The following is a 57,279-nucleotide window of genomic DNA, read 5'->3' as shown; positions in this document are numbered from 1 at the left end:
CGACCTCGCCGGCCGCGCCACGCTCGATCTCCGCGTCAACACGCTGATCGCCGACCGCGCGACCGTCCTCGCAGCGCTTCCCGAAGCAGAAGCCACCCCCCACGCCCCAGACGGCATCCGCCTCCCCACAGGCACCAACGTTGAAGCACTCCCGCTTTTCAACGAAGGCTCGCTCGAGGTGCAGGACGAAGGCAGCCAACTCGTCGGCCTCGCGATGCAGGCCAAACCCGGCGAACGCATCGTCGATCTCTGCGCCGGCGCTGGCGGCAAGACGCTCGCACTCGCCGCGACCATGAAGAACGAAGGCGTGATCCTCGCCTGCGACACCGACCGCAACCGTCTGGCACGCCTCGCCCCCCGCGCAACCCGCGCCGGCGCGACGATCGTCGAGAGCCGCCTGCTCAACCCGACGCGTGAGATCGAGGCGCTCAGCGAATGGGCCGGTCGCGCCGACGGCGTGCTCGTCGATGCCCCATGCTCGGGCACCGGCACGTGGCGGCGCAACCCGGAGGCGCGCTGGCGGCTCACCCCCGACCGCGTCTCGCGTCTGCAATCGACGCAGCAGCAGGTGCTCTCCGTCGCAGCCACGCTGGTCAAGCCCGGCGGCGCGCTCGTCTTCATCGTCTGCTCGCTGCTCGACGCCGAAGGAACGGACCAAGTCACCTGGTTCCTGAACGCGCATCCCGGCTGGACGACCGAACCCCTGACGCTCCCCGCCGGCGCGAAGCACGGCCACGGCGTCCGCCTCGAACCCGGCCGCGACGGCACCGACGGCTTTTTTGTCGCGCGCTTCCGGGCTGCGTGCTAGCCAGCCGACCTATGGCTCAACTCACGGCCAAACCTGTATCCCGCCTGGAGACGATGATGCGTTTTTCGTCCGTTGCCCTTGCTGCCGCGCTGACCGTCGTATGCGTGTCGACTTCGCTCAGCGGGCAACGCCCCGACGCCCAGATCGACGCGCGCTCGATGCAGTTGTTGGCGCAGGGCCGTTCGCTTGTCGCCGTGGGCAATCTCGACGGTGCCACCGATGTGCTCGAAACGTCGGTCGCAGTCGATCCGCGCAATCGTGCGGCGTTCCTCCTGCTGGCACGCGTCGCGGAAACGCGTGATTTGCCAGGCAAGGCGATCCGCCTGTACCGCGAGGCGCTGCTGCTGGAGCCGAACGACGTCGCGGCGTTGAAGGGGCAGGGCGAGGCGCTAGTCGCCAAGGGCGCCGTGGTCCGCGCAAAGGACAATCTCGTGAAGATTCGCACGCTCTGCAAGGGCGTCTGCCCCGAAGCGACCCAACTCGCGGCAGTGATCGCCAAGGGCCCGCCGATCGCAACGACCCAAGTCGAGAAGACTCCGGTCGCCGCCAAAGACTAACAGGCCCCCCTCCCTGAAAGGGAGGGGCAGGGGGTGGGTAGGCCCGCTCGTGCCGCCACCGTCACCTCATACGGAAGCCGACCCACCCCCGGCCCCTCCCTTCCAGGGAGGGGGAAGATCAGCCGACCGCTTTCGCCAACGCCGTAAAATCCGCGACCGACAGCGTCTCAGCCCGCCGCGTAGCCTCCACCCCGATCCGCTCCAGCGCATCGAGCGCCCCCGGCACACCCTTGAGACTCTGCCGCAACATCTTCCGCCGCTGGCCAAAAGCCGCGCCCGTAAGCCGCTCGAGAACCGCAAAGTTCACCCCGTCCGGCGCCTCGACCGGCACCAGATGCACCACCGCCGACATCACCTTCGGCGGCGGCGTGAATGCCGACCGGTGAACCGGCATCGCGATACGTGCGGTCGAGCGCCACTGCGCCAGCACCGCCAGCCGCCCATAATGATCGTCATTGGTCTTCGCGACAATCCGCTCGGCGACTTCCTTCTGAAACATCAGCGTGCACGATTGCCACCACGGCAACCACGACGTCGACAGCCACCCGACCAGCAACGCGGTGCCGATGTTGTACGGCAGGTTCGACACGATATGCGGCTTCCCCTCGAACAGCGTGGGCGCATCGACCTCCATCGCGTCGCCCTCGATCACCCGCAGCCGCCCCGGATACGCCTCGCCAAGCTCTGCCAGCGCAGGGATACACCGCCGGTCACGCTCGATCGCCGTCACCCGCGCACCCGCCGCAAGCAATGCGCGCGTCAGGCCACCAGGACCGGGACCCACTTCGAGCACCTCGGCATCCTGAAGATCACCCGGCACCGCCGCGATCCGCTTCAACAACTGCCCGTCGAACAGAAAATTCTGCCCGAGCGCCTTACTCGCGTTCAGTCCATAGCGCGCGATCACCTCGCGCAGCGGTGGCAACTCCGTCACCGCATCGCTCACGACTGCGCAGCGGTCTGCGCGCGCCGGTCCGCCGCCTCGCCCGCCATCGCGATCGCGGCGATCATCGCGCCCGGCTCGGCGAGGTTCTTGCCCGCGATCGCGAACGCGGTGCCGTGATCGGGCGAGGTCCGCACGATCGGCAGGCCGAGCGTCATGTTCACGCCCTCGTCGAAATGGATCGTCTTTAACGGCACCAGCGCCTGATCGTGATAGCAGCACATCACGACATCGTAGGTCGCCCGCGCCCGCGGATGAAACATCGTATCCGCCGCGAACGGCCCGGTCGCATCGATGCCCTCATCGCGCAGGATCGCGATCGCCGGCGCGATGATCTCGATTTCCTCGCGGCCAAGCGCACCCTGTTCGCCCGCATGCGGATTGAGGCCGGCAAAGGCGAGCCGCGGGTTCTCGATCCCGAAGTTCCGCAGCAATCCCCGAGCGGTCGCGCGAGCCTTGGCGACGATCAGTTCGACCGTCAGCAAAGCCGAAACGTCCTTCAACGGCACGTGGGTCGTGATCGGCACCACCTTCAGCGACGGTCCCGCCAGCATCATCACAGCATTATCGCCCGCAACCCCGTAGCGCTCGGCGACGAACTCGGTCTGCCCCGGATGCGTGAAGCCGATGGCGTACAGCTGCGACTTCGACACGGGTCCGGTGACCAGCGCCCGCGCGGCACCGGTGCGAACGAGACCCACCGCCAACTCCAGCGAATGCAGCGCACACCGCGCGCCGTCCGCATCAGGCTCACCCGGCACGATCGCGCCCGCGTCGCCTACGGTCAGGACGGGCAACGCCTCGCTAAAAACGGCTGCTGCCGCGCCCATATCCGCAATCCTCGCGATCGGCCCGGCCCAGACCCGCTCGATCGCCCGCGCATCGCCCACCGCGACGAACGGCGGAAGGCCATGAGTCTCGCGCGCATCCCACGCCTTGGCGATGATCTCGGGCCCGATCCCGGCAGGATCGCCCATCGACACCGCCAGCGGCGGGGTGCGGCTCACGATCCGATCACCGATATTCGACCACGGCGTCACGCCGAAGATCGCGCAGCTTCTGCTGGGCGCGCAGGTTGACGCGCTGCTGCTCGAGCTGCCCCTGGATCTGCTCGGAGTTCGGTACAGACCCGCCAGCCGCCTCGTCGCGACCGCACAACACCAGCGCACGAACGCCCTGTTCCGCCGACCCGAACGGCGGGCTCGACTCGCCGACCTGGAGCTTCAGCATCACTTCCTGAAGCTGCGGCGGCAGATCGCGGATACGCACCGTGTCGTTGTCGACCACGTCGGCACCGATTCCAGCCGCGACCTTCTCGACGGTACCGCAGCCACGCAATTCCTGCGTCGCCTTGGCAAACGCCTGCGCACGCGCGGAGGCCTGTGCCTGGTTGGTGTTGGGCGGGAAGCGCAGCGTCAGCTGCTTCAGGCTGAGCTTCGCATCACGCGGATCGGCAGTCAGCACCTGGCGCTTGTCGGTCAGGTACAGGATCGAATAGCCGCCCGAGACCTCGATCGGTCCGGCAACCTGGCCGACCTGCATCGTCGTAGCCGCCTCAGCCAACTGCCCCGGCAGCGTCGCCGCACGGATCCACCCAAGATCGCCACCGACCGCACGCGTCGACGCTTCGGAGAACTGTCGCGCGTAATATTCGAACGGCTGCGCGCCCTTCTGGATTTCCTGCAGGATCTGCTTGGCGTTCGCATAGACCTGCTGGCTGTTCGCCGGGGTCGCCGCGAGATAGATTTCCTTGAGGTTGAACTCGTCGGTGCCCTTGGCCGCCTGGAGACGATCGATGATCGACTTCACTTCCTCGTCGCCGACGTTGACGAACGGCTCGACGCGGCGACGCAGATAGCGCTGCCAGGCGAGCTCGCCCTCGATCTGGCGCTTCAGCGACCGCTCGGACGATCCGGATTCGCGCAGATACGCGCGCATCGCGACCGGCGTACGATTGAAGCGCTTCGATACGCCGTCATAGCTCTGCGTGAGCTCGGCCGGGGTAATCGTGATGTCGGCGGTCTTCGCTTCCTGAATCTGGAGCGTCTCGTCGATCAACTGGCGCAGTACCTGCAGTTTCAGCCGCTCGCGATCTTCGGGCGACAGCTTCGCCTCGTTCGCCATTGCCACGAGGGCGACTCGCTGGTCGACGTCGGTACCGGTAATGACGGTATCGTTGACGATCGCGGTCGGCTTGCGGACGTTGGGATCGACCTTGCCGAAGATCTGGAGGTTGGTCGGGATGTCGAGACCGGTATTGTCCGGCACGCTCTGATCCTGGACGGTCTGCCCCGGAGCCGAGGGCGCCGGCTGGGCCTGGGCCGGCTGGGCCTGAGCGGGCTGGGTAGGCGCAGGTCGCGCCCCGCGCCGACCCTGAGCGCCCTTGGGAGGCACAGCCTGGGCGATCGCGCCTGCCGCCAGCGCAGCCAGGACCACAGAACCGATCACACGGCCGCCACGCGCCGCCAGTCGAACATCATGCTTCAAGTGTCGGTATCCCATCATCGCACGCCGTAATCCGCACCGTCATTGCCATGGCGGCGCATATCCGGCGACGTTTGCCTCAAAGTAGCTGAACGCGGGCTTAGCGGCCGAGGTTGGTGAAGGCCAGCGTCAACAGGAAGCTGTTGCCCTTACGCGCGTCGCCGGTGTCGTTGTACGTCCGCCGCCAGGTTCCGCCGAGACGCAGGCAGTCGTCCTCATACTGGACGCCCAGCCGGTGGCGGATCGGCGTGAAGCCATCGCTGCGGGACAGCGGATCTTCCGATGCGTTGGTCAGATCGACCACGCCCGAACCGAACGCCGACCAGAACCGTGCGAACTGCACGCGTCCCGCAACGCGGACTTCCTCGCGATCGCGCAGATCCTCGATCGAGGCATCGATGTTGCGGTTGAGCTTGAGATACCCGACCAGAACATAGGTCGCGCGCGAGCCGATCGTCGCGTCCAGCTCGTTGCGGCGGATCGCGAAGCCATCCTTGTCGAGCCGGTAGCGGTGGACGATCGACACGAAGTCGCGGAACCGGAGCTCGCTGCGCCCGACGATGTCGGAGAACCGGTCGCTGAGCCCGGTGCCGTCGGGCAGGATGGTCGGCCGCTTGTCGACACGATAGCTCTGGCCGACGTTGGTGGTGAACGCGATCCCCGGCAAATCGAGCGCCCATTCGCCACCATAGGTGACGCGTGACGAATCCTCGAACCGATCATAGCCGGCGAACCGGTTGAGCGAGAACAGGTTGGTATCGTCCAGGTCGACGGCGCGCGAATCCTCGTTCGGCAACGAAAGATTGGCGACCTTCGGTGCCGCGACGAACTGCACCTGCGGCGTAAAGCGCTGCGTACCCCCCAGGAACGTGCCGATGAACGGCAATTTCACGTCCACTGCGGCCGCACCGATGGCACGCTGGCGGAAGCCGCCGAACCCGCGATAGGTCGGGTTGATGGTCGCATCGATCTCGTTGCTGTTGTACAGGTCGCCCCGCGCGAACGCGGTGAAGGTGACTTCCTGGCCCCAGTTCGTGAAGCGGCGCAAATCCCATTGCAGACTCGCGAACGCGCGCTGCGTGTCCTGCCCATCGGTGCGGGTCAGCGCGACCGTGTTCAGTTGGAGCTGGAATCGGCCACCGACGAGGCCATCGTCGAACCGCTTGCGATAATCGATCTCGGGCAGCGCGATCGGCTGCTGCCCCTGGCTGTCCGCGACGCGCAGGGTCTGTGCGTACCAGCCGCTCAGCGAGAAATAGCTGCTGTCGTCGATCCGCTCCAGGCTTGCCGTGGTGCGCAACCGGTCGTCGCGCGAAATGTCGTAGCGGCGCAGGAACGTGCGGTCGGTCGTCAGGCGGAGCGACCCGCTCGCGGTCCAGTTCGGCGTCAGCTGATAGCGTGCCATCCCGTCGATATAGCCGCGAAACGCCATGCTGGTGTCGGTCGGAGTGGCGGTCGTCAGATCGTCGCTGCGCCGGCTTTCGGTTGCATAGGCGCGGACCTTGAACGCCCCCTTCGAATTGAGCGCGGAATAATCGACCTGCGCCATCGGCAGCACGCTGCTGTAGATGTGCGGCGTGATCACCAGCCCCTGGTTCGGTGCGAGCTTCCAGTAATAGGGGACGCTGACTTCGACGCCGTTGACGCGGCTATACCCCCCGTTCGGCGAGAGCAGGCCACTGTCGCTGCCGCCACCGACGGGGTTGGAGAATTCGGGCAGCGGCAGGCTCGGCAAGCCGAAAAGGTGCAGCCGCGCGCCCTTGTAGAAGATGCGCTTCCGCTCGGGGCGATAGGTGACGCGAACCGCGGTGATCTTCCACGTCGGTTCCTTGGGACAACCGGCGGTGTTGGTGACGCTGCACGGCGTGTAGGCGGCGGTCTTCAAATTGACGGTGCCGTCGGCGTCGCGCGTGCCCTGCTGGGCGGCAAGGCGTCCGCCCTGTTCGAGCACGACGAGCATGTTGTCGACCACGCCGTCCTTCAGCGAATCGGTCAGGTTGATTTCGTCGCCGTACGCGATGTCGCCTTCGGGATTGGTGACCGCAATGTTGCCGGTCGCGACGACCTTGCCGGTCTTGCGGTTCCAGACGACCTTGTCGGCGCGAAGCCGGCTGCCCTGCCGGAACATCCGGACTTCACCCGTCGCGGTGACGATATCGGTGTTGGTGTTGTACTCCAGCGCGGTGGAGCTGAACTGTACCTGGTCCTCAGCCGGCGTCGTTGTCGACGCGTTGGCGACCGGCGGGTCCTGCACCGGAGGCGCGACCGGGCGGTTCTGGAAATCTTGGGCCTGGGCAGGCGCAGCCGCGATCCCGGTCGCCAACGCGAGCGAAAGGGCGCAACCCGTCAAAAGGTCGATACGCAACACGATCCGAACCAACCCCTTTGGCACTGGGCAGCCGTTTGCCGCCATATCGCCCGCCTATCGCATCACCGGCGCTTCCCTGCAATCGCCGTGAGATGACAGGCCGCCACCTTGCTTTGCCGTACCCGCGGCATCAACTTATGGGGTACGCACATCCGTTCAAAAGCTTCCCGAGGTTTCTTCATGCAGATCGTCTTCGCCCCGACCGTTCCCGCCAACGCCCCGATCCTCGCCGTGCCCGTCGCGAAGGACGGCTTGGCGACGATCAACTGGAGCGCGATCGGCGGCGATGGCGAGGCGGTGGCGACCAGCGCGGCGTCTGCGGCACGCTTTGCAGGTGAAGCAGGCTCGGTGGTCGAGCTGTTCGTGCCGGTCGACGGCGCGGTTCGCCAGGTCCTGCTCGTCGGAGTCGGCGCGGGCGAGACGGCGGATTGGGAGAAGGCTGGCGGCGCGATCACCGCACGCCTGCTGACCTCGGGCGCGACGTCGGTCGTAGCCGACCTCTCGGCCGGTGCCACGCCGACCGCGAAGGCGGCCGCACACTTCGCCGCTGCCGCCGCGCAGCGCGCGTGGCGCTACGACACGTACCGCACGAAGCTCGCCGAGAAGTCGAAGCCGACGCTGACCGAGATCACCATCGCGGGCGCACCCGACGGCACGGATGCCGCTTGGACCGAGACGGCCGCGGTCACCGGCGGTCTCGACCTGACGCGCTGGCTCGTCACGTCGCCGCCGAACGTCGTCTACCCCGAGAGCTTCGTCGAGAAGGTGACGAAGGATGTGGAAGGTCTCGGGCTCGAGATCACCGTCCTCGACGAGGCGCAGATGACCGAGCTTGGCATGGGCTCGTTGCTCGGTGTCAGCCAGGGCTCGCGCCGTGAAGCGCGCATCCTCGCGCTCAAGTGGAACGGGGCAGGGGCCGATGCGCCCACCCTCGCATTCGTCGGCAAGGGCGTGACGTTCGATTCGGGCGGCATCTCGATCAAGCCCGGTGCGGGCATGGAAGACATGAAGTGGGACATGGGCGGCGCTGGTGCCGTCGCCGGCGCGATGAAGGCGCTGGCCAGCCGCAAGGCGAAGGCGAACGTCGTCGGCGTGATGGGCCTGGTCGAGAACATGCCTGACGGCGCCGCGCTGCGTCCAAGCGACATCATCACGTCGATGTCGGGCCAGACGATCGAAGTGCTCAACACCGACGCCGAGGGCCGTCTCGTGCTCTGCGACTGCGTCACCTGGGTGCAGCAGGCGCACAAGCCGACCACGATCGTCGATCTCGCCACGCTCACGGGGGCGATGATCGTCGCGCTCGGTACCGAGAATGGCGGCATTTTCGCCAATGACGACGCGCTGGCCGACCAGCTGATCGCGGCGGGCAAGATCACCGGCGACACGCTGTGGCGTTTCCCGCTGTCGCCCGCCTACGACAAGCTGATCGACTCGCCGATCGCCGACATGAAGAATGTCGGCCCCCGCGGCGCCGGCTCGATCACCGCGGCACAGTTCATCAAGCGCTTCGTCGACGCGGGCGTGAAGTGGGCGCATCTCGACATCGCCGGCATGGTCTGGTCGGACAAGCCGGGCACCAACCACGACAAGGGCGCAACCGGCTACGGCGTCCGCCTGCTCGACCAGTTCGTAGCGGACAACTTCGAGGTCTGAGGCCATGAATTCCCCTCCCGCTTGCGGGAGGGGTTAGGGGAGGGGCCAACCGCGAGCGGTATCGAGCGAGGCAAGGCCCTCCCTCGACCCCTCCCGCAAGCGGAAGGGGAGTAACAATGCAGGTCGATTTCTACCACCTAACCAGCCCCCTCGACCGCGTCCTCCCACGCATCGCCGAGCGCGTCGTCCAAACCGGCGGCCGCCTCCTGATCGTCGCCGAACCCGAAGACCAACGCGTCGCGCTCGACCGTCTCCTCTGGTCCTACGCCCCCGAGAGCTTCCTCCCCCACGCCCAGGCCGGCAGCAACGACGACACCGCCCAACCCATTCTGATCGCTCAGGATATCCAAGAGGCGGCCCCCGCCAACGCTGCCCGCAACGTCGCGGTGGTAGACGGACGTTGGCGTGACCTTATCCTAACCTTTGACCGTGCCTTCCACATCTTCGACGACGAAGCGATCCAGGAAGCGCGTCTAGCGTGGAAGGCGTTGGCTGACCGTGATGGTGTCGAACGCCGCTACTGGAAGCAGAACGACTCCGGCCGCTGGGAACAGGCCGCATAGGTTGCTTTACGGCCGTCCCCCGCCTAAGCGCCGCGCATCCTATTACCGTCAACACAGGAGCCCGTGACCATCATGGCCGCGAACCGTACCTTTTCGATCATCAAGCCCGACGCAACCCGCCGCAACCTGACCGGTGCGGTCACCAAGATGCTTGAGGAAGCCGGCCTGCGCGTCGTCGCTTCGAAGCGCATCCAGATGACCCGCGAGCAGGCCGAAGGCTTCTACGCGGTCCACAAGGAGCGTCCGTTCTTCGGCGAGCTCGTCTCGTTCATGATCTCGGGCCCGGTCGTCGTCCAGGTTCTCGAAGGCGAGAACGCGATGCAGCGCAACCGCGACATCATGGGCGCTACCAACCCCGCCAACGCAGAGCCCGGCACGATCCGCAAGGAACTCGCCGAGTCGATCGAAGCGAACTCGGTCCACGGTTCGGACTCGGACGAGAACGCCGAGATCGAGATCGCGTACTTCTTCAAGCCCGAAGAAATCGTCGGCTGATGACCTGGCGGATGCGACGCGCAGGGCCGGGCGATGCGCCCGTGCTATCGCTCGTCGCATCCGCCACGTTCCTCGATACCTACGCGACCGTGCTGACCGGGGCGGACATCGTCGCCCACTGCACGCGCAACAACAGCATCGCCGCGTTCGATACGTGGCTGTCCGATCCGCTGACAATCGTGACGCTGGCCGAGTACGAGCCTGGCCACGCGCCGACCGGCTACACGGTGTTGACCGCGCCGGACTTCCCGATCGAACCTGGCCCCGCGGACATCGAACTCCGCCGCATCTATCTGATGAAGCAGGCACAAGGCTCAGGCCTGGGCGCCGCCCTGATGGCCCGAGCATTCGAAGAAGCCGCCGCGGCCGGCCGAACCCGGGTCCTGCTAGGCGTATGGGACCAGAACACCCGCGCCCGAGCCTTCTACGAACGCCAAGGCTTCAAGGTAATCGGCAGCCGCCAGTTCACGGTCGGCACCACGCTGCACGACGACCCGGTCTACGCCAGGGCGGTCTGAGTAAGACGCGTACGAAATCGAAGACCCCACCCCGGCGAAGGCCGGGGCCCAGTTGGCTAGGCGGGAGTAACAGCGGGCAGTACCCAGTTAGCGACGTTCCCCAACTGGGCCCCGGCCTTCGCCGGGGTGGTGTCTAAGCCGTCGGCTTTTCTTTCGCCCAGATCGCATCAAGCTTCGCCTGATCGCCACCGCGCTGGCGAACCTGCAAGCCTTCCAGTTGGAAGGCCCGACCACGCAACCTACGACCATGAGTCTTCCAGATCACATCATAGATCCCGCTAGCCGACCGCGTAGTATCCCCATCGAAATACTGCACGCTGACCAAAACCGGCAGCCGCCCCGCACGATCGTCCGACCCACCATCGGTCAGCTTCAACATCGCATCCGAAACCCATGATCCATCGATGATCGGCTCAGCCGGCGGCCGCTGCGGCGAGACGCCGAGCGCACGCGGGAACGTGATCGTCACGTCCTGAAGATCATGTCGGGCATCCTTGAGCAGCAGCGAATCACCGCCATCCTGCACGATCGCCGAAAGATCGATCTTCGTCCGCTCGCGCGCCGCACTCGACTGCGCCGCGATCTTGTCGGCCTCGTTCGCGCGGTGATCCGACCAGTTGGTCCACAGCGTCAACGCCGCGATCAGCACGCCCGCAACCGCCACGACCTCGGCCAGCGTCACCCAACGCCGCCGCGTCGCTGCAGCCTCGCGCCGTTCGGTCGGTGTCTCGGTGCTCATCGTCCGCCGGCTTCTAGCAAACGGGCAGGGGCCGCCAATTCCCAACTCCGCGCGATCCGGTCCTCGACCAAGGCCCAGTCCGGATCGTCGGCGACATTCATCCCGACCCAACCGGTCGCGCCGAGATAGGCCGGCCGCGAATACACTGCCGGGTTCGCCTCGACGAGCGTCGCCTGTTCATCGGTGCCACTGGTCTTCACGCACACCATTGTCAGTCCATCGCCGTGATGATCCGCCCGGAACTGCGCGAACTGCCTGTCGGCCACGAAGAAGGTCGGCTGGCCGTGTGAAACCTTCTCCTCGGTCTCGGGCAAGGCAAGCGCCGCCGCACGCACGCGGTCGAGGGGGGACAGATCGGTCATCGCGTCACGAACTCCGCCAAGGTCTTCGGGTACAAAGCATGTTCCGCCGCCAGCACGCGATCTGCAAGTGCGTCCGCGTCGTCGCCGGCAAGGATTGGCACCTCGGTCTGCCCAAGCACCACGCCGCCGTCTAGCTCCTCTGTCACGACATGCACCGAGCATCCGCCAACCGCATCGCCCGCCGCGATCGCGCGTGCATGCGTGTCGAGGCCCTTGTATTTAGGCAGCAGCGAGGGATGGATATTGACGATCCGATCCCGCCACGCCGCTACGAACCCGTCCGACAGCAACCGCATGTACCCGGCGAGCGCAACGACCTCGACGCCGGCCTCGCGCAACGCCGCATCGATCGCCGCCTCGTAGGCCGGCTTCCCCAGACCCTTCGGCGAGAGCGCGAACGTTGCCACGCCCTCAGCGCGGGCCCATTCGAGCCCGGCCGCCTCCGGCTTGTCGGACGCTACCAATGCGATCTCGTACGGGCACGCCGCCGCGCGTGACGCGCCGACCAGCGCCATCATGTTCGATCCGCGCCCGGAGATCAGCACGCCGACGCGCGTCTTCTCAGCCATGCGTCGCGGTCCAGTCCTCGCGCGCGCTCCAGGTGCCCGCCGATCCGCGCACCGTGCAGCCATGCGACCCGGTCTCGATCCGCCCGATAGTGAACACCGTCTCGTCCGCCGCCTGAAGCGCCGCGGTCACCGCCTCGGCCTCATCGGCACTCACGATCACGACCATGCCGATCCCGCAGTTGAAGGTCCGCGCCATCTCCTCCGGCTCGATCGCGCCCTGCGCCTGCAGGAACGCCATCAACCGCGACTGCTCCCACGCGTCCGCATCGACCACCGCATGCACGCCCTCAGGCAGCACGCGCGGGATGTTCTCGAGCAGGCCACCACCGGTGATATGCGCCAGTCCCTTGATCCGCCGCTCGCGCAGCAATGGCAGCAGGCTGGCGACGTAGATGCGAGTCGGCGCCATCAGGTGATCGATCAGCAACCGGTCCTGGTCGAACAAGGCCGGCCGATCGAGCTTCCACCCCCGATCGGCGGCGAGGCGCCGAACTAGCGAAAACCCGTTCGAATGCACCCCCGACGACGCCAGCCCGAGCATCACGTCGCCCGCCGCGATCTCGCGTCCCGTCAGCACGTTGGTCCGCTCGACCGCGCCGACGCAGAACCCTGCCAGGTCGTAATCGCCGTCCGCATACATGCCCGGCATCTCGGCGGTCTCGCCCCCGATCAGCGCACAGCCGGCGGTCTTGCAGCTTTCCGCGATCGACGCGACGACGCGCTCGGCGACTGCGGCGTCGAGCTTCCCGCTCGCATAATAATCGAGGAAGAACAACGGCTCGGCGCCCTGGACGATCAGGTCATTGACGCACATCGCGACGAGATCGACGCCGACGCCTTCATGTCGGTCCCATTCGATCGCCAGCTTCAGCTTGGTGCCCACGCCGTCGTTCGCCGCGACCAGCAAAGGATCGACGAACCCTGCCGCCTTGAGGTCGAACATCCCGCCGAACCCGCCGAGATCGGCATCCGCGCCCGGCCGCCGCGTCGAGCGGGCGAGCGGGGCGATCGCCCGCACCAGCGCGTTGCCCGCGGCGATCGAAACACCCGCCTGAGCGTAGGTATAAGGGCCCGAAGCGGGAGCGGCGGAGTCTGGCGTATCGGTCATGATCGGTGCTGCTAGCCACATCGCGCTTGGATTTCCACGTCTGCTTCGCCAAAAGGCCCGCTTGATGCGTATCCGTGCCCTTCCCACCGCGCTTGCTGGCGCCGCCCTGCTGCTCAGCGGTGGAGCCGTGCTCGCGCAAATCGAGGGCGGCAGCCGAGGCGCAGCTCCGGTCGACAGCGGCAGCGCCTACGAGGTGAGTGGCGTCACCGTCGACGTCGCGGGCAAGACTGCCGACGCCGCGCGCTATGGCGGCTGGCGGCTCGCCCAGCGCAAGGCCTGGGTCCAATTGTCGAACCGGCTTGGCGGTGGTGGCGGTCTCGTTTCCGATGGCACGCTCGATTCGCTCGTCTCCGGGATCGTCGTCGAGAACGAACAGATCGGCCCGCAGCGCTACATCGCCAAGCTCGGCGTGCTGTTCGATCGCGGCCGCGCCGGATCGATCCTCGGCATTTCCACCTACGCGGATCGCTCGCAGCCGATGCTCGTCATCCCCGTCCAATATTCGGGCGGCGTCGGCCAAGCGTTCGAGCAGAGCACGCAGTGGCAGCAGGCCTGGGCGCGCTATCGCACCGGCAACAGCAGCATCGACTATGTCCGGCCGTCTGGCTCCGGTCCCGACGCGCTACTGCTCAACGTCGGCCAGACGCAGCGTCCCGGCCGCGGTTGGTGGCGGACGATCCTGGACCAGTATGGTGCGAGCGACGTGCTCACCCCGGTCGTGAAGCTTTACCGCCAATGGCCCGGCGGCCCGGTGATCGGCGTGTTCGAAGCGCGCCACGGCCCCGACAACGACCTGATCGGCAGCTTCACGCTGCGAGTCGGCACGCCCGATGGCATCGCGCAGCTACTCGATACGGGCGTGAAGCGGATCGACGACCTGTACCAGCAGGCACGCCGCAACGGCTCGCTCCGCGTTGACTACAGCCTGTCGCCACCGCCGCCGCCCGAAGCCGCGGTGATCGAGGACCTGCCCACCGACGAGACCGCCGACGCGAATACCGCCGTCCTGACGGGTGGCGAGGGCATCTCGGTAATCGTCCAGTTCGACACGCCTGCCGCCACGGCGGTCTCCTCGACCGAAGCCGCACTCCGCGCGATCCCCGGCGTCCGCTCGGCGGCCACCACCAGTCTCGCGCTCGGCGGCGTCTCGCTGATGCGCGTCGCGTACGATGGCGATCCGGCCGCGCTCAAGACCGCGCTCGAAGCCCGCGGCTACCAAGTATTCGGCTCCGGCCAGACGATCCGCATCCGCCGGGTCGCCCAACTTCTTCCGCTGGACTTGCCCGCGGACAATGCGACGACAGGGTGAGCGCGACCAAGATGACTCAAATTGCGCTGCCACTCGGGTGGCCGGCGGACCCTCGCGACGACGCCTTCCTGGTTACCCCCTCCAACTCGCGGGCGGTCCACACGCTGGAGCATACGGCCACCTGGCCCGTCATGACCGCCATCCTCACCGGCCCGCGCAAATCGGGCCGTAGCCTGCTCGCGCGCATTTTTGCGGCGAAGAGTGGCGGGACGATCATCGACGATGCCGAGCGCGTGCCCGAGGCGCAGTTGTTCCACGCCTGGAACCGCGCGCAGGAGGAGCACAGGCCGCTGCTGATCGTCGCCGACGCCGCGCCGCCCGAATGGAAGGTCAAGCTCCCCGACCTCCGCTCGCGTCTCGCCGCCAGCCCGATCGCGGCGATCGGCGCGCCCGACGACGAACTGATGCGGCTGTTGCTGGCGCATCTGTTCGAGCGCCGCAGCCTCGATGCGCGGCCCGACCTGATCGACTGGCTGGCCACCCGAATCGAGCGCAGTCATATTACCGTAACGCGAACCGTCGATGCGCTCGATCAGGAGGCGATGGAACGTCGCAAGCGCTTGTCCATTCCTCTTGCACGAACCACACTCACCGAGGCCGGGCTGATCCTCCGGCCGCAACTCGCTCTCGACCTTCCGCTCTTCACGCCACCATAAGCCCCCAAGAGGCCCGATGAACCGTCCAGCCCATATCGTCCGCCAATCGGAAGACGACGACGATCCCATCGGCGCAGAGCCGAACGACCGTTTTTTCAACCGCGAGCTTTCTTGGCTGGCGTTCAACCGGCGCGTGCTGGAGGAAGCGTGCAACCCCGCGCATCCGTTGCTGGAGCGACTCCGCTTCCTGTCGATTTCGGGCTCCAACCTCGACGAGTTCTTCATGGTCCGCGTCGCCGGCCTCAAGGGGCAGCAGACGCAGGACGTCGATCGGCGCTCGGCTGATGGGCTGACCGCGGGCCAGCAGCTGACCGCGATCGTCCGCGAGGCCGACGAACTGATGGCCAGCCAGCAAGCGGTATGGGGCGACCTGCGCGTGCTGCTCGACGAGGCCGGACTGTTCGTGCTCCGGCGCGAGGCGGTCGAAGGCGAGGCCGACGAGTGGCTCGAAACGCATTTCCGCGATCAGATCTTCCCGATCCTGACCCCGCAGGCGCTCGACCCCGCGCATCCGTTCCCGTTCATCCCGAACCGTGGCCTGTCGGTGATCTTCGACCTCGTCCGCCGTTCGGATAACGAACCGGTCCGCGAACTGGTCATGCTCCCACATACGATGACGCGCTTCGTCCGCCTCCCCGGCGAGCCCGCGCGCTACATCTCGATCGAATCGATTCTGAAGCGGTTCGCGCCGGTCCTGTTCCCCGGCTACGAAGTCCTCGCCGCCGCCAGCTTCCGCGTGTTGCGCGACAGCGACATGGAGATCGAGGAGGAAGCCGAGGACCTCGTTCGCTACTTCGCGAACGCGATCAAGCGTCGTCGCCGCGGCCGCGTGATCCGCCTGGAACTCGAAACCGGTATACCCGACGTGCTCGCCGCGGTCCTCAAGGATGAGCTCGGCGGTGCGGACGCGATCATTACCGAGAGCGGCAATCTGCTCGGCATCGTCGACCTCGACGGGCTGGTCGACGAGGATCGTCCCGACCTGAAATTTCCGCCCTTCACACCACGCTTCCCCGAACGCATCCGCGAATTCGGCGGCGATTGCTTCGCGGCGATCAAGGCCAAGGACATCGTCGTCCACCACCCGTACGAGACGTTCGAGGTGGTGCTCGCCTTCCTGAAACAGGCGGCGAACGATCCGGACGTGGTGGCGATCAAGCAGACGCTCTACCGCGCCGGCAAGCAGCCCGCGGTCATCAACGCGCTCATCACCGCCGCCGAGGCGGGGAAGTCCGTCACCGCGGTCGTCGAGCTGAAGGCGCGATTTGACGAAGAGCAGAACATGGTCTGGGCCTCCGCGCTGGAGCGCGCGGGCGTGCAGGTCGTCTACGGCTTCATCGACTGGAAGACGCACGCCAAGGTGTCGCTGGTCGTCCGTCGCGAGGGCCAGGCATTCCGCACCTACTGCCACTTTGGCACAGGCAATTATCACCCGGTCACTGCGAAGATCTACACCGACCTCAGCTTCTTCACTGCCGACGCCGCGGTCGGGCGCGATGCGGCGCAGATGTTCAACTACATCACCGGCTATGTCGAACCGACCGACATGGCGCGTGTCAGCCTAAGCCCGCGTGACCTTCGCCAGAACCTGATGAACCTGATCGACGTCGAGATCGCCAACGCGCGCGCTGGCAAGCCTGCCGGCGTCTGGGCGAAGATGAACTCACTGGTCGACCCTGCGGTGATCGAGAAGCTGTACGAAGCGAGCGGGGCAGGGGTCGAGATCGACCTCATCATCCGCGGCATCTGCTGCCTGCGCCCCGGCGTGCCCGGCTTGTCCGAGACGATCCGCGTGAAGTCGGTGATCGGGCGCTTCCTCGAGCACAGCCGGATCTGGGCGTTCGGCAACGGCAAGGCGCTCCCCAACGACGGTGCCAAGCTGTTCATCTCATCGGCCGACTGGATGCCACGCAATTTCGACCGCCGCGTCGAATATATGCTGCCGATCCTCAACCCGACCGTCCACGACCAGATCCTCGACCAGGTGATGGTCGCGAACCTGATCGACAACGAGCAGAGTTGGGAGCTAGGCCCCGACGGCGAATACAGTCGCGTCGATCCCGGCGACCGCCCGTTCAACCTGCATCGGTATTTCATGACGAATCCTTCGCTCTCCGGCCGCGGCGCTTCGCTCGCGACCAGCAATGCCGTACCGACGCTGTCGCTCCGTCGAAAACGATGAGCGTCACGAATATCCTGTTCGGCAATTCCCCGCCCAAGGCCGAGACCGACGATCACCCGCGCACCGGGATCATCGATATCGGCTCGAACTCGATCCGTCTGGTTGTTTACCAAGGCCCGCCACGCCTGCCTGCGATCCGGTTCAACGAGAAGGTACTGGCGGGGCTCGGACGTGGTCTCGCCGCTACCGGCGCGATCGAGAAGTCCGCGCTGAAGACGGCGCGCATCGCGCTGGCGCGGTTCGCGGCGGTGGCGAAGGAAATGGAATGCTCGACGCTTCGCACGGTCGCGACCGCGGCAGTGCGCGATGCGAAGAACGGCGGCGAACTCATTGCCACGGCTGAACAACTCGGCCTGACCGTCGAGACTTTGTCGGGCGAGCAGGAAGCCAGCGCAGCCGGCTATGGTGTCCTTTCCGCTATCCCCGAAGCGGATGGCATCGTCGGCGATCTCGGCGGCGGCAGTCTCGAACTCGTCCGAGTCCGCCGCGGCAAGATCGAGGACCGCGTCTCGTTCCCGCTCGGCGTCCTCCGCATCGGCCCGATCCGGGCGAAGCGCGGCAAGGTGCTAGCCCGCTACGTGGCGCGCCTGGTGCGCGAGGCGGGCTGGACAGCGAAGGGGCAGGGGCTTCCGCTCTATCTGGTCGGCGGATCGTGGCGCGCACTGGCACGGCTCGACATGGAGCTGTCGGACTATCCGCTGCCGATCATCCACCAGTATTCGATGACCGCGGCGACGATCACCCGGCTCAGCCGGACCATCCCGCAACTGTCCAAGCCGCGCCTGAAGGCGATTCCGGGGCTCTCGTCGGGCCGCACGGCAACGCTCGCGGACGCCGCGGCGTTGCTCGGCGTGTTGATGCGGCAACTCGGCAGCCGAACCACGGTCGTGTCCGCATACGGCTTGCGCGAAGGCCTTCTCTATGAGGGCCTAAAGCCCGCAGACCGCACGCTCGATCCGCTGATCGTCGCCGCGCGCGAAGAGGGACGCCTGCTCGGTCGCTTCCCCGAGCACGGCGATCTGCTCGATCGCTGGATCGCACCGCTGTTCACCAGCGAGCCACCCGCGATGGCACGCATTCGCCACACGGCATGCTTGCTTGCGGACGTAGGCTGGCGCGCCAACCCAGAGTTCCGCGCCGAGCGCGGCGTCGAGGTCGCGCTGCACGGCAATTGGGTCGCGATTGACGCGCCCGGCCGGGGGATGCTGGCGCAAGCTCTTTATACGAGCCTTGGTGGCGATCTCTCCGCCGGTGAAACAGTTGGTCTCCTCGCGTTTCCGGCAGCGGTGAAAAGCGCGACTGCTTGGGGCCTCGCTATGCGACTAGGCCAGCGAATGAGTGGTGGCTTAGCAGGACCTTTGAAGCGATCAGGGCTCGCAGATGATGGGATATCACTTACGCTGACGCTGCGCCCTGATGATCGTGGGCTTTACGGCGAGGCGGTGGAACGTCGCCATAATGCGCTTGCCGCCGCCCTGGGACGTAAGCCCGTACTGGCTCTCTCCTGAATCCTCCCCTTTTGGAGAGGATCAATGGGTTCAAGCGCAGGTGAAGCGTTCGATCCGGCCCTTGGCGTCCACATAAACATTCAGACGATCAGCACGGAAATCCATCGTCACGGCCGTGTTCGGCGCGATCCACCGGAGTGTCCGCGCGCCCGATCGCGTCTGCATGACGTCGGCCCGAGCATCGCTCGCGCGCTTGCCGACCAGATCGCCGAGCGAGTCGGCATTACACGCCGCAGCCACGGGAGCAGCGGCAGGTGTCTCGCCACGCATCTCGACCGGCGTACACGCCGCCGAAGCCAGCAAGGCTGCGACCAGAACGATCCTCATGCGGCATCCTCCGTACGCGTCATCTTGAGCTTGCCGCCGATCACTGCAAACGCCAGCCGCCCCTCGACTAGGTCCAGCGCATCACGCCCGAACTGATCGAACCGCCAGCCTTCGAGCATCGGCAACCCAGTCCGCACACCAGCGGCCAAGGCCTCCAGTTCATCGGTCCGAGCGAGCAATTTCGAGGCGACATCAATATCTCGCGACCGGATCTTCAGCAGCAGCTTGAGCAGATCCGCCACCAGCGAACCCTCCTTGCCAAGCCCGGGCTTGCGATCGTCCCGCGGTGGCAGTTCGTCGTCGCCGAGCGGCTGCGAGCCCTCGATCGCCGCCATCAAGCGGCCACCGATGTCGTTGCCGGCCCAAGTCGCCGACAATCCACGCACGCGTGCCAAGTCCGCCTGCTTCTTCGGCGGATGCCCCGCCATGTCGCCCAGAGTCTCGTCCTTGACGATCCGCCCACGCGGCAGATCCTTCGCCTGCGCCTCCAGTTCCCGCCACCGCGCGAGTGCCTTCAACCGGCCCAAGACATCAGGCTTGCGCCCCGAGATTCGCACGCGCTTCCACGCCAGATCGGGATCGTTCGCGTAATTGGCGGTATCGCCGAGCCGCTCCATCTCCTGATCAAGCCACACGCCGCGTCCGGTTTTCCGCAACCGCTCCAGCATCTTCGGGAAGATCTTCGACAGGTGCGTGACGTCGCCAATAGCATATTCGATCTGCCGCGCGTCCAGAGGACGCCGCGCCCAATCGGTGAACCGCGCACCCTTGTCTACCGCGATCCCGAGCCAGCTGTCGACCAGGTTCGAATAGCCGATCTGCTCGCCCTGGCCGAGCGCCATCGCCGCGACCTGCGTGTCGAACAGCGGGAAAGGGGTCTTGCCGGTGAGGTTGTAGACGATCTCGATGTCCTGCCCGCCGGCATGGACGACCTTCAGCACGTCGTGATTCTCGACGAGCAGGTCGAGCAAGGGCTTCAGGTCGATCCCCGGCGCCATCGGGTCGATCGCCGCGGCTTCCTTGTCGTCGGCTATCTGGATCAGGCAGAGTTCCGGGTAATAAGTGCTCTCGCGCATGAATTCGGTGTCGACGCACACATAGTCGGCGTCGGCCATGCGCGCACACAGATTGGCGAGCGTGGCACTGTCGGAGATAAGCGGGTGGATATGCATGAGGTTTCCATAGCGAGACCTGTCCGGGTTGACAAAGGCCGGTAGGGAAGGGAAGCGCGAGGCACCTGTTTATCGTCCGAGAAGACCCATCATGCACGCCTATCGCACCCACAACTGCGCCGCCCTCCGCCCCGAACAGGTCGGCGAAGAGGTCCGCGTCTCCGGCTGGGTCCACAAGAAGCGCGATCACGGCGACCTCGTGTTCATCGATCTGCGCGATCACTACGGCATCACGCAGATCGTCACTGACGTGTCGGGCCCGGTCTTCAAGGTCATCGAAGGCCTGAAGAGCGAGAGCGTCGTCACGATCACCGGCAAGGTCACGGCCAGGGCGCCCGAAGCCGTCAACCCGAACCTGCCGACCGGCGGGATCGAGATCCGCGCGACCGCGGCGACCGTCCAGTCGATGGCCGGCGAGCTGCCGATGCCGGTCGCGGGCGAGGCCGAGTATCCCGAGGATATCCGCCTGCGCTATCGTTATCTCGACCTGCGTCGCGAGCGGCTGCACGCCAACATCATGCTCCGCAGCCAGGTGATCACGTCGCTGCGCAACCGCATGAATTCGCAGGGCTTCACCGAATTCCAGACGCCGATCCTGACCGCATCGTCGCCCGAAGGCGCGCGCGATTACCTGGTGCCGAGCCGCGTCCATCCGGGCAAGTTCTACGCGCTCCCGCAGGCGCCGCAGATGTTCAAGCAGCTGCTGATGGTCGCCGGTTTCGACCGCTATTTCCAGATCGCACCCTGCTTCCGCGACGAGGACGCTCGCGCGGATCGGTCGCCGGGCGAATTCTATCAGCTCGATTTCGAGATGAGCTTCGTCACGCAGGACGACGTTTTCAATGCGATCGAGCCCGTCCTGCACGGCGTGTTCGAGGAGTTCGCCGACTGGCAAGGCAAGGGCCGCCAGGTTTCGGCGCTCCCGTTCAAGCGCATCCCCTACCGCGAATCGATGCTGAAGTACGGCAGCGACAAGCCCGACCTGCGCAACCCGATCCTGATCCACGACGTCGGCCATCACTTCGTCGATTCGGGCTTCGGCCTGTTCGCGGGAATCGTTGCCGGTGGTGACGTGGTCCGCGCGATCCCCGCGCCGAACACCGCCGACAAGAGCCGCAAGTTTTTCACCGACATGAATGACTGGGCACGTGCCGAGGGGCATGCCGGGCTTGGCTACATCACGCAGAAGAATGGTGAACTCGGCGGCCCGATCGCCAAGAACCACGGCGAGGAAGCGACGCGGAAGCTGATCGCCGAGATGGGCCTCGGCCCGAACGACGGCATCTTCTTCGCCGCTGGCAAGGAACTGCCCGCCTCCAAGCTCGCGGGCGCCGCCCGGGCGCGGATCGGTGCCGATCTCGGCCTGATCGACGAGAACCGGTTCGAGTTCTGCTGGATCGTCGACTTCCCGATGTTCGAATATGACGAGGACGCGAAGAAGGTCGACTTCAGCCACAATCCATTCTCGATGCCGCAGGGCGAGATGGACGCGCTGGAGAACAAGGATCCGCTCGATATCCTGGCGTATCAGTACGATATCGTCTGCAACGGCGTCGAGCTGTCGTCGGGCGCGATCCGGAACCACCGTCCGGAGATCATGTACAAGGCGTTCGAGATCGCCGGCTACACGCAGGCCGACGTCGACACGAACTTCGCCGGCATGATCAACGCGTTCAAGGTCGGCGCACCGCCACATGGTGGCTCGGCGCCGGGGATCGACCGGATGGTGATGCTGCTCGCGGGCGAACCGAACATCCGCGAAGTCGTGCTGTTCCCGATGAACCAGAAGGCCGAGGACCTGATGATGGGCGCGCCGAGCCCGGTCAGCGCCAAGCAGCTGAAGGAACTCAACATCCGCCTGACCGTGGATGGTCCGAAGGATGCGACGAAGGTGGTCGCGCCGAGCGCGGGGTAACGTCTCTCTGTCCCTCGCCCCTACGGGGAGAGGGAAGGAGGAACCGCTTGGCGACGGGAGGGTGAGGGGAAGTTGGTGTGCGCCAACTTCCCCTCACCCTCCCACCCGCAAGCGCGGGCGGGCCCCTCCCTCTCCCCGAAGGGGCGAGGGAAATACGTCCCACGCTTCCTCAACCCCCTCAACCATGCAAATACCCCTGCACGATAAGGGGTTGGCATGCGCGACGATCAGATGACACCGGCGCCAAGCCTCGTTCGCAGCCTCGGCGTCTCGGGCGTCCTGTTCCTTACCCTCTCCGTCGCAACCCCGGCATCGTCGGTGTTCGTCATCGTCCCCGGCATGCTTCAGGTCGCCGGCACTGGCGCAGTCTGGGCGACGTTGATCGCGGGACTCGTCTGCGTCGCTACCGCGTTCGTCTATGCCGAACTCTCGTCCGCCTGGCCGGTTGCGGGTGGCGAGTATGTCGCAGTCGCGCATACGCTCGGGCCGATGGCGGGGTTCGTCATGCTCGGCGTCAACGTCTTCAACAACCTGCTCTTTCCACCCGTCGCAGGTCTCGGCGTCAGCGCGGTGCTCGGCACGCTGGTCCCCGGCCTGCCGCAAATTCCCGTCGCGATCGCCGTGGTCGCTGGATCGACGCTCGTCGCGATCCTCCAGATTCGCGTCAACGCGTGGCTCACCGGTGTCTTCCTTCTGGTCGAGATGCTGGCAATCGGTGCGGTCGTCTGGCTCGGGTTCGCCGATACCGTCCGCCCGATCGGCGACCTGCTGCTGCACCCGGTGATGCCGCAAGGGGCCGCGCTCGTCCCCGCGTCCCCCGCCTCGATCGGCCTCGCCACCTCGATCGCGATCTTCGCGCTCAACGGTTACGGCGCGGCGGTCTACTTCGGCGAGGAGATGCTCGACGCCCCCCGCCTGATCGCCCGCGCGATCATGGCGTCGCTCGCGCTGACGCTGTTGTTCGAGGGCATCCCGATCGTCGCGGTCCTCGTCGGAACGCCGGATATTCACGCCACGCTCACCGCCGACGACCCGTTCGGCCTGCTCGTCACCCTCCGCAGCGGCATCACGATGGCGAACTGGATCTCGATCGGCGTCGTCGTCGCGATCGTCAACGCGGTCATCGCCTGCATCCTCGCCTGCGCGCGCTTCTTCTACGGCACCGCGCGTGACGGAAGCTGGGGGCGTCCACTCGACCAATGGATGACGCAGGTCCACCCGAAGTTCGGCTCCCCCTGGGTCGGCACGCTGCTGGTCGGCGGGTTCGGGATCGTCGCGTGCTTTCTGCCGCTCCAGTTGCTGCTCGTGCTCAGCGGCACCGGCCTCGTCGCGATCTACGCAGGGATCTGCGTCGCGGCGATGGTCGGCAGGCGTACCGGCCAGACCGCCCATGCACCCTACCAGATGCCGTTATACCCGCTTGCTCCGGTCGTGACACTGCTCGCGCTCGGCTATGTCTGCTGGACGAGCTGGCTTGATCGGGAAGAGGGGCGCCCCGGTTTGATCATGACGGCTGCGCAGATCTTGCTGTCGATCGCCTATTATTGGTTCGTCCTGCGCCGACGGGGCGCCTGGAACGTTCAGATCCCGACCCTTGCGACGGAGAGCGATGCATGACGATACACCTGGCCGACTACGAAGACGGCGACGAATACGACGGCAAGTACAAGCACGACCTCGCCGCGCTGCAAAAGCGCCTCGAGCATATCCAGGTCGCGCACATCGTCGCGGGCAAGAGCGCGATCGTGATGTTCGAGGGTTGGGATGCGGCAGGGAAGGGCGGCATCATCCAGCGCCTGTCCGCCGAATGGGACCCGCGCAACTACAAGGTCTGGCCGATCTCGGCGCCGACCGCGGACGAGAAGGCGCATCATTTCCTCTGGCGCTTCTGGAACCGGTTGCCCGCCAACGGCAACATCGCGGTGTTCGACCGCAGCTGGTACGGCCGTGTCCTCGTCGAGCGCGTCGAGGGGTTCGCCAGCGAGACCGAATGGCGCCACGGCTATGACGAGATCAACGCGTTCGAGGCGCAGCAGGTCGAGAGCGGCACGACGCTGATCAAGCTGTTCATCCACACCACGCAGAAGGAGCAGGACCGGCGGTTGAAGGCGCGGCTCGACGATCCGTGGAAGCATTGGAAGACCGGGCTCGACGATTTCCACAACCGGTCGCGCCGCGAAGACTATCTAGAGGCGATGGCCGAGATGTTCGCGCGCACCGATACCGCGACCGCGCCGTGGACCGTCATCGACGGCAACGACAAGAAGGCGGCCCGGATCGCAGCGCTGACGCTGATCGCGGACCGCCTCGAAGCCGGCGTATCGATGGTGCCGCCACCGCTCGACCCGAAGGTCAAGAAGGTGGCGGAGAAGGCGTTAGGCCTTCGCTGACCCGTTAGGCTTTCGCGGATTTGGCTTCTGGCGACTCTGCCTGGATGAACTCGTCATCCTCGTTGAGCAGCAGCATCTGGCCCTTGTCGATGCCGAAATAGGCGCCGCGCAGCGCCAGCGTACCGGCGGCCTCGGCCCTTCTGACGAACGGGAAGGTGCGCAGATTGGCGATCGAGGTGCGGACGGACTCGAGCTCCATCTCGCGACCCGCTTCTTCGCTGTCGCCGTATTTCGCAACGACCTTCTCGCGCGCGCCGTCGAGCAGGCTGACCCAGTCGGACACGAAGCCACCTGCGCCATGGTCTGCGTCGGCAAAGGCCTGGGTCAGCGCGGCCTTGCAGCCGCCGCACTTCTCATGGCCCATCACGACGATCTCTTCGACCTTCAGCTGCGTGACCGCGAACTCGATCGCCGCCGACACGCCGTGATGGCCGCCACCGGTCTCGTAGGGCGGGACCAGGTTGGCGACGTTGCGGACGACGAACACTTCGCCCGGCAGCGTGTCGAAAATCTGTGCGGGTTCGACGCGGCTGTCCGAGCAGGCGATGATCATCACCTTGGGGCTCTGGCCCTCCTGCAGCTCCTTCCAGCGCTCGCGCTGCTCCTCCCAGGGGCCGTCCTTGAAGCGGTGGTAGCCTTCAATCATTTCCGGAAAGTGAGTTGGCACAGGTAGCCTTCCATATCAGTTTGCGATGCGACATGACAAACTTGTCATGTTGGAACTGGTTCCATGATTTTATCCGGTTCGTCCGATGGTTCCAACCCACCGACATAGCTCGCCACCATTGTCTCGACGGCAGGGCGGGGCTATCTGGCGTCCATGAACGACATGACCCCGATGGCTGCGCCGGTCCGTGCGCGCAAGCCCGACTGGATCCGCGTCAAGGCGCCGACCTCTGCTGGCTTCGCAAAGACCCGTGAGTTGATGCGCTCGAAAAGCCTCACCACCGTGTGCGAAGAGGCGGCGTGTCCGAACATTGGCGAATGCTGGTCGAAGAAGCATGCGACGGTCATGATCCTCGGCGATACCTGCACGCGGGCGTGTGCGTTCTGCAACGTCAAGACCGGCATGCCGCGTGCGGTCGATCGCATGGAGCCGCAGAACGTTGCCGATGCGGCGGCGCAGATGGGGCTCAACCACATCGTCATCACCTCGGTCGATCGCGACGATCTTCCGGACGGTGGCGCGTCGCAGTTCGTGAAGGTGATTCAGGCGATCCGCGCGTCGAACCCGACGACGACGATCGAGATTTTGACGCCCGACTTCCGCAACAAGGCGCAGGCCGCGATCGAGTCGATCGTCGAGGCTCGGCCCGATGTCTACAACCATAACCTCGAGACAGTGCCCCGGCTCTATCCAACGATCCGCCCCGGTGCGCGCTACTATGCGTCGTTGCGGCTGCTGGAGAGCGTCAAGAAGCACGATCCGTCGATCTTTACCAAGTCGGGCGTGATGCTCGGCCTTGGCGAGGAGCGGCTCGAGATCCATCAGGTGATGGATGACATGCGCTGCGCCGATATCGATTTCCTGACGATGGGCCAGTATCTCCAACCGACGCCGCGCCATGCCAAGGTCGCCGAGTTCGTGCCGCCCAAGGCGTTCGATGCCTATGCCTCGATCGCGCGCGCGAAGGGCTTCCTGCTTGTCGCGTCGTCGCCGCTGACGCGGTCGAGCTATCACGCGGGCGATGATTTCGAACGGTTGCGCGCTAACCGTGACGCCAAGCTGGGCGTCGCGCGCATCTGATGCCGAAGCATTCGGAAACGCGCCATCTGCCCTACACGCCTGAGCAGATGTTCGACCTGGTGGCCGATGTCGGCCGCTATGCCGAATTCCTGCCGTGGGTCAGCGCGATGCGGGTGCGCTCGAACAGCGAGACCGAAACGCTCGCCGACATGATCGTCGGCTTCAAGGGCCTGCGCGAGACGTTCACGTCGCGCGTGCAGAAGGTCCGGCCGAGCGAACTCAACGTCGATTATGTCGATGGCCCACTCAAGTATCTGCGCAACGAATGGCATTTCCGACCCGAGCCGCAGGGCTGCGCGGTCGACTTCACCGTCGACTTCGCGTTCAAGAACCGGATGTTCGAGATGATCGCCGGGCAGGTGTTCGGCGCCGCGCTGCGCAAGATGATCGGCGCGTTCGAGACCCGCGCCGCCGAGCTTTACGGGGCCGAAGCGTCCGGCAACAAGAGTTCGAGCGCGCATAACGCGGCCTGAAGCCGTATCCCGCCGCGGCCGAGATCGCCGAAATCCTTGCGATCAGCGTGGACGTCGGAAGGGTCGCGACCCTTCTCAGCGCGACCGAACACCACGGTGCCGACCGGCTTCTTGAGCGAACCGCCTCCCGGCCCGGCGACGCCAGTGATTGCAACCGCGATATCCGCACCCGACTGCTTCAGCGCGGCCTGCGCCATGCTCCAGGCGACCGCGATCGAGACTGCGCCGAACGTCTCCAGCACATCCGAACTGATCTTCAGCACGCCGAGCTTGGCGGCGTTCGAATAGGTGACGAAACCGACCTCGAACACGTCGGAGGAGCCGGGAATCTCGGTCAATGCGGCCGCAACGAGTCCGCCCGTGCAGCTCTCGGCGACCGCGACTCTGCGGCCGATCGCGCGGTTCTGTTCGACCACTTTGCGTGCGGCCTCGACCAGTTCGGCGGGAAGGATCGTATCCATCAGCGTGTCTCCACCGGGCAGAGCAGCATCGCCACCGCGGCGATATCACCGCTGCGCGACTTCTGGGATTTGAGGTACCGCAACGTCTCGACGACGATGCCCGCGGTGTTGCGCGGTGGCAAGGGCTGGAGCAGCGTCACCATCCGGTCGATCGTCCCGCAATCGCGCGTCGCGATCCGCCCAACGATCTGCGGTACCAGCAACGTCGTCAGCAACGGTCGTGCGAACTCTGAATCAAGCATCGCGTCGACGGCAGGATCGCTGAGCTTGACGATCGCCGCACGAGCCGCGGGCCAGGCCCGGTCGGACTCGATCTGATAGCGATCGATCAGCGCACTCGACTGCCGCCGGATAAGGCTGGCAGCGGGAAGCTGCGCCGCACAGACGCGCCCGGTTTCGCGGAGAATGTCAGGCATCGCGACGAGCGTCAGCGATTCGGCCTCGGGCCCGGTGATGCAGCGCTGTTGCGCCACTGCCGGGCTTGCGAGGAGGGCGATCCCCGCAAGCGCTGCCGAGATCTTCAAAGCGGCGATCCGGGCAAGCGAATGGTCGCAACCGCCTGCGCAGCAATGCCTTCGCCGCGCCCGGTGAAGCCGAGCCGTTCGGTCGTCGTCGCCTTGACGCTGACCCGGTCGAGCGTAAGCCCGAGCAGGTCGGCGATCCGCGCGGTCATCTTCGCACGATGCGGGCCGATCTTCGGCGCCTCGCACATGATCGTCAGGTCGACGAAATCGATCCGCCCGCGCTTGTCGGCGATCAGCTTGGCGGCGTGCTGGAGGAACTGTGCGGAGTCGGCACCCTTCCACTGTGGGTCGCTCGGCGGGAAATGCGTGCCGATATCGCCCGCCGCGATCGTGCCGAGCAGCGCATCGGTCAGCGCGTGGAGCGCGACGTCGGCGTCGCTATGCCCCGACAGCCCCTTGTCGTGCGGGATCAGGACGCCGCCGAGCCAGAGCTCCTCGCCGGTTTCGAGGCGGTGGACGTCGAACCCCATCGCGGTACGGGTTTCGTACGCGACACGCGCTTCGGCGGCCGCGAAATCTTCTGGGTGCGTGACTTTCTCGAGCATCGCCGAGCCCTGCACCAACGCGACGCCGACGCCAAGCCGTCGCACCATCTGCGCGTCGTCGGTGGCCTCTTCGTCCGCAGGCCAGACCGCATGCGCGGCGCGCAGGGCCTCCACCGCAAATGCCTGGGGAGTCTGCACGCGGTTGAGGTCCGCGCGCGGGACGATGTCGCCGAGCAGGACGCTGCCGCGGGCGAGCGTATCGGTCACCGGGAGGACGGGAATGGCCGCGTCCCTGGTCTTCAAGGTGGCGACGAGCGAATCGATGACCGCGTGCGACAGGAAGGGACGGGCGGCATCGTGGATCAGCACATGCGTCGCGTCGCCGACCGCCGCGAGACCGTTGGTGACCGACTCGCGCCGCGTCGGTCCGCCAACCAGGATCATCGCGTCCCCCAATGCTGTGGTCGCCAAGCCCTGCTGGCCATCTGCAACGACGACGATCGTTTCGGCGATCGCCGGATGCGTCGCGAACGCCTCATGGGAATAGGCGATCATCGGCCTGCCGGCGATCAGCGCGAACTGCTTGGGGACCGATCCGCCCGCGCGCACGCCGGTCCCGGCAGCGACAATGATCGCAACGATACGCTTTGCCTGTGTCATCCTCGCGACCTAGCGCTTCGCTCCGGCCCTCGCCAGCCTTGCCTGAAACGGCTGGTTGGGGTAAAGGATGCCTCTTTTTCAGGCACATCCATGCGTAACCTTGCTCCTATCCAGATCGGTCCTGTCCGGATCGAAAGCCCCGTAGTGCTCGCGCCGATGACCGGCGTCACCGACATGCCGTTCCGCACGCTGGTGCGACGCTATGGCTCTGGCCTCAACGTCACCGAGATGGTCGCCAGCCAGGCGGCGATCCGCGAGACGCGCCAGTCGTTGCAGAAGGCGGCATGGGACCGGCTTGAGGAGCCAGTGTCGATGCAGCTGATCGGCTGCACCCCGTACGAGATGGGCGAGGCGGCCAAGCTCAGCCAGGATCGCGGCGCGGCGATCATCGACATCAACATGGGCTGCCCGGTGCGCAAAGTCGTCAACGGCGATGCAGGATCGGCACTGATGCGCGACACCAAGCTCGCCAGCGCCATCATCGAGGCGACGGTCAGGGCGGTCGACGTGCCCGTGACCCTCAAGATGCGAATGGGCTGGTGCCACGACAGCCTCAATGCGCCCGACCTCGCGCGCATCGCCGAGGACCTCGGAATCAAGCTGATCACCGTCCACGGCCGCACGCGCAACCAGATGTACAAGGGCAATGCCGACTGGGGCTTCGTCCGGAAGGTCAAAGAAGCAGTGAGCGTACCGGTGATCGTCAACGGCGACATCTGCACCATCGAGGACGCCGAAGCCGCGATGGACCAGTCCGGCGCCGATGGCCTGATGATCGGTCGGGGCAGCTACGGCCGCCCCTGGGTACTCGGCCAGGTGATGGAGTGGTTCGCCACCGGCCGCCGTATCGATGACCCCTCGATCACCGAGCAATATGACGCGATTGCAGGGCATTACGAGGCGATGCTCGAACATTACGGGATCGAGACCGGGGTGAATATGGCCCGGAAACATATCGGCTGGTACACCAAGGGACTGCCCGGTTCGGCGGAGTTCCGCAACAAGGTGAACCAGGTACCGGACCCGAAGCAGGTCAAGGCAATGCTGGCTGAGTTCTATGCTCCCTGGCGCAACCTTGAAGCGGCCTGATACGCCATCGCGCAACCGGCCGGGGTTCGCGGAACTCTTTGCCGCACTGCCGGTGGCTGTGGTGGTCGTCGATCCCGACCACCGGGTCGCACATGCCAATGCGCTCGCCGAGCAATTGCTGAACCTGTCCGAGCGGTTGATGATCGGCCAACCGCTCGATGCGATCATCCCGCCGCCAGACGATCCGCGAAATCGGGACGGCCACGCTCTCGCCGTCTACGACACCGAAATCTCGACCGCGCGCGGAGTCAAGATCCGTGCAGATTTCGCCGAGACGCAGATCGCCGACTACCCGGGCTGGCGCGCCATCACCTTGCACGCATCCGCCACATCGCGGCGCCTTGGACACTCCGCGGATCGCGCGGCCGGAGCAAGGGCTGCGGTCGGTGCCGCGGCGATGCTCGCCCACGAGATCAAGAACCCGCTATCCGGCATCCGCGGTGCCGCGCAGTTGCTCGGCGCGGGCGAACTTACGACGCTGATCGTTACCGAGGTCGACCGCATTGCCGCGCTGATCGACCGCATGCAGGACTTCAGCGACACGCGGCCGCTGCCGCTCGCCAGCGAGAACATCTATCCGCTGCTCGGTCACGCGCGCCGGCTTGCGCTCGCCGGTTTCGCGCGCGGCATAACGATCGAGGAACGCTTCGACCCCTCGCTCCCTCCCGCGCAGATCAACCGCGATGCGCTGCTGCAGATCGTGATAAACCTGCTGAAGAATGCCCGCGAAGCCGTTCGAAACGAACGCGAACCGCGGATCGTCATGACCACTGCGTACCGTCACGGCATCACCGTGAGTTCGGCACCCGGCAAGCCGCGCCTGCCGCTGCCGATCGAGATCTGTATCTTTGACAACGGTCCCGGCGCCCCCGCCGACATCGCCGATCACCTGTTCGACCCGTTCGTATCGGGTCGGCGCGAAGGGCAGGGGCTTGGTCTCGCGCTCGTCGACAAGCTGACCAGAGACATGGGCGGCATCGTCCAATACGGTCGCGAAGGAAGCCCCGAGATGACCGTCCTTCGCCTCCTGCTGCCTAGAGCCGCATCATGAGCACCGTCCTGGTCGTCGATGACGATGCCGCGATCCGGACCGTCGTCGCGCAGGCGCTTCGTCGCGCCGGGCATGACGTCACCGTAGCCGACAGTCTCGCGCAACTCGAACGCGCGCTTGCGGTGTCGCTGCCCGACGTTCTCATCACCGACGTCATCCTCCCCGACGGCGACGGCATCGACCATGTCCGCAGCGTTGCCGCGCGGTTTCCGCTGCTCCCGATCATCGTCCTCTCGGCGCAGAACACGCTGACCACGGCGGTTCGCGCGGCCGAAGTCGGTGCATACGAATATCTGCCCAAGCCGTTCGACCTCGACGTGCTGACCCGCGCGGTTGCCGGTGCGCTCGCGCGGGGCGGGATGGTATCTGAGGATACGCTCCACGACGCGGACCGCGCGCTGCCCCTGATCGGTCGCTCGGCGGCGATGCAGGACGTCTACCGTATCATCGCCCGCGTCGTATCGAACGATCTGACCGTGCTGATCTCGGGCGAATCGGGGACCGGCAAGGAACTCGTCGCGCGCGCTATCCATGATCTCGGGCCGCGCAGCGCAGCCCCTTTCGTCGCGATCAACATGGCCGCGATCCCCCGCGAATTGATCGAAGCCGAGCTGTTCGGACATGAGCGCGGTGCGTTCACCGGCGCCGCGACGCGCAACGCCGGCCGGTTCGAACAGGCGTCGGGCGGCACGCTGTTCCTCGACGAGATCGGCGACATGCCGATGGAAGCGCAGACCCGCCTGCTCCGCGTGCTCCAGTCGGGGGAGTTCACCAGCGTCGGCGGTGCACGGACGATCCGCGTCGACGTTCGCATCGTCGCTGCGACCAACCGCGATCTGGCGTCACAGGTCGCGACGGGGCAGTTCCGGGAAGACCTGTTCTACCGGCTCAATGTCGTCCCGATCACGTTGCCGCCCCTGCGCGAACGACGTCAGGACATCGCGTTGCTCGCACGGCATTTTCTTGATCACGCCGCTGCACAGGGCCTTCCGCGGCGTCAGCTTGCCAGTGACGCCCTGGTCGCGCTTGGCGGGCATGACTGGCCGGGCAACGTTCGCGAACTCGAAAATCTCATGCGGCGGCTGGCAGTCTTGTCGCGCGACGAAGTCATCGACGCGGACGCGATCCGTGCCATGATCGGCCGACACACCTCGCTCACCGACCCGGTCGGCCTCGATATCGGACAAGCGGTCCGCGCGATGATCGAGCGCATCGCTCATGACGATCCGGCCGCGCTCGATGACGGCACGCTCTACGACCGCGTGATCGGCGAAGTCGAACGGCCGCTGATCGAGGCGATGCTGGCGCGTCATGGTCAGAACCAGCTTCGGGCCGCGCGCGCTATGGGAATCAACCGTAATACCCTGCGCAAACGCCTCGATACGCTCGGCATCGATATCGGCGGTGCGATCGGCAGCGACGCGCTCCGCGTAGACGAACCGGAACGGCGGTAATTCTGTCATTATGTGGTTTCACGGCAACGGTTGACGTTGTATCGGGGCAACGATGATCGCTTCCGCGACGCTACCGATGGACGATGACGGGCCTGCAAACCGGTTTGCAGTGACGCCTGCCGTAGAGGCGGTCGTGCTCGGTGTGGCGATCGCGATCGCCGTCACGAGCTACTTCATCATTACCGGCAGCGACGCACCGCAGCGCCTGATCCCGCCACCCCTGGTAGCGCTGCTGCTGGTCGCGAACCTCGTGCCCGGCATTGCGCTCCTCATGTTGCTAGGGCGACGTGTGGCCATGCGCCGTGCAGCGCGTTCGCCGGTCGGCGGTGGCGGTCGTCTCCACGTTCGCCTCGTCGCTTTGTTCTCGATCGTCGCCGCCGTGCCAATGCTGCTCGTGACGATCTTCGCATCGCTGCTGTTCCAATATGGCGTCCAGTTCTGGTATTCCGATCAGGCACGCGGAATGCTCGAGAATGCGACCGGGCTTGCCCAATCGTCTTACGCACGCCAGCTCAACCGATGGCAGGAAGCCACCGTGACGATGGCAAGCGACATGTCTGCCTATCTTCGAGAGCGCTCGCTGCAGAGCCCCGATTTTTCCGGCTGGTTCCTCCAACAGGTCTATTTTCGCAGCCTCTCGGAAGCTGCGTTGTTCAAGCTGTCCCCTCAGCAGGGGATCCAGACGCTGGCGATCGTCAACCCGTACGAGATCGACTTTACGCGTCGTGTCACACCCTCGGCGATCGCCGAGCTGCGGTCAGGCAAAAGCGCGGTCGTGGCGGTGACGGGCGATCGTATCCAGACGATCACGATGCTGCCCGGATCTGACGAGCTATTCCTCTATGCGGGCCGCGTCGAGGATACGAAATCACTCTCCGAACAGACCACGCGTGCGAACGACGTGCTGAAGAGTTATCGATCGCTTCTGGCCAGGGCGCGCAGTCTCCAGTTGCAGTTCAATGCGGCACTGTTGTTGATCTCGTTGCTGATCGTGGGGATTGCGGTGTGGATCGCGCTGGCGGTTGCGGATCGCCTCGTCCGGCCGGTGGGCGAGCTCGTCGACGCCGCGCGCCGGGTAGCAGCCGGCGACCTTACCGCGCGTGTCCCCGATCCGCGCAGCCGCGATGAGGTCGGCACGCTCGCCAACGCGTTCAACCAGATGACCGGGCAGCTGGAGGCGCAGAATACCGAACTCGTCACCGCCAACGGACAGCTCGAAAGCCGTCGAGCACTCATCGAGGCGGTGATGGCGGGGGTCTCCGCAGGCGTCGTCGCAACAGGACGCGAGCGGACGATCACGATTGCGAACGATTCGGCGACGACGTTGCTGGGCACCGATACTGGCGGGCTGGTCGGACGGCGCCTGGTCGATGTCGCGCCCGAGCTCGACGCGATGCTCGATGGCGGCGACCGCGAGGCGATCGTCGAAGTCGGGCAGGGGAGCGAGGTTCGTACGCTTGCCGTGCGGATCGCGCGGCCGGCTACTGGCCCGATCCTGACGTTCGACGACATCACGCAGCAGCTGCTCGATCAACGCCGCGCGGCATGGTCGGACGTCGCTCGCCGGATCGCGCATGAGATCAAGAACCCGCTGACACCGATCCAGCTTGCGGCCGAGCGGCTTCAACGCCGGTATGGTGGCAAGATCGAGGCGCAGGACGGTACGTTCTCGCGATTGACCGACACGATCATCCGCCAGGTTGGCGATCTTCGTCGCATGGTCGACGAGTTCTCCTCGTTCGCGCGGATGCCGAAGCCAGTGTTCCGCGAGGAATCGCTGGTCGATGCCGCCCGCCAGGCGCTGTTCCTGCACGAGGTCGCGCATCCCGCGATCAGCTTCCAGCTGGTGCAGGACGATCCGGGTCTGACGCTGGTTTGCGACCGCCGCCAGATCGGGCAGGCGCTCACGAACATCGTCAAGAACGCGGTGGAAGCCATTGAGACACGCGGTGAACCTGGCGGATCGGTCACGATGACTTTGACGAGCGATGCCAACACGGTCGGCATCGCAGTGGCGGACACCGGCATTGGGCTACCCGCGGAGCGGGACCGGATCGTCGAACCTTATGTAACGACCCGTGCCCGTGGCACAGGCCTCGGCCTTGCCATCGTCAAGAAGATCATCGAGGAGCATTGCGGCACGATCGGCTTTTCCGATCGGCCGGGGGGCGGTACACTCGTCACCATGACCTTCGACGCCAAGGCGCTGGCCGCGCTCGACCAAGGGGCATCCGCATCCGAGTTGGCTGGGGAGGGCCGACTCGACACGATGACCCGCAACCGGACATGATTTAATGGCGCTCGATATTCTCGTCGTGGACGACGAACGTGACATCCGTGAACTCGTGGCCGGCGTCCTGGAGGACGAAGGCTATGAGACCCGCGACGCTGGCGATAGTGATTCCGCACTGGAGGCAATCGCCGCGCGGCGCCCGTCGCTGGTGCTGCTTGATGTCTGGCTGCAAGGGTCGCGTCTTGATGGGCTGGAACTGCTCGACGAGATCAAGCGTCGCGATCCGTCGATCCCGGTGCTGGTGATTTCAGGCCACGGCAACCTCGATACGGCCGTCGCCGCGATCCGCCGCGGTGCGTCCGACTTCATCGAAAAGCCGTTCGAGGCCGAGCGGCTTTTGCTGATGGTTGCGCGGGCGACGGAGACCGAACGGCTCCGTCGCGAGGTTGCGACGCTGAGGGCAACCGTCGGGCGTGAGACCGACCTGACCGGCAGTTCCGGATCGATCAACGGCGTTCGCGCGACCTTGAAGCGGGTGGCGGCAACCGGCAGCCGGGTCCTCATCATGGGCGCGGCGGGAGTCGGCAAGGAAGTCGCCGCGCGCCTGCTGCATGGCTGGAGCCTGAGGACCGACGCGCCGTTCATCATCGTCAGCGCGGCGCGGATGACGCCCGAACGCATGGACGAGGAACTGTTCGGCGTCGAGGAGGCGGGCGATCTCGTCCGTCCCGGTCTGTTCGAACAGGCGCATGGCGGCACGTTGTTCCTCGACGAGATCGCTGACATGCCGATCGCGACGCAGGCCCGCATCCTCCGCGCACTCACCGACCAGAGCTTTACGCGGGTAGGTGGTACGCGCGTCGTCAAGGTCGATGTCCGCGTCGTCTCGGCGACCGCCCGCGACCTCGTCTTCGAAATCGCCGAAGGACGGTTCCGCGAAGATCTGTATTACCGGCTCAACGTCGTACCGGTGATGATCCCGCCGCTGTCCGATCGCCGCGAGGACATCCCCGCGCTGGTCCAGCATTTCATCGCGCATTACGCGTCAGAGCGCCGGGTGCCGACGCCGGAAATCGCGCCGGATGCGATGGTTGCGTTGCAATCCTACGACTGGCCGGGAAATGTCCGGCAGTTGCGCAACGTCGTCGAGCGCACGATCATTCTGGCGCCGGGAGACCGGATCGGGCGGATCGATCTCGACCTGTTGCCGGCCGAAGTTCTCGGCGACCAGGGCGATATCGGATCGGCCGGGTCCACTGCGATCATGGGCTCACCTTTGCGGGAAGCGCGCGAGACGTTCGAGCGCGAATATCTTCGGGTGCAGATCCGACGTTTCTCGGGAAATATCTCGCGGACGGCCAGCTTCATCGGCATGGAGCGTTCCGCGCTTCATCGAAAATTGAAGCTGCTCGGCATCACCGAAACCCGCGAGGAATAGACGCCGTAATTTCGCCGCCCTCTGGATATAGCAGGGCGGCGATCATAGATCAGTACCGCGCCCGGTAACCGGGTGCATCTCCGACGCCGGGAAACGGCGCCTTGCGGGCAAAGTCCCGCCAAAAACAAAGGGTTATCCCATTGGCAGATAAACCAGGCTCGCTTCAGGATCTGTTCCTGAACGCACTCCGGCGCTCCAAGACGCCGGTCACCATGTTCCTCGTCAAGGGCGTAAAGCTCCAGGGCATCGTTACATGGTTCGATAATTTTTCTGTCCTGCTCCGCCGCGATGGCCAGTCGCAGCTGATCTACAAGCATGCGATCTCGACGATCATGCCTGCTGGGCCCATGGACGTGTCGGCGATCGTCGATGCGGTGGGAGAAAACCAGAAGAAGCATCCGCTTTTGCAGGATATTTTCCTCAACGCGGTGCGCAAATCCGAAGATAGCGTGACGATGTTCCTCATCAACGGCGTCATGCTGCAGGGCCAGATCGCAGGTTTCGACCTGTTTTGCATGCTGCTCCAGCGCGAAGGCATGGCACAACTCGTCTACAAGCACGCTGTCTCGACGATCCAGCCGGCACGCCCGCTGAACCTTGCCGAAGAGCCCACTGACACGGATGAAACGGACGATGACGATTGAGTAGTGGTTTCGAACGCGATCGGGACGAGTTCACCCGTGGAACACGAGCGATCGTCGTTCTCCCCGATCAGGGCGACGCCGCGCGCGACGTAGACGCTCGGTTGGAGGAAACCGCTGGGTTGGCCGCTGCGATCGGTGTCGAGGTGGTCGAACGGATCGCTTACCGAGTCCGCCAGGCAAAGCCCGCAACGCTGATCGGAAGCGGGCAGGTTGAATTGTTGGCCACCCAAGTTCGGATGGAAGAGGCGGGACTGGTCGTTTTCGATGCGAGCCTGACTCCGATCCAGCAGCGCAATCTGGAGAAAGCGCTCGAGGTGAAGGTCATCGATCGCACCGGACTGATCCTGGAGATCTTCGGCGAACGCGCCGCGACCGCTGAGGGGCGCTTGCAGGTCGAACTCGCGCATCTCGATTACCAGGCTGGCCGGCTCGTGCGGAGCTGGACCCATCTCGAACGTCAGCGTGGCGGTTTCGGCTTCCTTGGCGGTCCGGGCGAGACCCAGATCGAAGCGGATCGTCGTTTGATCCGTGACCGTATGGCGCGATTGAAGCGTGAGCTCGAGCAGGTCAGCCGTACGCGTGGGCTGCACCGTGAACGGCGCCAGCGTGCGCCGTGGCCGGTAATCGCGCTCGTCGGCTATACCAATGCGGGTAAGTCGACGTTGTTCAATCGCGTGACTGGTGCCGACGTGATGGCGGAGGATCTGTTGTTCGCAACGCTAGATCCGACGCTACGTCAGATTCAGCTCCCCGGGCTAGACAAGGCGATCCTGTCGGACACCGTCGGCTTCGTTTCTGACCTGCCGACGCAGTTGGTCGCCGCGTTCAAGGCAACTCTGGAAGAGGTCGTGTCCGCCGATCTTCTGGTCCATGTCCGTGATATCGCCCACCCGGATTCGGAGGCGCAGCGTGCCGATGTCGAGACTGTGCTGGCCGAGATCGGCGTTGACGATAATACGCCGCGGTTCGAGGTTTGGAACAAGCTCGACCTGCTCGATCCCGACGCGCACGACGAGATTGCCGGTGAAGCGGCGCGGCGCGACGACGTCGTGGCGATATCGGCGCTAAGCGGGGAAGGGGTGCCGCATCTGATCGAGCAGATCGCGGCAAAGCTGACGGGGGCGCATCGGCGCTATCGGATCACGCTCGATGCCAGCGATGGCGCGGGTGCCGCTTGGCTGCATGCCCATGGCGAAGTGTTCGGGAGCGTCGATGACGAGCTCGAGACGACATATGACGTGCGACTGTCCGATGCGGATTACGACCGGTTCACCCGCCGCGACGTTTGACAACCTGCCATAGTTCCTCCTTCTGATCGAGGGTCATGCCGGCGAACGCATCGCCCGCGAGATCCTCGATCGCCCGGAACCGCACGTCGAACTTCAAATTGCCAGCGCGTAATGCGCTTTCCGCGTCTACTCCGAGATGTCGCGCCCAGTTGGTCACCGCGAACAGCAGGTCGCCGACTTCTTCAGCGAGCTTCTCAGAAGGAGCTTCGCGAACCTCCTCGATTTCCTCGTGGACTTTCGCCAGCGGCCCGCTCGCATCCGGCCAGTCGAAGCCCACACGCCCCGCGCGTTTCTGTAACTTGTCGGCCCGAGACAGTGCCGGAAGGCCGAGTGCGACCCCCGCCAACGCGCTGCGGTCCGATTTGGCCGAACGCTCCTGCGCCTTGATCGCTTCCCATCCGGGCGACTGTTCCACGTCCCCGAATATATGCGGATGACGCCGTTCCATCTTGTCGGCAATCGAGGTCACGACGTCGGCCAGCGTGAAGGCACCGGCTTCCTCGGCAATGCGGCTATGGAAGACGACCTGAAGCAGAAGGTCGCCCAGTTCGTCCTTTAGATCCCCGGGATCGTTCCGTTCAATCGCGTCGGCGACTTCATAGGCTTCCTCGATCGTGTAGGGCGCAATCGTGGACCAGGTCTGCACACGGTCCCAGTCGCAACCTTCGACGGGATCGCGCAACCGGGCCATGATGGCGACGAGACGTTCGATCATAGAGAAGCCTTATAGAACGGGATTTTTCGATCCGGAACGTACGCCGAAACATCGAGGGCGTGGTAGATGAAGACTGGACCGTATCAGACCGTACATCGCGCAAAAGCAGCGTCGCGTCTGCCCGTTAGCTCTTCGAGCGACACCCCCGCAATATCGAAGCGGAGTTCGTGCATGTCCATGCCGGAACGGTAGCCGCCGGGCCAAACGCTGGTCAGTTCGAAGCCGCAATGCTCGAAGAACGGCGAGACCTGCGGCGAGGTGTCGACGGTGACATAGCGCGTGGTCGGCTCAGCGCTGGTGGCGACGTGGAGCAGGCGTTCGAACAGCAGCACCTTGCCGAGGCCCGAGCCCTGATATGCACGCGCGGCCATGCCCCAGAAGAGCAGTGCCTTGTTGTAGTGCTCCCAGATCGCGTAGCCGCCGAACGCGCCAGGAACGCCGTCGACGTCGACCACGAACGCCGGGCCGTCGGGCTCGTCGAGCGTTTCCTCCAGCCATTCGCGATCGCCGGCGCCAAAGTATTCGGGGAGGTTCGAGTCGAAGATCGCGAGGACGGCGGCGCGGTCCTTCTCCTCGTAGCGGCGGGTCAGGATTCTGGTCATGGCTGGCTCCACATCGCGACGGTTTCGATCGCGTCGGTTGTGGAACGGCTCCAGCAGCGCGAAGTGCCTTCGAACGTCGCGGTCGCGTGGATTGGATCGGTGACGATGGTTTCGATCGCCTCGGGGCGGATGCGACGCGGTTCGCCGATGAGCTTCGCGTGCGCTTCCTTGATCGTCCAGCGGCGGAGCCAAGCGTGGGGCTGCGCGGGAGCGGGCAGGCGGCGGAGCGAGGCTGCTTCGGTCGGGGTGAGCATGTCCCAGAGCGGAGCGTGGTCGTCGCTGACCTCGCGGTCGACCGCGATCGGTGCGCGCGCAACGCCGATCAGGGCGTGCGCGCCCCGGCTCGAGAGGCTGAGATACCAGCCGCCGGGAGCGGAAACGATCGGCGCGCCGGCCGGACTGCGTGTCAGGCGGACATCGTCTGAGTCGCCGGCAAGTTTGCGGATCAGGGCGGCGGCCAGACCCTGCCGGATCGCGCGCGCATCGCCTTGCAGGCCAGCGGCGTACGGTCCGGTCTCGGCAACACTCCATGCGACTGGCGACTGACCGTCCCAGACGAGCGCGTCGAGCGGACCGTCGTGCCAGATCGGCGTCACGTCGCGACGGCGATCCGTGCGGGGCTCCCGTCCCAACTTGTGCCGTCTGGCAAGGTCTCGCCCTTCATCACGACCGACAGGTCGCCGAGCTGCGCGTCTGCGCCGATCTCTGCGTCGTACAGTACGATCGCCAACGAGCCGATCGTCGCGCGGTCGCCGACGCGGATCGCGCCGACCTTCATCACGCGGTCCTCGAACAGGTGCGTCTGCAGGCCGGCGAAGTCGTTGAGCGCCACGTCGTCGCCGATATCGACCAGGTCGTGCTCGGTCAGGTCGGTGGTGTCGATGTAGCAGCGCTTGCCGATCCGCGCGCCCATCAGGCGGAGATACAGCGCGATCCACGGCGTCCCGCGGAGTGGTTCGAGGAGGTTGGCGACGGCGAGATTCTCGTACGTCGCCGTGACAAGCTCGGTGCGCCACACAAAGGTGCTCCAGAGCGGCGCGGTGGTGACCTTGTAGCGGCCGACGACGAGCCATTTGAGCGCGAGGACGAAGATCCCGCAGGCGAGGCAGAAGCCGACGTACAGGAAGGGGAAGGTCGTCGCGATCAGCAACCCGCCATTGTCGAGGTCGTCGAGGTCGCCGACCACCGACAGCAGCAGGCTGAAGAACACCAGGAACGCGGTCAGTGACAGCGTGGTGCGGACCGCCTCGATCGACAGGCGCGTGGCGATCAGCGCGCGCGACGGATTGAACCGCGCGCCCTCGTCGAACATCGTGTTGACCTGTCGTACCGGCAGCTTGATCGCGGGCGAGCCGAACCATGTGCTGCCCGCCTCGGTGGCGAGCGCGGGGTCGCTCGGCGGCTTCGAGAGCACGCCGACGAGCACCTCGTCGCCGATCTGCGTGCCGCTCGGCAGCAGCGCGGAATTGCCGATGAAGCTGCGGCGGCCGATCTTGGTATGCGCGAGTTCGATCGTGCCGTGGCCGATCCGCGCCGCGCCGAAGATCACCGAATCGGCGATGAAGCTCTCCTCGCCGATCTCGACAAGGTCGGGCACGATCGCGCTGGCGGTCGATATTTCCGCGCGACGGCCGACCTTCACGCCGAGCGCACGGTACCAAGGCACCACGTACAGCGTCGCGAAGATCGGGTGGAGCAGGCGGAGCGCGAGGTCGTTGATCTGCTGCACGAACCAGTAGCGCACGTAGAACCCGCTGTTCAGCGCATAGACCGCGGGCGCGACGCGACCGAGGATCAGCCGCTTGGCCGCCACCGTCAGCACGCACATCATCACGACATAGGTGACCGCGAGCAGCGGCGCGACCGCGACATAGGCATAGCCGCTAGTCGCCCAGTCGAGCTCGATCAGTGCGATCAGCCCGGGGGCGATCGGCAGGATCGCCACCAGCGGCAGGATCAACGCGCACAGGAACAGGCCGATCGCCGGCCCGGCGTTGCGCGAGGCTGCGGTGGCCGGGCGGCGGGGCGCATCGCCGTCATGCGCGGCGGGCGAGCCGGCCCAGCGCTGGCCGGTCGGGATCGCCGTATCGGCAGGCAGCGCGGACAGATCGTCGAGCATCGCGTCGTCGCCGAGCGCGGCGTTGCGGCCGACTACCGCCATCGACCCGACGAACGCGCCCTTGCCGAGCTTTACCGTGCCGAGGCGGAGCAATCCGCGCTCGACCGAGCTGGTCGAGAGCACCGACTGGTCGCTGATGATCGCATCGTCGTCGGCGTGGAGCAGGTCGGCGGTGTCGATGATCCCGGTGCCGATATGGACGCGCTTGCCGATCTTCGCGCCCATCATCCGGTAATAGCCGCGGATCATCGGCGTGCCCGCGAGATACGGCGTCGCGGTGACGCCGATGATCCGGCGGACCAGCCACCAGCGGAAATAATAGCTGCCCCAGAGTGGGTAATCGCCCGCCTTGAAGCGCCCGACGATCAGCCATTTGAGCGCGATCGACAGGACCATCGACGCGATCGGCACGACCGTGAAGAACAGCCCGCTGAGGATCAGCGCGTCGACCCGTGGCATGTCGCCCGCGAGATGCGTGTAGGCGAGATAGGGCGAGAACCACTGGAGCCCCGCCAGCGTGTAGATCGGCAGCAGCGCGAGCGTCTGCGCGGCGACGCACAGCCGCCGCTTCCACGACGCGATGTGATGGAAGCTGCTCTCGTCGAGGATCGCGACGGGCGTGGTGCCACCGATCCGCAGCGCGAGCGCGCAGATCGTTGGCGCGGCATAGACGTCCTCGAGCGACAGCCCTTCGAGGCCGCGCACTTTTCGCGCTGCCGAAACCAACCGTGCGGCCTTCAGCGAATGCCCCCCGAGATCCTCGAACAGGTCATCGAGCACCGATACCGGCTGCGGCGCGAATGCCTCGGCCCAGACGCGGTGCAGGCTTTCCTCCAGCGGCGTGGCGGGCGCGACCATCTCGCGGTCCGACGTCACGGTGATCTCGGGCTTGACCAGCGCCTTGCGGTCGACCTTCCCCGAGGCGGGCAGCGTCGGCATGTGCGAGAGGATCTGGTAGCCCGCGGGGCGCATGTAATTGGGGAGCCGCTCGGCGACGCGGGCCTTGAGGCCGACCATGTCGATCTCCTCCGCCGGACGCGCGATCAGGAAGGCGGCGAGGAATTCGGAGCCGTCGTCGTCGGTGAACAGCTGGACGACGGTCTGCGCGACGCCGGGCCATTCGCCGATCACCGCCTCGATCTCGGCGAGCTCGACGCGGAAGCCGCGGATCTTCACCTGCGTATCGATGCGCCCGACGAAATCGATGTCGCCCGCCGCGTCGAGCTTCACCAGGTCGCCCGAGCGGTAGATACGTTCCGGAGCACCGGAAGGCCCGTCGAACGGCGTCATGATGAACTTTTCGGCGGTCAGGTCGGGACGGTTGACGTAGCCGACGCCGACGCCGGGGCCGCCGATGACGAGTTCGCCCTCCTGGCCATCGGGGACCGGCTGCATATGCTCGTCGACCACCCAGGCGGTGTAGCCGGGTAGCGGCTTGCCGATCGTGATGCGTTGGCCGGGGAACACCTCGGTCCAGGTCGCGGTGACCGACGTCTCGGTCGGACCATAGGTGTTAAGCAGGCGCAGGCCCGGACGCGCGAGCCGGCGCGGCAGGTCCGCCGGGCACGCCTCGCCGCCCATGTTGAGCAGGCGCAGCGTCGGCACCGGATGCTCGACGAGCGCGATCAGCGAGGGGACGACGTGCCAGATCGTCGTTTTCGCCTCGGCGAGCGCGATCGCCACGTCAGGCCCGCTGGTCGCCAGCGCCTCGGTGGCGACGAGCACGACCGCACCGACGAAGAACGCGCTCCACATCGTCTCGACCGACATGTCGAACGCGAGGCTGAACCCGCCGAACACGACGTCGGCAGGGGTCAGATCGAGGATTGCGCTTTCGGAGCGGACCAGGTGGCAGGCATTGCCGTGCGAGATCATCACGCCCTTGGGCCGGCCGGTCGTGCCCGAGGTGTAGATGATGTAGGCGAGGTCCTGCGGGGTGGCCTGCGTGACGTCGCGGCCAACCGGTTCGGACGGCTCAGCCGCGAGATCGCCCAGCGCGGCGTCGAGCGCCAGGGTTTTCCCCTTGAGGTTGGCGACGCGGCTGGCGACGGTAATCGTCAGCGCGGCTTCGCTGTCCTCAACGATGAAGTCGATGCGATCCTGCGGATAGCCCCAGTCGACCGGCACATAGGCGGCACCTGCGCGCAGCACGCCGAGGATCGCCATATACTGGTCGAGCCCGCGCGGCAGGCACAGCACGACGCGGTCGCCGCGGCCGATCCCCATCGCGCGCAGGCGGTGCGCGAGCGCTAAGCTACGCGTGGCGAGGTCGGTATAGGTCCAGGCGGTCTTGCGGTCGTATTCCTCGTCCGCGCCGATCAGCCGCAGCGCGGTCGCGTCAGGATGCGCCGCGCGCGTGGCGTCGAAGATCTCGTGCAGCAGTTCGTCACGGGCGTAAGGCTCTGCGGCACGCAACGCAGGGGCGGGGGCGATCGACGGGTAAGCCGGCCTTGCTATAATGGCGGTATCGGAAGGGCTTACCGGCGTGTCTTGCTGCATACTCAAGCCTTAGACGATGTCGAACGACATTTGCTACTCGTCATCGGCGTACAGGAAAACCTTCGAAATTTTCCGCCCGGCGCGGATCGAGGGCATGGCCAGACAAGGCTTGCGGCACTGCCCGTGCTGACTTACACCCCTACTACACCTTCGTCGGGAATCTCCACATGCGCGCCTCATGCCTCATCGGTTTCACCGCTCTCCTGCTGTCGTCGACCGCGCATGCAAGTCCGAAGGCGATGACGGAAGCGCCCGCCAAGGCGGCGATCGTACCCGATGCGAACGCACCGAAGGGGCGTCTGTCCGATGCGGCGATACCTAAGGCGTATCGCCTCGACTTCACCATTTTGCCCGAGGCTGACCGGTTTTCGGGACATGACGAGATCGACGTCACGCTGAAGGCTGCGACAAAATCCCTGTATATCCACGGCCGCGACCTGAAGATTGGCAAGGCGGTCGCGATGGTAGGTGGCAAGGCTACCCCGGCGATCTTCACGCAGGTCGATCAGAGTGGCACGGCGCGGCTGGACTTCGCGAATGTCCTGCCCGCCGGCGCGGCGACGCTGGCGTTCGATTATACGGGCAGTTTCGGGGACAGCGCCTCCGGCCTGTTCCACGTCAAGGTCGGCGATGCCTGGTACAGCTGGACGCAGTTCGAAAGCATCGATGCACGCGCTGCGTTTCCCGGGTTCGACGAGCCTGGCTTCAAGACGCCGTTCACCGTGTCCGTCACGACGCATCCAGGTCTGGTCGTGATCGGCAACGCGCCGAAGGTGTCCGTCACGAAGGTCGCCGGGGGAATGGAGAAGCATCAGCTCGCGGTTACCAAGCCATTGCCGACCTATCTCGTTGCGTTCGACACGGGGCCGTTCGTTCACCAGACCGGAACGATCCCGGCGACCCCCGAACGGCCTACGCCGATGCCGTATGGCGCCGTTGCGACGCACGCGCAGAAGGACAAGATGGGCTATGTGATGGCGGAGACGCCGCGCATCGTGTCCCTGCTCGAGCAATATTTCGGCGAGCCGTTCCCGTTCCCCAAGCTCGACCAGATCGGCACGCCGATCATGCCGGGCGCGATGGAAAACGCGGGCGCGGACACCTATGGCGACGGCATCATCTTCCTCTCGCCCGGCGCGACGACGTCCGACAAGCAGGCGTTCGGGATGATCGTCGCGCACGAGCTCTCGCATCAATGGTTCGGCGACCTCGTCACGCCGGCGTGGTGGGACGACATCTGGCTGAACGAAAGCTTCGCCAACTGGATGGGCTATCGCATCGGCAACGCATGGCGGCCCGAGCTTAACATCGGCGTCGGGGCGCTGGATGAGGGCTTCGGCACGATGAACACCGACGCGCTGGAGGTGGGACGCCCGATCCACCAGCCGATCACCGACAACGGCCAGATCGACTCCGCGTTCGACGGCATAACCTACGGCAAGGGCGGGCAGGTGGTCGCGATGATCGCCGCCTATCTCGGCGACGAGAAGTTCAAGGCGGGGGTCCGCCTTCACCTCAAGCGTCACGCGTATGGCAATGCGACGTCCGAGCAGTTCTTCCAGTCGATCTCGGATGCGGCGAAGGATCCGCGCGTGCTGTCCGCGCTGAAATCGTTCGTCGACCAGCAGGGCGTTCCCGTTATCGACGTCCGGCGGCAGGGTAACGGCATCGTCGCGTCCCAGTCGCGCTATGCCTTCCTGGGATCGTCTCCGCCGCCATTGAGCTGGACGATCCCGTTCTGCGTTCGCGTCGGCGCGGCGAAGCAATGCACGCTGCTCGACAAGACCACGACGTCGATCGCCGCGCCCGCCTCAGGCGTGATCATGCCGAACGTCGGTGGTGCGGGCTATTACCGTTTCGACATGGCACCGGCGGATTGGCAGGCGTTGATCGCGGCTTCGGGCACGTTGTCTCCGGGCGAGGCGCTAGCCACAACCGACAGCCTATGGGCGGCGTTCCGCGCTGGCAAGGCACCGGCCGCATGGTTGTTCGCGGAAGCGCGTGCAGTCGCGGCAAATCCGGACTCGACTGCCAGCATCGACGGCGGCCGGCGAATTGCCGGGTTGCGCTCGCGGGGGCTGATCTCGGCCGCTTCGCTACCTGCCTACCGCGCACTGTTGGCATCGATCTACACACCGCGCCTGACCGCACTTGGGTTCAACCCGGCAGCGGGCGCCTATGCAAAGGACGATCCGGGCCGGCAGAACTTGCGCCACGAACTGGTCAATCTCGTCGCGGACGATGCGCGCGATCCGGCTGTCCGCAACAAACTAAAGTTAGCGGGGGAAAAATACCTGGCGGGCGACACCGCGGCGCTCGATTCCGGTTTTCTCGGAGCTGCATTGACCGTGGTGGCAGAGGAGGGCGGTCTGCCTGCTGCGAAGATGCTGGTCGATAAGGCGTTATCGAGCGAGGACCCGGGCTTCCGCCAGGCTGCTCTTGGTGCCGCTGCGTCCAGTGGGCGGCCCGACGCCGCCAATTATCTCCTGTCGCTCGAAGACAAGCGGATGCGGAGCTATGACAGGATCGGGCTGATCTTCGGCGTCGCCGGCAATGCGGAAACGCGAGATCTCGGCATCGACTGGATCCTGGCGAACTACGACAAGCTTCTCGCCGGTGGCAACGGCATCTTCATCACCAGCCGCCTGCCGCAAGCGCTCGCGGTCCAGTGCGGTGCCGATCAGGCGGACCGGATCGATGCCAAGGTCGGTGCCTCGATCCGCAAGGCTAACGTCGGATTGCTGAACTACGAGCGTACGCTGGAGAGCATTCGCCACTGCGGTGTATTGCGGCAGGCGAAGTCCGCGGAGATCGCCGCAGCGCTTGCCAGCGCGAGGTAGCGCGCAAGGACGGGGCGGAGGCAGCGCGGCGTGGCGCTGCCTCAGCCTCTTCATACGCCGGACGATACCTTCGATACGGTATCGTGCCGGATCGGTGGCGCTATCATTGGCAGCGTTCACCTTTGAATCGCATACGCTGAGCCAGGGATGAGCGCTCATGACGAGCAGGGCGTCGTCATTACACGTAAGCTGTTCGGGCTGCCGACACGCCTAGGAACACCTCCGATTCAAACGATGTGCCTCACACAACACTGAGATCGATAATATACATTATGTTAAATACGTGGCGGTATCGGCGTCAGGACCAGCGTCTTTCCGACGACTTGCCACGAACCCAGGCGCGACAGAAAGTTCATGCCGAGAATGTCCGTCTTTTCGAAAGCCGGCGACGTCACGATTCCTAAGTCGGTCATGACGATATTGCCGACGACTACGCGTTTCGCGGTCGCCGACCGTGCGGTGACCTGGCCGTTGGCAGTTGAAAGAATTACGGGAAACGGACTTTTGCTCAGGTCCAGGCCGGCCGCCTTTGCGGTCTGCGTCGACAATGCGGTCGTCGTGGCGCCGCTATCGATCAGCATGCGTCGACCGACCCCGTTGATCTCCACATTCGCCCAGAAATGACCGTCGTCTGCCATGCGTATGCGCGTTTCCGTTCCGCTGACCTGTTGATCGTCGAACATCGCAATGACGCCGGACAGTCGATCGCGCTGGCTCGCAATCAGGAGACCGACGGCGAAGATGCCTACCCATGCCAGCGCCATCTTGAGCATCGGCTTGACGGCGCTTCGCCGCGCAACCAGCGCCGACAGCGGCAGGATCAGCATCACGGCGTACAGCGCGAACTGGGCTGCACGGTCACCGGTCATGCGTCGAGCACGAGCCCGTCATAACCGGGCTCAACGCCCTTCGGAAGTTCGGAGACCAAGCTCGCATAGTCCATGCTGTGGTCCATGTGGATAAGCGCGGTGCGCCCCGGCCGCAGTCGGTCGACCCATCCGAGCACGGCCGGCAATTCCATATGCGTCGGATGCGGTCGTCGCCGCAACGCATCGACGACCCAGACGTCGAGTTCTTCGTAAAGCCTGGCCATATCGTCGGTCATGATATTGAAATCGGTAGCATATCCGATCGAAGCGCCGCCTCCTTCGAACCGCAGTCCAGCCGCGTGGATGTTACCGTGAGGTTGATCGGTAACACGAATTTCGATCCCGCCTATCGTCAGCCGATCGGGTAGCGTTTCTGCCGCGATCGTCGGCGGGTAGCCCGCTCGGCCGTGGAATGCATAGGTGAAACGTGCGTCCAGCGCCGCGAGCGTGGCGGGTCGCGCATAGCCGCGTACCGGCGTTCCCGCAGCGTGGTAGAGTTGGCGCAGATCGTCGATACCGTGGCAGTGATCCGCGTGATCGTGCGTCCAGATAACGGCGTCGACCCGGTCGACGTCGGCCGCGAGAAGTTGCTCGCGCATGTCCGGGCTCGTGTCGATCAGGATGCGCGTACCATCATGCTCGATCAGCGCGGACGCGCGCGTGCGGCGGTTGCGTGGTTCGGCAGGGTCGCAATCGCCCCAGTCGTTACCGATCCGCGGGACGCCGGACGACGTGCCCGATCCGAGAATCGTGATCCTCATGCGCGCGTCTTGCCGAACAGCGTGTGGAAATTCTCGGCCGTACGACGCGATAATTCCTCGACATCCTCACCGCGCAAGTCGGCCAGGAATTTCGCCGTGTCGGCGACGAAGCCGGGCTCTCCGGTCTTGCCACGATGCGGCACGGGCGCGAGAAACGGTGCGTCGGTCTCGATCAGAAGCCTCTCGATGGGCAAGCGCGTGGCGGTCTCTTGCAGATCACGTGCGTTCTTGAACGTGACGATACCCGATATCGAGATATAAAGGCCCATGTCCAACGCCTTGTCGGCGAAAGCTCCGCTTGCGGTGAAGCAGTGGATGACGCCGGGATAGGCCCCCTTCCCCATTTCCTCGGCCATGATCGCGGCGGTATCGTCCTCGGCATCGCGCGTATGGACGACGATCGGCAACCCGGTCTCGCGTGATGCCGTTATGTGCGCGCGAAAGCTCGCTTGCTGGCGGGCGCGATCGGACGTGTCGCGGAAATAGTCCAGGCCACTTTCGCCCAATCCTACCACGCGAGGATGACGTGCCCGTTCGATCAGCTTGGCGGCATCGACGTCGGGATAGGTGTCCGCCTCGTTCGGATGGATGCCAATCGTCGCCCAGACGTCGGGTTCGCGCTCGGCAGTCGCGACGATATCATCCCACTCGCTCTCGCGGGTCGAGATGTTGAGCATCGCCGTCACGCCCCGCGCGCGCGCCCGTGCAAGTACGGCTTGCTGATCCTCGACGAGCCCCTTGTAGTTGAGGTGGCAATGGCTGTCGGCGAGCATCAGGCCTCCGCGGGCAATTCGAGACGGGGGAAGACGGGGGATGGCGGTGCGATCCGGAAGTCGGACGCAGCCACCCGGTCGTACCAGCGATCATCGTCGATCGCGGCATGATCGCGCTCGACCGCGCCGATCTGATCAAGAACCTTACCGGCAGAGTCCGGCACGACCGGCAGGATCGCGATCGCCAGCATGCGGATCGCGCGCACCAGCGTGCGCAACACGGCGTGCATCCGGTCGGGATCGGTCTTGCGCAGTGCCCAAGGCGCCTGTGCGTCGATATACTGGTTGCAAGCGAACACGCCACGCATCCAGGCCTCGATACCCTGCGACAAGGCCAGATCCGTAAACCCTGCCTTGAAGCCCGCACATGCGACGATGACCTCCTCGATCAACATGCCATCCGCTTCCTGGACCGTGCCAGCAGAAGGAAACACGCCTTCCAAGTTCTTGGCGATGAACGACAAAGTCCGCTGCGCCAGATTGCCGAAGCTGTTCGCCAGTTCGGCGTTCACACGGGTCACGATTGCCTCGGGAGAATAGCTCCCGTCCTGACCGAAGCTGACCTCCCGCAGGAAGAAATACCGGAGGGCGTCGACGCCGAATGCGTCTGCCAACGCCATCGGATCGACGACGTTGCCGACCGACTTGGACATCTTTTCCCCGCGTGTGAGCAGGAAGCCGTGACCGAACACGCTTTTCGGCAACGGAATGTTCGCGGACAACAGGAACGCGGGCCAGTACACGGCGTGGAACCGGACGATATCCTTGCCGATCAAATGAATGTCGGCGGGCCAGAACTTCGCCTTGTCGCCCGTCATGTCGGGATAACCGATACCGGTCAGATAGTTCGTAAGCGCGTCGACCCACACATACATGACGTGGCCGGGGCTATCAGGCACCGGCACGCCCCAGTCGAAGCTGGTACGCGACACCGACAGATCCTTCAGGCCACCCTCGACGAAGCGCATCACCTCGTTGCGGCGGCTTTCGGGGCGGATAAAGTCCGGGTTGGCGGCGTAGAGATCGAGCAGGGGCTGCTGGTATTTCGACAGGCGGAAGAACCACGTTTCCTCGGCGGTCCATTCGACCGGCGTACCTTGCGGCGAACGGCGATCGTCGCCCTCCCCGGTCAGTTCGGATTCATCGTAGAACGCTTCGTCGCGGACCGAATACCAGCCCTCGTAGCGATCCAGATACAGATCGCCCGAGTCCGCCATAGCCTGCCAGATGGCACGGCTTGCGGCATAGTGATCCGTGTCCACGGTACGAATGAAACGGTCATAGGAGATGCCAAGACGATCCGCCATCACGCTGAAATGCGACGACATCTCGTCTGCGAACGCGCGTACCGGAATGCCCCGGTCGCGCGCGGCCTGCGCCATCTTCAGGCCATGCTCGTCGGTACCGGTCTGGAACAGTACGTCGCGTCCGGCTTGACGTTGGAACCGGGCGATCGCGTCGGCGGCAATCATCTCATAGGCATGGCCGATATGCGGACGGCCATTGGGATAGTGGATCGCGGTGGTGATATAAAAGGGGTCGGCCATGCCGCGCTCCTAGAGCATCGGTCCGATCAGGTGAAGCCCGCGCTATAGCCCGGCCGGGATGCTTGGACGATTCCGCCGCTTACTGACGCAGCGATGCGACGATTCCGGCCATTTCGAAGACGGTCGCCTGCGCGTCCAGCGAAAGTCCAACCGCCGCGCCGGCAAGATCGCGCGCAGCCGCATGGGCATCGAGCGCGGTACGCAAAGCGGGTCCGGATCGCGTGCGCGCCTCGTCCGCGACAAAGGCTTGCGCGCGGTCCAGGAACGCCTCGTATCGCGGTTGCGACGTCTTGCTCCCCAGCGCTTTTGCCAACTTCAGGCGCCGGCCATTATCACGGTCACCGTCGCGCGCGATCTCGGCAAGCGCGCTGTCGATGCCGGCGATGTCCAGGCCGGCATAGCGTAGCGCCCTGCCCGGCGCCCCGTCGCTGGCACGGACGAGCGCGGCGACCTCTTCGTCATCCGCTTCGGGGCGGAGTACGCGGATCGCCTTCGTCACCTCGTCTTGGCCCAGTGCTTCGAACCGCAGCAATCGACACCGCGACCGGATCGTCGGCAGCAGTCGCCCGGGTGCGTGGCTGACGAGCAGGAATATCGTTCCAGCGGGCGGCTCCTCGAGGTTCTTGAGCAACGCATTGGCACCGCCGCGTTCGAGATCGTCGATCGCATCGATCACCACCACGCGGCGCGCACTCATCGATGGCGTCGTCGCGAACAGCGGCTGGAGCGTGCGGACCTGCGCGATGGTGATGCTTCGCGCCAAGTCCTGGTCGGGTTTCTCCGGATCCTTCGGAAGGCGCGCGAGCACGCGGTAGTCCGGGTGAGACCCCGCCTCGATCAACGACCGCGTGCGGTCGCCCTGCGGCACGTCGAACCCAGCCGGAGTGGCATCGGGATTGGCGCCGTCAGCCAGCATCCGCCTCGCCGCCAGCCGCGCGAAACTCGCCTTGCCGACGCCTTGCGGTCCGGTCAGCAGCCAGGCGTGATGCAGCGCGCCGCCACGCATCGCCGCAAGGAAAGCGGACTGCGCGGCGGCGTTGCCGAATATTTCAGTCATGCCCGTCGCGCGTCCGGGACATGCATCGTCATCCGAAGAACCCGGTCAGGCCAGCCCAGGCACGTCCGAAGAAGCCGGCAACGGCGACATCCTTGTCTGCGACGAGCGGCATGCGCTGCTGCAGGCCGTCCGACGTCGTTACGACGAGATCTGCAATGTGCTGGCCAGCCTTGATCGGCGCCTTGATCGGGCCCTCGTACACGACCTTGGCAGTAAGGTTAGGCGAGGTACCAGCGGGCAGCGTTACGGTCAGCGCCTTTGGCGCGACGAGACCGACCGACGAGGCATCGCCGAGCTGGACCGCTGCGGTCTCGACCTTCTTGCCCTTGGCGACGATCGGCTTCGACTGCCATGCGCGAAAGCCCCATTCCATGAAGCGCACTGATTCCTCTGCACGCTGCCCGGCGCTCGTCAGACCGGCGACGACCATGACCAGGCGGCGCCCGTTTTGCACGGCCGAGCCGGTGAAGCCGTAGCCCGCCTCCTCGGTATGCCCGGTCTTCAAGCCATCGGCACCGGCGACGCGACCGAGGATCGGATCGCGATTTGCCTGGGTGATGGCGCTGCCGCCCATCGTCTTGCCCCAGGTGAAGTCGCGCTTCGAGTAGAACTGCTTGTAGAGATCTGGATAGTTGTTGATCGTCGCGGCAGCGAGCTCGGCAAGGTCATGCGCGGTGACGTAGGTGACGCCGTTGTCGGGCCAACCGTTCGCGGTGCCGAAATGGCTGTCCTTGAGGCCGAGTTCGGCTGCCTTGCGGTTCATACGCTCGGTAAATGCCTGTTCGGAACCGGAGATCCCTTCGGCAAGCACGATGCACGCGTCGTTACCTGATAGCGTGACGATGCCGTAAAGCAGGTTGGCGACGCTGACGTTCTCACCCGAGGACAGGAACATCGTCGAACCCGCTGTTGGGCCATGCCATTTCGCCCAGGTCTCGGGGCGCACGGTCATCATCTGGTCGAGCTTCAACTCGCCCTTCTTGACCATGTCGAACGCGACATACACCGTCATCATCTTGGCGAGCGACGCCGGCGGCATGCGGCGGTCGGCATCACGCGAGAACAACACTGCGCCTGAGGACAGATCCTCCATGTACGCGATCGGCGCGGCGGTCTGGAACTGCGGCGCAGCGGCGATGGACGGATGCGCCAGCGCGAGGGCGGCAAGCGGTGCGACGATCAGCTTCTTCATGGGGTATTCCGTGAGCAAAAGGGAACTCAATCCGTGGGCAGGACCTGGGCATCGCCATAGCCGCGCTCGGCGACCGCGTCACGCGCGCGTTGCAGGCTGATAGCATCTTTGAACGGGCCGACGCGGACGCGGTACAGGCCACCGCCTTCGACCACGTCGGCATCGAGGCGCTTGGCCAACGCGGTCGCGCGCGCTTCGTTCGAGAAGGTCGCGACCTGCAACAGATACCGACGGCCGGGTACCAGCGTCATCGGCGCACGAGACGGCAGGGTGTCGGTGCTCATCGCGCGAGTATAGGCGGCGGGTTGCAGAGCGACCGCCTTACCCGCCCGCAGCAGTGAAGCGTCCCGCACGGACGGCACAATCGCACGGATACGGACGGTTGCGACCTGATGGCGGTCGGTGCCGAGCATGTGCGCCGCGGCACGGGACAGGTCGATCATCCGGTCACGACGACCGGGACCGCGATCGTTGATGCGGACCAAAATCGACCGACCGGTCTCGATCGAGGTGACTTCGACGAAAGACCCGAGCGGCAACGTGCGATGCGCCGCGGTCATCGCGTCCGGATCGAACGCCTCGCCCGATGCCGTACGGTTGCCCGACAATTCGTCGCCGTACCAACTCGCTGCGCCGGTATCCTGATAGCTGCCGTACAGTCCGCCGCCAGCCGATAGGATCACGCCACCGCTTTCGCGCGCGTGACCACAGGCGGCGAGCGCGAACGCCAGGCTCAGGGCCCTAGCGCTCGACCGCATCGGCCAGCAATCCGACCGACAAAGCATAGAAATTCGAACAATTGTAATCGAGGATCACGCGGTAGTTGCTGGTCAGCAGATACGCCGTCGCGCCTGGGCCATCCGGTTCGAGCAACGTCGCCATCACCGAACCGTCCGGCGATCGACCGCTTTGCGCGCTGACCCCCAGGGCGCGCCACTCGGCGATCGTCCGCCAGCCGCTATGCCGTTCGAAAACGCGCGGGCAGCGCGGCGAGACGAGGCGGTTGCGGACCTGCGATCGGTCGAACCCGGCGGGCACGTTGACCACGACCCCCCAGGGCTGACCAGCACGCCAGCCGGCGTCGACGAAATAGTTGCCGATCGACGCGAGCGTATCGGCGGGGCTGTTCCATATATCCGCGCGGCCATCGCCATCGCCGTCTCGTGCGATCCGCAGGTAGATGGACGGCAGGAACTGCGGGTTGCCCGTGGCCCCTGCCCAGCTTCCCTTCAGCTGCGACCGCGTCACGCCGCGATCGAGCATCTTCAACCCGGCGATGAACTCGCCCGCGAACAGCGACCTCCGCCGGCCTTCATAGGCCAGGCTCGCGAGCGACCGCAGGAGGTCGAAGTCGCCGGTATAGCTGCCGTAGTTCGTCTCATGGCCCCAGATCGCGACCATGACCGATTCGGGAACGCCGGTCTGCTGCTCGATCCGCTGGAGCCGATAGCGTTGCGCCTGATAGGTCTGGCGACCGCGAGCGATCCGTGCCGCGTCGACATGCTGCGTTCGATACGGCGCGAAGGCGGGTATCGCGCTGGAGTTCGTTGCGCCCGGCTGTGCCCGGTCGAGTTCGATCACGCGGGGGTTGAGCGTCAGCGTCGGAAAGACCGCATCCGCCGTACGCGCGCTGACACCATCGGCCAGCGCCTGCTGACGCAGTTCGCGCATATACGACTGAAACCCTGCGTCGTCCTGCGCGACCGCCGGTCCGCCGACGGACAGCATTGCGATCGCGCCGAAAGCGCCGTTGCGCAGCCAAGTTGCTGCTCGTGTTACCCCACCCATGCCGAAGGATGTGCCACAGACACCAGCGGATCGGAACCTCGCACCGTCGCACGGTTGCCACGCACAGGCGCTTGATGGCGCGGAGCGGAAGCCTATCGCGCTAACCCGCCCCGTCGCTCGAGACCGTTGGCGCTGCCTGATAGCTATCCTCCATCGGGCACGGCACCTTTTACCCTGTCGGCAATTCCGGCTATCGGCCTGCCATTCGCGGGACGGCGGTGGCAAACACCGAGACCGACGGGACGAGGAGTGATGCCGTGATCGAGGTCAATTTCGATGGAATCGTCGGTCCGACGCATAATTACGCGGGGCTCTCGATCGGCAACCGCGCGTCGTCCGCAAACGCCGGTGCGGTGTCCGCCCCCCGTCTTGCCGCGCTTCAGGGCATGGGCAAGATGCGTCGCCTGATGGCGATAGGCCTGAAGCAAGGCGTCTTTCTGCCGCACGTCAGGCCGCAAGTTGATTGGCTGAGGACGCTAGGGTTCGCGGGTTCCGATGCGGACCTCCTGGCGTCCGCATGGGCTGCCGACAGAGCGCTCGTCGCCAACGCGATGTCGGCGTCGTCGATGTGGACGGCGAATGCGGGCACGGTGTCCCCGGCCACCGACACGGGTGACGGCCTATGCCATATCTCGGTCGCGAACCTGTCGACGATGCCGCACCGCGCGATCGAGGCAGTGCAGACCGAACGACAACTCCGCCTTGCGTTTTCGGACGCGCGGTATTTCCGGGTGCATCCCCCCCTGCCCGCCGCGTTCGGGGATGAAGGCGCAGCCAACTTCATGCGGCTGGTCTCGCCCGCCGGCGGTGTGGCGGTAGAGATGTTCGTCTATGGCGAGGGTCAGGCTGGTGGCTTCCCCTCGCGTCAGCACCGCAGTGCGAGCGAGGCGGTAGCACGCCGCCACGGCCTCGATCCCCGCCATACGCTGATGGTTCGGCAAAGCGAGGCGGCGATCGCGGCGGGTGCTTTCCATAATGACGTTGTCGCAGTGGCCAACGGTCACGTCCTGTTCGCGCATGAGCAGGCGTTCGCCGACCCTCGCGCACTGTACGATGCGGTGGCGGCGCTCGTCCCTGATGCTGTGATCGTCGAGGTTCCGTCGGATCGCGTGAGCCTCGACACGGCAATCCGGACGTATCTGTTCAATTCCCAGCTGGTCACGATGCCGGATGGAGGAATGACCCTTGTCCTGCCGGCCGAAGCACGTGAGCATGTCGATGTCTGGACTTGGCTGTCGGAATTGATCGCAGCCGGGGGGCCGATCACCCGACTGGAGATCGTCGACGTCCGCGAATCGATGCGCAATGGCGGCGGTCCCGCGTGTCTCCGGCTTCGCGTTCAGGTCGATGCGGAAGCGTTTGCGGCGATCGATCGCCGCTTCCTGCTCGATGATGCGGCCTGTGACCGGATCGAGGCCGTCATTGCGCGCGAATGGCCCGAAGCGATTGCGCCCGATGATCTGGGCAATCCACATCTTTGGGAGCAGTGTCTCCGTGCCCGCTCGGCCTTGATCGCAGCGCTCGGTTTCAGCCCTGACGAGATCTGATCGGTGGCGCACTCTCGCCAGGAGTGCGCCACCGGATCGCTTGCGGATTCAGACTACACCGACGTTCAAGGTCGAATCATACCCCTCGAACAGGTTGCCCGTCGCCGAACTGCCGTCGATGTACGGACTGCGATAGCTGACGGATCCGCGCGCGCTGAACGTCTTGTCCTCGTAATAGAGCGTGCCGTTATACGCGCGCTTCGACAGGCCGTAGAGCGTTGCCGTGCGCGTCGCGTTCGGCAACGCACCGAGCACGCGCATTCGCCCTGGCCCCACTGGCCAGGACCAGTTCGGCACCGGCACCTATCGCCGCCCCAGGCGTCCAGTCATCGCCGGACATCGAGGCCGCCGGCCAGATATGCGTCGATATCCGCTTGACGGAACAGGCTCGCATCGCCGGGCAACGAGTGTTTCAGCGCCGCGAGTGCCAAGCCGACGCGCGCGGTTTCGGCGATGTCCTTGCCTAACCGCAGGCCATGCAGGATACCCGCCGCGAACGCGTCGCCGCCGCCGATCCGATCGACGATACCGGCCAGCACGACCTCGTCGGTCTGAACGCTAGCGTCGCGCGTATCGATCCTCGCGGAAAGGCGGTGGAGATCGACGTGTTCGACATGACGCGCGGTCGACGCGATCGTCTGCAAGCGAGGAAACGCAGCGAACGCCGCCTCCGTCGCTTCGCGGCGGCGATCCTCGGCCTCGCCGGAGAAGTCGCGATCGAGCAGCAGGGCGATGTCGCGGTGATTGCCGAACATCAGGTCCGCATGCTCGACGAGTTGCGTCAGGATCGCGC

General features: G+C 65.5%; 52 protein-coding genes (2 of these 52 only partly in view). 24 read left to right on the top strand and 28 right to left on the bottom strand.

Going from position 1 to position 57,279, the window contains the following annotated elements; translation table 11 throughout:
* Both E5673_RS12515 and E5673_RS12510 read left to right on the top strand, forming a co-directional pair.
* A protein-coding gene (locus tag E5673_RS12515) for an RsmB/NOP family class I SAM-dependent RNA methyltransferase (protein WP_136190262.1) crosses the window boundary here: on the top strand, positions 1-808 show its 3' portion. 380 nt of this gene lie to the left of the window's left edge; the window shows 808 of its 1,188 coding nt (coding positions 381-1,188); the start codon falls outside the window, past its left edge; it ends in the stop codon at positions 806-808.
* 56 nt (positions 809-864) lie between these two features.
* Positions 865-1,365, top strand: a complete 501-nt coding sequence (locus tag E5673_RS12510) for a tetratricopeptide repeat protein (protein WP_210731871.1) — start codon at positions 865-867, stop codon at positions 1,363-1,365.
* Positions 1,366-1,483: 118 nt separating this feature from the next.
* On the opposite strand, the gene rsmA is transcribed toward E5673_RS12510, so the two are convergent.
* The 4 genes from rsmA to lptD form a co-directional block, all read right to left on the bottom strand.
* Positions 1,484-2,299, bottom strand: coding sequence for a 16S rRNA (adenine(1518)-N(6)/adenine(1519)-N(6))-dimethyltransferase RsmA (rsmA, locus tag E5673_RS12505; RefSeq protein WP_136190260.1), 816 nt, complete (start codon positions 2,297-2,299; stop codon positions 1,484-1,486).
* Positions 2,300-2,307: 8 nt separating this feature from the next.
* Positions 2,308-3,315 carry a 4-hydroxythreonine-4-phosphate dehydrogenase PdxA gene (pdxA, locus tag E5673_RS12500; protein ID WP_136190259.1) on the bottom strand — a complete coding sequence of 336 codons (1,008 nt, stop codon included), beginning with the start codon at positions 3,313-3,315 and terminating at the stop codon, positions 2,308-2,310.
* A 7-nt stretch (positions 3,316-3,322) separates the two neighbouring features.
* On the bottom strand, positions 3,323-4,795 hold the full coding sequence (locus tag E5673_RS12495) for a peptidylprolyl isomerase (RefSeq protein WP_247599373.1): 1,473 nt from the start codon (positions 4,793-4,795) through the stop codon (positions 3,323-3,325).
* 97 nt (positions 4,796-4,892) lie between these two features.
* Positions 4,893-7,205: an LPS assembly protein LptD gene (gene lptD / locus E5673_RS12490; RefSeq protein ID WP_136190258.1), complete on the bottom strand. Its 2,313-nt coding sequence runs from the start codon at positions 7,203-7,205 to the stop codon at positions 4,893-4,895.
* 135 nt (positions 7,206-7,340) lie between these two features.
* Here lptD and E5673_RS12485 point away from each other — a divergent pair, with 135 nt between their 5' ends.
* The 4 genes from E5673_RS12485 (at position 7,341) to E5673_RS12470 (ending at position 10,392) form a co-directional block, all read left to right on the top strand.
* Entirely contained in the window at positions 7,341-8,816 is a 1,476-nt protein-coding gene (locus E5673_RS12485; protein WP_136190257.1) for a leucyl aminopeptidase, read from the top strand.
* Between the two features lie 116 nt (positions 8,817-8,932).
* Positions 8,933-9,379, top strand: coding sequence for a DNA polymerase III subunit chi (locus tag E5673_RS12480; RefSeq protein ID WP_136190256.1), 447 nt, complete (start codon positions 8,933-8,935; stop codon positions 9,377-9,379).
* Between the two features lie 72 nt (positions 9,380-9,451).
* Positions 9,452-9,874 (top strand): nucleoside-diphosphate kinase, encoded by a 423-nt coding sequence (gene ndk / locus E5673_RS12475; protein ID WP_031393391.1) that lies wholly within the window; start codon positions 9,452-9,454, stop codon positions 9,872-9,874.
* Positions 9,874-10,392, top strand: coding sequence for a GNAT family N-acetyltransferase (locus E5673_RS12470; protein WP_136190255.1), 519 nt, complete (start codon positions 9,874-9,876; stop codon positions 10,390-10,392). The genes ndk and E5673_RS12470 overlap by 1 nt, the downstream gene beginning before the upstream one ends.
* Positions 10,393-10,525: 133 nt before the next feature.
* On the opposite strand, the gene E5673_RS12465 is transcribed toward E5673_RS12470, so the two are convergent.
* The 4 genes from E5673_RS12465 to purM are packed head-to-tail and all read right to left on the bottom strand — an operon-like array spanning position 10,526 to position 13,170.
* Positions 10,526-11,131 (bottom strand): hypothetical protein, encoded by a 606-nt coding sequence (locus tag E5673_RS12465; RefSeq protein WP_136190254.1) that lies wholly within the window; start codon positions 11,129-11,131, stop codon positions 10,526-10,528.
* Positions 11,128-11,493 (bottom strand): MmcQ/YjbR family DNA-binding protein, encoded by a 366-nt coding sequence (locus E5673_RS12460; RefSeq protein ID WP_136190253.1) that lies wholly within the window; start codon positions 11,491-11,493, stop codon positions 11,128-11,130. Before E5673_RS12460 ends, E5673_RS12465 begins: the two co-directional genes overlap by 4 nt.
* Positions 11,490-12,062 carry a phosphoribosylglycinamide formyltransferase gene (gene purN / locus E5673_RS12455; protein ID WP_136190252.1) on the bottom strand — a complete coding sequence of 191 codons (573 nt, stop codon included), beginning with the start codon at positions 12,060-12,062 and terminating at the stop codon, positions 11,490-11,492. Before purN ends, E5673_RS12460 begins: the two co-directional genes overlap by 4 nt.
* On the bottom strand, positions 12,055-13,170 hold the full coding sequence (purM, locus tag E5673_RS12450) for a phosphoribosylformylglycinamidine cyclo-ligase (protein ID WP_136190251.1): 1,116 nt from the start codon (positions 13,168-13,170) through the stop codon (positions 12,055-12,057). The genes purN and purM overlap by 8 nt, the downstream gene beginning before the upstream one ends.
* Before the next feature lie 64 nt (positions 13,171-13,234).
* Here purM and E5673_RS12445 point away from each other — a divergent pair, with 64 nt between their 5' ends.
* Genes E5673_RS12445 through E5673_RS12430 form a run of 4 tightly spaced genes read left to right on the top strand, consistent with a single transcriptional unit; the run spans position 13,235 to position 18,825 of the window.
* Positions 13,235-14,479, top strand: a complete 1,245-nt coding sequence (locus E5673_RS12445; protein ID WP_136190250.1) for a heavy-metal-associated domain-containing protein — start codon at positions 13,235-13,237, stop codon at positions 14,477-14,479.
* 11 nt (positions 14,480-14,490) lie between these two features.
* Positions 14,491-15,135: a DnaA/Hda family protein gene (locus tag E5673_RS12440; protein WP_056050416.1), complete on the top strand. Its 645-nt coding sequence runs from the start codon at positions 14,491-14,493 to the stop codon at positions 15,133-15,135.
* 16 nt (positions 15,136-15,151) lie between these two features.
* On the top strand, positions 15,152-17,317 hold the full coding sequence (locus tag E5673_RS12435) for an RNA degradosome polyphosphate kinase (protein ID WP_056481892.1): 2,166 nt from the start codon (positions 15,152-15,154) through the stop codon (positions 17,315-17,317).
* The gene (locus E5673_RS12430; RefSeq protein WP_136190249.1) at positions 17,314-18,825 is read left to right on the top strand and encodes a Ppx/GppA family phosphatase; all 1,512 of its coding nucleotides are present in this window, start codon (positions 17,314-17,316) and stop codon (positions 18,823-18,825) included. Before E5673_RS12435 ends, E5673_RS12430 begins: the two co-directional genes overlap by 4 nt.
* 30 nt (positions 18,826-18,855) lie before the next feature.
* Here the strand turns inward: E5673_RS12430 and E5673_RS12425 are convergent, their stop codons facing one another.
* Positions 18,856-19,152 (bottom strand): I78 family peptidase inhibitor, encoded by a 297-nt coding sequence (locus E5673_RS12425; protein ID WP_136190248.1) that lies wholly within the window; start codon positions 19,150-19,152, stop codon positions 18,856-18,858.
* Entirely contained in the window at positions 19,149-20,324 is a 1,176-nt protein-coding gene (gene rnd, locus E5673_RS12420; RefSeq protein WP_136190247.1) for a ribonuclease D, read from the bottom strand. The genes E5673_RS12425 and rnd overlap by 4 nt, the downstream gene beginning before the upstream one ends.
* Positions 20,325-20,415: 91 nt before the next feature.
* On the opposite strand from rnd, the gene aspS reads away from it, so the two are divergent.
* The 3 genes from aspS to E5673_RS12405 all read left to right on the top strand — a co-directional run bounded on the left by aspS (position 20,416) and on the right by E5673_RS12405 (position 24,629).
* Entirely contained in the window at positions 20,416-22,239 is a 1,824-nt protein-coding gene (gene aspS / locus E5673_RS12415) for an aspartate--tRNA ligase (protein WP_200912536.1), read from the top strand.
* Positions 22,240-22,455: 216 nt separating this feature from the next.
* A complete protein-coding gene (locus E5673_RS12410; RefSeq protein WP_247599372.1) occupies positions 22,456-23,856 on the top strand; it encodes an APC family permease in 1,401 nt (466 codons plus the stop codon).
* Positions 23,853-24,629, top strand: coding sequence for a polyphosphate kinase (locus E5673_RS12405; protein ID WP_136190246.1), 777 nt, complete (start codon positions 23,853-23,855; stop codon positions 24,627-24,629). The genes E5673_RS12410 and E5673_RS12405 overlap by 4 nt, the downstream gene beginning before the upstream one ends.
* A 4-nt stretch (positions 24,630-24,633) precedes the next feature.
* Here E5673_RS12405 and E5673_RS12400 read toward each other — a convergent pair whose 3' ends face one another.
* Positions 24,634-25,275, bottom strand: a complete 642-nt coding sequence (locus tag E5673_RS12400; protein ID WP_136190245.1) for a carbonic anhydrase — start codon at positions 25,273-25,275, stop codon at positions 24,634-24,636.
* Between the two features lie 174 nt (positions 25,276-25,449).
* Between E5673_RS12400 and lipA the strand changes: the two genes are divergently transcribed.
* Both lipA and E5673_RS12390 read left to right on the top strand, forming a co-directional pair.
* On the top strand, positions 25,450-26,376 hold the full coding sequence (lipA, locus tag E5673_RS12395; protein ID WP_120300234.1) for a lipoyl synthase: 927 nt from the start codon (positions 25,450-25,452) through the stop codon (positions 26,374-26,376).
* A complete protein-coding gene (locus E5673_RS12390) occupies positions 26,376-26,849 on the top strand; it encodes a type II toxin-antitoxin system RatA family toxin (protein ID WP_133031165.1) in 474 nt (157 codons plus the stop codon). Before lipA ends, E5673_RS12390 begins: the two co-directional genes overlap by 1 nt.
* On the opposite strand, the gene E5673_RS12385 is transcribed toward E5673_RS12390, so the two are convergent.
* Genes E5673_RS12385 through E5673_RS12375 form a run of 3 tightly spaced genes read right to left on the bottom strand, consistent with a single transcriptional unit; the run spans position 26,795 to position 28,979 of the window.
* Positions 26,795-27,310 (bottom strand): CinA family protein, encoded by a 516-nt coding sequence (locus E5673_RS12385; protein WP_136190244.1) that lies wholly within the window; start codon positions 27,308-27,310, stop codon positions 26,795-26,797. The genes E5673_RS12390 and E5673_RS12385 overlap by 55 nt on opposite strands.
* Positions 27,310-27,834, bottom strand: a complete 525-nt coding sequence (locus tag E5673_RS12380) for a hypothetical protein (RefSeq protein ID WP_136190243.1) — start codon at positions 27,832-27,834, stop codon at positions 27,310-27,312. Before E5673_RS12380 ends, E5673_RS12385 begins: the two co-directional genes overlap by 1 nt.
* Positions 27,831-28,979 carry a bifunctional 2-C-methyl-D-erythritol 4-phosphate cytidylyltransferase/2-C-methyl-D-erythritol 2,4-cyclodiphosphate synthase gene (locus E5673_RS12375; protein ID WP_136190242.1) on the bottom strand — a complete coding sequence of 383 codons (1,149 nt, stop codon included), beginning with the start codon at positions 28,977-28,979 and terminating at the stop codon, positions 27,831-27,833. Before E5673_RS12375 ends, E5673_RS12380 begins: the two co-directional genes overlap by 4 nt.
* Positions 28,980-29,069: 90 nt before the next feature.
* On the opposite strand from E5673_RS12375, the gene dusB reads away from it, so the two are divergent.
* From dusB to hflX, 7 genes are all read left to right on the top strand, one after another.
* Positions 29,070-30,068 carry a tRNA dihydrouridine synthase DusB gene (dusB, locus tag E5673_RS12370; RefSeq protein ID WP_136190241.1) on the top strand — a complete coding sequence of 333 codons (999 nt, stop codon included), beginning with the start codon at positions 29,070-29,072 and terminating at the stop codon, positions 30,066-30,068.
* Complete coding sequence (locus E5673_RS12365) at positions 30,055-31,119, top strand: ATP-binding protein (protein ID WP_247599371.1); 1,065 nt, start codon at positions 30,055-30,057, stop codon at positions 31,117-31,119. Before dusB ends, E5673_RS12365 begins: the two co-directional genes overlap by 14 nt.
* Entirely contained in the window at positions 31,116-32,573 is a 1,458-nt protein-coding gene (ntrC, locus tag E5673_RS12360; RefSeq protein WP_136190239.1) for a nitrogen regulation protein NR(I), read from the top strand. Before E5673_RS12365 ends, ntrC begins: the two co-directional genes overlap by 4 nt.
* Before the next feature lie 52 nt (positions 32,574-32,625).
* A complete protein-coding gene (locus tag E5673_RS12355; RefSeq protein ID WP_136190238.1) occupies positions 32,626-34,863 on the top strand; it encodes an ATP-binding protein in 2,238 nt (745 codons plus the stop codon).
* Positions 34,864-34,867: 4 nt separating this feature from the next.
* The gene (locus E5673_RS12350; RefSeq protein ID WP_056058755.1) at positions 34,868-36,244 is read left to right on the top strand and encodes a sigma-54 dependent transcriptional regulator; all 1,377 of its coding nucleotides are present in this window, start codon (positions 34,868-34,870) and stop codon (positions 36,242-36,244) included.
* 101 nt (positions 36,245-36,345) lie between these two features.
* The gene (gene hfq / locus E5673_RS12345; protein WP_082441049.1) at positions 36,346-36,888 is read left to right on the top strand and encodes an RNA chaperone Hfq; all 543 of its coding nucleotides are present in this window, start codon (positions 36,346-36,348) and stop codon (positions 36,886-36,888) included.
* Positions 36,885-38,177: a GTPase HflX gene (gene hflX, locus E5673_RS12340; protein ID WP_136190237.1), complete on the top strand. Its 1,293-nt coding sequence runs from the start codon at positions 36,885-36,887 to the stop codon at positions 38,175-38,177. Before hfq ends, hflX begins: the two co-directional genes overlap by 4 nt.
* Here the strand turns inward: hflX and mazG are convergent.
* From mazG to E5673_RS12320, 4 genes are all read right to left on the bottom strand, one after another.
* Positions 38,158-38,892 (bottom strand): nucleoside triphosphate pyrophosphohydrolase, encoded by a 735-nt coding sequence (gene mazG, locus E5673_RS12335; protein WP_136190236.1) that lies wholly within the window; start codon positions 38,890-38,892, stop codon positions 38,158-38,160. The two genes, hflX and mazG, sit on opposite strands and share 20 nt — an antisense overlap.
* A gap of 83 nt (positions 38,893-38,975) precedes the next feature.
* Positions 38,976-39,494, bottom strand: coding sequence for a GNAT family N-acetyltransferase (locus E5673_RS12330; RefSeq protein ID WP_136190235.1), 519 nt, complete (start codon positions 39,492-39,494; stop codon positions 38,976-38,978).
* Positions 39,491-40,090 (bottom strand): 4'-phosphopantetheinyl transferase superfamily protein, encoded by a 600-nt coding sequence (locus E5673_RS12325; RefSeq protein WP_136190234.1) that lies wholly within the window; start codon positions 40,088-40,090, stop codon positions 39,491-39,493. Before E5673_RS12325 ends, E5673_RS12330 begins: the two co-directional genes overlap by 4 nt.
* Entirely contained in the window at positions 40,087-44,112 is a 4,026-nt protein-coding gene (locus tag E5673_RS12320) for a Pls/PosA family non-ribosomal peptide synthetase (protein WP_136190233.1), read from the bottom strand. The genes E5673_RS12325 and E5673_RS12320 overlap by 4 nt, the downstream gene beginning before the upstream one ends.
* A 167-nt stretch (positions 44,113-44,279) precedes the next feature.
* On the opposite strand from E5673_RS12320, the gene E5673_RS12315 reads away from it, so the two are divergent.
* Entirely contained in the window at positions 44,280-46,952 is a 2,673-nt protein-coding gene (locus E5673_RS12315; protein ID WP_168711620.1) for a M1 family metallopeptidase, read from the top strand.
* 275 nt (positions 46,953-47,227) lie between these two features.
* On the opposite strand, the gene E5673_RS12310 is transcribed toward E5673_RS12315, so the two are convergent.
* The 8 genes from E5673_RS12310 to E5673_RS12275 form a co-directional block, all read right to left on the bottom strand.
* Entirely contained in the window at positions 47,228-47,779 is a 552-nt protein-coding gene (locus E5673_RS12310; protein ID WP_247599679.1) for a TIGR02281 family clan AA aspartic protease, read from the bottom strand.
* Between the two features lie 38 nt (positions 47,780-47,817).
* Entirely contained in the window at positions 47,818-48,582 is a 765-nt protein-coding gene (locus E5673_RS12305; protein ID WP_136190231.1) for an MBL fold metallo-hydrolase, read from the bottom strand.
* Positions 48,579-49,355 carry a TatD family hydrolase gene (locus E5673_RS12300; RefSeq protein WP_136190230.1) on the bottom strand — a complete coding sequence of 259 codons (777 nt, stop codon included), beginning with the start codon at positions 49,353-49,355 and terminating at the stop codon, positions 48,579-48,581. Before E5673_RS12300 ends, E5673_RS12305 begins: the two co-directional genes overlap by 4 nt.
* Positions 49,355-50,902 (bottom strand): methionine--tRNA ligase, encoded by a 1,548-nt coding sequence (gene metG / locus E5673_RS12295; protein WP_136190229.1) that lies wholly within the window; start codon positions 50,900-50,902, stop codon positions 49,355-49,357. The genes E5673_RS12300 and metG overlap by 1 nt, the downstream gene beginning before the upstream one ends.
* A gap of 79 nt (positions 50,903-50,981) precedes the next feature.
* The gene (locus tag E5673_RS12290) at positions 50,982-51,959 is read right to left on the bottom strand and encodes an AAA family ATPase (protein WP_136190228.1); all 978 of its coding nucleotides are present in this window, start codon (positions 51,957-51,959) and stop codon (positions 50,982-50,984) included.
* 28 nt (positions 51,960-51,987) lie between these two features.
* A complete protein-coding gene (locus tag E5673_RS12285; RefSeq protein ID WP_056058791.1) occupies positions 51,988-53,151 on the bottom strand; it encodes a D-alanyl-D-alanine carboxypeptidase family protein in 1,164 nt (387 codons plus the stop codon).
* Between the two features lie 26 nt (positions 53,152-53,177).
* Entirely contained in the window at positions 53,178-53,834 is a 657-nt protein-coding gene (locus E5673_RS12280) for a septal ring lytic transglycosylase RlpA family protein (protein ID WP_168711619.1), read from the bottom strand.
* 58 nt (positions 53,835-53,892) lie between these two features.
* A complete protein-coding gene (locus E5673_RS12275) occupies positions 53,893-54,879 on the bottom strand; it encodes a lytic murein transglycosylase (RefSeq protein ID WP_247599370.1) in 987 nt (328 codons plus the stop codon).
* 317 nt (positions 54,880-55,196) lie between these two features.
* On the opposite strand from E5673_RS12275, the gene E5673_RS12270 reads away from it, so the two are divergent.
* A complete protein-coding gene (locus E5673_RS12270) occupies positions 55,197-56,486 on the top strand; it encodes an N-succinylarginine dihydrolase (RefSeq protein WP_136190225.1) in 1,290 nt (429 codons plus the stop codon).
* Between the two features lie 48 nt (positions 56,487-56,534).
* Here the strand turns inward: E5673_RS12270 and E5673_RS12265 are convergent, their stop codons facing one another.
* Positions 56,535-56,747: a hypothetical protein gene (locus E5673_RS12265; RefSeq protein WP_168711534.1), complete on the bottom strand. Its 213-nt coding sequence runs from the start codon at positions 56,745-56,747 to the stop codon at positions 56,535-56,537.
* 65 nt (positions 56,748-56,812) lie between these two features.
* A protein-coding gene (locus E5673_RS12260; RefSeq protein ID WP_136190223.1) for a sugar kinase crosses the window boundary here: on the bottom strand, positions 56,813-57,279 show its 3' end. It continues 541 nt past the right edge of the window; 467 of the gene's 1,008 nt are visible here — the last part of the coding sequence; the start codon falls outside the window, past its right edge; it ends in the stop codon at positions 56,813-56,815.

The sequence above is a fragment of the Sphingomonas sp. PAMC26645 genome, assembly GCF_004795835.1.
Lineage (GTDB): Bacteria > Pseudomonadota > Alphaproteobacteria > Sphingomonadales > Sphingomonadaceae > Sphingomonas.
This window is presented reverse-complemented; position numbering and strand designations above follow the sequence as displayed.

What these genes read in the sequence shown, in the direction of transcription:
- E5673_RS12510 (WP_210731871.1), top strand. Translation starts at nt 865, where the DNA reads ATGCGTTTTTCGTCCGTTGCCCTTGCTGCCGCGCTGACCGTCGTATGC.
- lptD (WP_136190258.1), bottom strand. Translation starts at nt 7,205, where the DNA reads ATGGCGGCAAACGGCTGCCCAGTGCCAAAGGGGTTGGTTCGGATCGTG.
- E5673_RS12485 (WP_136190257.1), top strand. Translation starts at nt 7,341, where the DNA reads ATGCAGATCGTCTTCGCCCCGACCGTTCCCGCCAACGCCCCGATCCTC.
- E5673_RS12480 (WP_136190256.1), top strand. Translation starts at nt 8,933, where the DNA reads ATGCAGGTCGATTTCTACCACCTAACCAGCCCCCTCGACCGCGTCCTC.
- ndk (WP_031393391.1), top strand. Translation starts at nt 9,452, where the DNA reads ATGGCCGCGAACCGTACCTTTTCGATCATCAAGCCCGACGCAACCCGC.
- E5673_RS12470 (WP_136190255.1), top strand. Translation starts at nt 9,874, where the DNA reads ATGACCTGGCGGATGCGACGCGCAGGGCCGGGCGATGCGCCCGTGCTA.
- E5673_RS12465 (WP_136190254.1), bottom strand. Translation starts at nt 11,131, where the DNA reads ATGAGCACCGAGACACCGACCGAACGGCGCGAGGCTGCAGCGACGCGG.
- E5673_RS12460 (WP_136190253.1), bottom strand. Translation starts at nt 11,493, where the DNA reads ATGACCGATCTGTCCCCCCTCGACCGCGTGCGTGCGGCGGCGCTTGCC.
- purN (WP_136190252.1), bottom strand. Translation starts at nt 12,062, where the DNA reads ATGGCTGAGAAGACGCGCGTCGGCGTGCTGATCTCCGGGCGCGGATCG.
- purM (WP_136190251.1), bottom strand. Translation starts at nt 13,170, where the DNA reads ATGACCGATACGCCAGACTCCGCCGCTCCCGCTTCGGGCCCTTATACC.
- E5673_RS12445 (WP_136190250.1), top strand. Translation starts at nt 13,235, where the DNA reads ATGCGTATCCGTGCCCTTCCCACCGCGCTTGCTGGCGCCGCCCTGCTG.
- E5673_RS12440 (WP_056050416.1), top strand. Translation starts at nt 14,491, where the DNA reads ATGACTCAAATTGCGCTGCCACTCGGGTGGCCGGCGGACCCTCGCGAC.
- E5673_RS12435 (WP_056481892.1), top strand. Translation starts at nt 15,152, where the DNA reads ATGAACCGTCCAGCCCATATCGTCCGCCAATCGGAAGACGACGACGAT.
- E5673_RS12430 (WP_136190249.1), top strand. Translation starts at nt 17,314, where the DNA reads ATGAGCGTCACGAATATCCTGTTCGGCAATTCCCCGCCCAAGGCCGAG.
- E5673_RS12425 (WP_136190248.1), bottom strand. Translation starts at nt 19,152, where the DNA reads ATGAGGATCGTTCTGGTCGCAGCCTTGCTGGCTTCGGCGGCGTGTACG.
- rnd (WP_136190247.1), bottom strand. Translation starts at nt 20,324, where the DNA reads ATGCATATCCACCCGCTTATCTCCGACAGTGCCACGCTCGCCAATCTG.
- aspS (WP_200912536.1), top strand. Translation starts at nt 20,416, where the DNA reads ATGCACGCCTATCGCACCCACAACTGCGCCGCCCTCCGCCCCGAACAG.
- E5673_RS12410 (WP_247599372.1), top strand. Translation starts at nt 22,456, where the DNA reads ATGCGCGACGATCAGATGACACCGGCGCCAAGCCTCGTTCGCAGCCTC.
- E5673_RS12405 (WP_136190246.1), top strand. Translation starts at nt 23,853, where the DNA reads ATGACGATACACCTGGCCGACTACGAAGACGGCGACGAATACGACGGC.
- E5673_RS12400 (WP_136190245.1), bottom strand. Translation starts at nt 25,275, where the DNA reads ATGATTGAAGGCTACCACCGCTTCAAGGACGGCCCCTGGGAGGAGCAG.
- lipA (WP_120300234.1), top strand. Translation starts at nt 25,450, where the DNA reads ATGAACGACATGACCCCGATGGCTGCGCCGGTCCGTGCGCGCAAGCCC.
- E5673_RS12390 (WP_133031165.1), top strand. Translation starts at nt 26,376, where the DNA reads ATGCCGAAGCATTCGGAAACGCGCCATCTGCCCTACACGCCTGAGCAG.
- E5673_RS12385 (WP_136190244.1), bottom strand. Translation starts at nt 27,310, where the DNA reads ATGGATACGATCCTTCCCGCCGAACTGGTCGAGGCCGCACGCAAAGTG.
- E5673_RS12375 (WP_136190242.1), bottom strand. Translation starts at nt 28,979, where the DNA reads ATGACACAGGCAAAGCGTATCGTTGCGATCATTGTCGCTGCCGGGACC.
- dusB (WP_136190241.1), top strand. Translation starts at nt 29,070, where the DNA reads ATGCGTAACCTTGCTCCTATCCAGATCGGTCCTGTCCGGATCGAAAGC.
- ntrC (WP_136190239.1), top strand. Translation starts at nt 31,116, where the DNA reads ATGAGCACCGTCCTGGTCGTCGATGACGATGCCGCGATCCGGACCGTC.
- E5673_RS12355 (WP_136190238.1), top strand. Translation starts at nt 32,626, where the DNA reads ATGATCGCTTCCGCGACGCTACCGATGGACGATGACGGGCCTGCAAAC.
- E5673_RS12350 (WP_056058755.1), top strand. Translation starts at nt 34,868, where the DNA reads ATGGCGCTCGATATTCTCGTCGTGGACGACGAACGTGACATCCGTGAA.
- mazG (WP_136190236.1), bottom strand. Translation starts at nt 38,892, where the DNA reads ATGATCGAACGTCTCGTCGCCATCATGGCCCGGTTGCGCGATCCCGTC.
- E5673_RS12330 (WP_136190235.1), bottom strand. Translation starts at nt 39,494, where the DNA reads ATGACCAGAATCCTGACCCGCCGCTACGAGGAGAAGGACCGCGCCGCC.
- E5673_RS12320 (WP_136190233.1), bottom strand. Translation starts at nt 44,112, where the DNA reads ATGCAGCAAGACACGCCGGTAAGCCCTTCCGATACCGCCATTATAGCA.
- E5673_RS12315 (WP_168711620.1), top strand. Translation starts at nt 44,280, where the DNA reads ATGCGCGCCTCATGCCTCATCGGTTTCACCGCTCTCCTGCTGTCGTCG.
- E5673_RS12310 (WP_247599679.1), bottom strand. Translation starts at nt 47,779, where the DNA reads ATGCTGATCCTGCCGCTGTCGGCGCTGGTTGCGCGGCGAAGCGCCGTC.
- E5673_RS12305 (WP_136190231.1), bottom strand. Translation starts at nt 48,582, where the DNA reads ATGAGGATCACGATTCTCGGATCGGGCACGTCGTCCGGCGTCCCGCGG.
- E5673_RS12300 (WP_136190230.1), bottom strand. Translation starts at nt 49,355, where the DNA reads ATGCTCGCCGACAGCCATTGCCACCTCAACTACAAGGGGCTCGTCGAG.
- metG (WP_136190229.1), bottom strand. Translation starts at nt 50,902, where the DNA reads ATGGCCGACCCCTTTTATATCACCACCGCGATCCACTATCCCAATGGC.
- E5673_RS12290 (WP_136190228.1), bottom strand. Translation starts at nt 51,959, where the DNA reads ATGACTGAAATATTCGGCAACGCCGCCGCGCAGTCCGCTTTCCTTGCG.
- E5673_RS12285 (WP_056058791.1), bottom strand. Translation starts at nt 53,151, where the DNA reads ATGAAGAAGCTGATCGTCGCACCGCTTGCCGCCCTCGCGCTGGCGCAT.
- E5673_RS12275 (WP_247599370.1), bottom strand. Translation starts at nt 54,879, where the DNA reads ATGCTGTCCGTCGGCGGACCGGCGGTCGCGCAGGACGACGCAGGGTTT.
- E5673_RS12265 (WP_168711534.1), bottom strand. Translation starts at nt 56,747, where the DNA reads ATGCGCGTGCTCGGTGCGTTGCCGAACGCGACGCGCACGGCAACGCTC.